Source organism: Hoyosella subflava DQS3-9A1 (assembly GCF_000214175.1).
Classification (GTDB): Bacteria; Actinomycetota; Actinomycetes; order Mycobacteriales; family Mycobacteriaceae; genus Hoyosella; species Hoyosella subflava.
This window is the reverse complement of sequence record NC_015564.1, coordinates 4,240,805-4,298,475: the sequence shown is the minus strand read 5'-3', so window position 1 is coordinate 4,298,475 and position 57,671 is coordinate 4,240,805. Positions and strand designations below refer to the sequence as shown.

The window sequence follows — 57,671 nt, the reverse complement described above, 5'->3', positions numbered from 1 at the left end:
GCACAACGTACTGCCAGCTGAGGTGCGTCACGGTGGTTATGCAACGTTCTCGAGCGTCATCAACGGCCTGTACCTGCCGAATAGCGCATTGTGGTTCATCTACGGGCTGGCTGTCTTCGCGGTCACCGCAAAGCTCATCCTTAAACTGCCTATCACAGTTCAACTGGGCATTGCGCTCGGGCTGAATGTGTACTCGCAGTACTTCCCAGTGGTCAGCTGGTCGTGGAACAACCTCGCCGAGTACTTTGTGTACTTCCTGCTTGGCCTGCACGCTCGCACCATCATCATCAAGATAAGTAACCGCAACACGGTGCTCTGGATCGCCGGTGCGGCCGCACTCTACGCTGGCGCTTACTACGTTCTGGGTGGGGCAACGCCGATCGATGTTCCTGGCCTGCAGGTCATGATCTCGACAGCGGGTCTGCTCGCAGGAGTTCTCGTCGCATCGAGGCTTGTCGGCACGTGGTTCGGCGGTGTCCTGAACACAATTGGCAGAAACACGCTGCCGGTCTACTTGATGCTCGACATCATGATCTCCATCCTGGTCTACGCGCTGGTCAAGATGACCGTCGTCTCGAGCCTCACGGCAGTCCAGGTCATTGCCCCGCTGCTCGTCGTGATCGGCACAGTGGTCCTCGCGTTGTACGTCCACAAGGCACTGATTGCAATGCGCCTCATCTGGCTCTTCGAATTGCCGGCCCGACTGCGGGGCACTGCGGTCAAAGCGCCTAGCTAAGCGTCCAGGCTGCCGTATTCGCCGGAATCACCGTGGGGTTAAATAGCCTCACGGTGTTTGTGGGAAAGGGGAGTCCGGTGAAACTGGTGCGCAGAATTGCGGCCCTTGGGCTGGGCGTGGCGTTAGCGGTCGGAATATCTGGGGGAACGGCCGGGGTTGCGCACGCGAACCCGGGCGGAAATGGGTTCGCCGACTGGTGGACCGAACTCGGACTCCCAGGACCTGCCCCAGATGTGGCGCTACCGCCAGGACTTCTGCCACCGCCTGCACCGCAGACTCCAGGCGCGCCGCCCGTTCCCGGACCGGTCGCTCCCGCGCCGTTCACATCGGCGGGGATCAATCCAGCCGCTGGCGAATTGGTGGGTGTTGCGCAGCCGGTCATCATCAACTTTCCTGCGCCGATCAGTGACCGGGCCGCAGCGGAGCGGGCGATCAGCGTGACGTCGGCCCCGCCCGTCAGCGGCCGTTTCATTTGGTTCTCCAACTCTCAAGTCAGGTGGCGTCCGCACGAATTCTGGCCGGCACACGCTCAGGTAACCGTGGTCGCGGGACCGTCGCGCTCGAATTTCAGAACAGGTGACGCCACGATCAGCGTTGCCGACGACGTCACGAAAACCATTACTGTTACGCGGAATGGTCAGATCGTCAGGACCATGCCGGTCTCCTTTGGGAAGGACCGTACCCCCACCCCGAATGGCACCTACATCATCGGTGAGCGGCATCGCCACATGGTGATGGACTCGTCCACGTACGGTGTGCCAGTTGATTCGCCGGACGGGTACCGCATCGATGTCGAGTACGCCACCCGAATGTCGAATAGCGGCATCTTCGTGCACGCCGCGCCGTGGTCACTACAGCACCAGGGGGTTCGCAACGTCAGCGCTGGCTGCCTGAATGTGTCGACAGATGATGCCCGCTGGTTCTACGAGAACACGCGTAAAGGTGACCCGGTGATTGTCCGCAACACCATCGGGGGACGACTGAACGGCTGGGACGGCCTCGGAGACTGGATGCTCTAGTCGGGCCAGTCACGCCTCTTCGGGGCCTGCTTCCGGGGAGGAAGCGGACCCTGAGGACTTGCGGCGGCGCAGCGGGAACCGCGCGACGAAATCACCGACAGCGCCGCCTGGACCGACAAGCTCCTGAAGCGTCGCGATCCGGGTGTTCAGCGCATCGAGTGCGGGGCCGATGCGGTCGAGGGCCGGACCTAGTCTGTCCAGGGTGTCTGTCAAGGCGATAAGGCGCTCAAGAGTGTCGCGCTCAGTCATCTTCGACAGCAGACCTTCCCGCTCAAGCAGACGGTCGAGCGGGCCGTCGTGCTCAATGATCCGCTCGAGCACACCTTCTTCATGCGCGAGTCGCTCAAGCAGGCCGCCGCGCTGCAGCATCCGGTCGAGTGGACCGTTAGGGTCGAGCATCCCGCTCTGGATGATGTGCTGCAGGACGGAAAGCTGTCCGCGAACGTCGACGGCACTGGCGGTTTCGGAAGCGCGATTCCCAAAATCCGACACCGCGCTGGACGCGGTTTCCCGGGCTGCACGTGTCACCGATTCAACCACGCGAATCGGCGCGGTGAGTAGTCCAAACATTGTCACTCCGGGTGCCGGTGTTATGGCCGCAGGCGGCCGGGGCCATGTACGCAGCAAGCGTAGTGCAAGGGGCCTACCAGATCTTTACCCTCTCGGATTCCTCCAGGAACAGCCCATCCGCTTCCGTGACGTCGAATGCGTCGTAAAAGTCGTCGATGTTTCGCAAGACGCCGTTGCACCGGAATTCCGGTGGCGAATGGGGGTCAGTTGCGAGTCGGCGCTCAGCTTCCTCGTTACGTACCTTTGCGCGCCAGACCTGCGCCCAGCCGAAGAACACGCGCTGCAGTCCGCTGAGACCATCCAGGGTCGGGGCATCGGACCCATTGGTTGCGATCTTGTACGCTCTGAGTGCGATTGCCAGCCCGCCGAGGTCACCGATGTTTTCGCCGATCGTGAAGTCGCCGTTGACCTTTTTGCCGGGCAGCGCCTTGGGTTCGAATTCGCTGTACTGCGCGATGAGCTTCGCGGTCCGCTTTCCAAATTCCTCGCGATCCTGGTCGGTCCACCAGTTGACCAAGTTGCCGTCACCGTCGTACTTCGAGCCCTGGTCGTCGAAGCCGTGCCCGATCTCGTGGCCGATCACCGCGCCGATTCCACCGTAATTCGCAGCGTCGTCAGCATCCGGGTCGAAGAAGGGCGGCTGAAGGATCGCTGCGGGAAAGACGATTTCGTTCATCCCAGGGTTGTAGTACGCGTTCACCGTCTGTGGCGTCATGAACCACTCACCACGATCAACGGGCCCGCCTAGCTTTGCGAATTCCCGGTCGTGCTCGGCGGCGCTGCCGCGACGCACGTTCCCATAAAGATCGGCACGCTCGATCACAATGCTGGAGTAGTCTTTCCACTCCTCTGGATAGCCGATCTTCGGAGTGAACTTCTCGAGCTTGCCCAACGCGGCTTTCCGGGTCTCGGGGCTCATCCATTCGAGAGTGGAAATGCTCTGCCGGTAGGCCTCGATGAGGTTGTCGACGAGCTGTTCCATCCGCGACTTCGCGGCCGGCGGGAAATGCCGGTCGACGTACAGCTTGCCCACTGCCTCGCCGAGCAGGTGCTCAACCAGGGAAACCCCGCGCTTCCATCGATCCCGGAGAACCTCCGCGCCGCTCAGCGTGCGCCCATGGAAGTCAAAGTTGGTTTCGACGATCTCGTCAGTCAGGTACGGGGCCCGAGTGTTGATGACCCGCCACATCATCCACGACTTCCAGGTCTCGAGTGGCACAGCAGGCCAGAGTTCCCCGAGAGTTCGAAGGAACTCTGGCTGCCGCACCACGACTTCGGCGAACTGCGTGTCGGTGGCATGCAGCCCGGCGATCCAGGCCTGCCAGGGAAACGAGGGCGCGAGTTCACGCAGCTCGTCCAGGGTGAGCAGGTTATAGCTCAGCTCAGCGTCGCGGCGTTTCACCACGTCCCAGTGACCACTGGCGAGCTGTCGCTCGAGTTCAAACACGTCGGCCGCGTTCCGGTCCGTGTCACACAGTGCGAACATGCGCTCGATATGCGCGACGTACTTGTCCCGCACATCGGCATGCCGCTCGTCCCGGTAATACGATTCGTCCGGCAAGCCAATGCCGGACTGCGACAGATGCACGAGGTAACGATCGCTTTTCTTCGCGTCGGTGTAGATGTAGTAGCTGATGGCCCCGCCGGTGCCTGCGCGCTGCAACTCTCCCATGAGCCGGCCGAGCTCATCGAGGTCAGCGGCTGCCGCGACAGCAGTGAGTTCGTCCTGCAATGGTGTGAGGCCGAGCGCGTTGACGCGGTCGGATTCCATGAAGCTGGCGTAAAGGTCGCCGATCAGCTGCGCATCTGAACCAGCATCGGCATGGGACGCCGCCGCTTCCTCGATGATGGTGCGTACGTTCTCTTCTGCTTCGTCGAAGATCTTGCGGAAGGCGCCATCGAGCGCCCGGTCGGCCGGGATCTCGTGTTCTGCAAGCCATTTCCCGTTGACGTGCTCGAAGAGGTCATCTTGTGGCCGTGTTTCGACATCGCGGTGGGCCAGATCGATACCGGATTTAGCTGTGCTACTCACCCCCTCATCTATACCTGTTGCTGTGGCGAGCCGCACCGCACTATTGCTTTCTGTTCTAGTTGTGAGCCTTCAGCGAGTGTGGAACGATCCAAGCTCGGGGGAGAAGTTGAGCGTGCGCGCATGATGCTGGAGGGGACAAGACGACGGTGAGCAACCTTCTTGAAGCTGCGCTGAGTTTTCCTGCGGTGCTGTTTTCGTTCGCTTTCGTGGTCGTGATCGGTTACTGGCTTCTGGTCCTCGTCGGCGGTCTGGGCCTCGATATCTTTGAAGGGGACACGGAGGCAGCGGAAGCAGAGCCCTCGGGCTGGATGAAAGGGCTGGACCTCGGTGGAGTTCCTCTGACGGTCGCGCTCTCTCTGTTTGTCGCTTTCGCCTGGCTGGTCAGCATCATCGGTTCGGTAGTGCTGGGAGGTGTGAACCTGTCTGGCGCCGCTGCCGCCGCGGCGCTCATCGGTGTGCTTGTTGCGGCCGTGGTGATCGGTGTGATCACCACAAAGGTTTTCATTTCCCCGCTCAAGCGGGTCTTCCGGCACGTTCCGGCACAGTCCCGTTCCGATTTTGTAGGCAAGGTCTGCATCGTCCGGACCAGTTCGGTGGGGCCGGACTTCGGGCAGGCCGAAGTCACGTCGCCCGATGGTTCGTCCGCTCTCGTGCAGGTTCGGCAGACGGCTGAGCATGCTGCGGAAACGCCGCTCAAGGCGGGTACTTCTGCTTTGATTTACGACTACGACGCTGACGGCGAGTTCTTCTGGGTGGCGCCGGTGGATCCCGCTCTCGACAACTTCACACCTGGACAGGCTTGAGGAAGGGAACACCGTGGATACGATCGCCACCAGCTTTGGGATAGTCTTTGCCGCTATCCTGCTGACCGCTCTGGCGGTCCTGTTCATGGTTACGAGGCTGTACAAAAAGGTTCATCAGGGCAGCGCTCTGATCGTCTCGAAACTGAAGAAGGTGGACGTCACCTTCACCGGTACGGTTGTGCTGCCGATATTGCACAAAGCCGAGACGATGGACATCTCGGTGAAGACCATCGACATCGAACGAACCGGTCACGACGGATTGATTTGCCGCGACAACATCCGCGCAGACATCCGCATCACGTTCTTCGTGCGTGTCAACAAGACAGTTGAGGACGTCATCAAGGTCGCGCAAGCGATCGGCACTGAGCGGGCAAGCGATCAGACGACGCTGCAAGTGTTGTTCAACGCGAAATTTTCCGAGGCACTCAAGACTGTCGGTAAGCACCTCGATTTCGAGGACCTTTACACCAAGCGCGATGAATTCCGTGATCAGATCATCCGCGTCATCGGCACTGATCTCAACGGGTACAGCCTCGAGGACGCAGCGATCGACTACCTCGAGCAGACACCCATGTCACAGCTTGATGCGAAGAACATCCTCGACGCGCAGGGTATCCGCAAGATCACCGAGCTGACGGCAATAGAGAACGTCCGCACCAACGACTACCGGCGCAACGAAGAGAAGGAAATTACCCGGCAGAACGTCGAGGCGCGTGAGGCGATCCTCGAACTCGAGCGGCAACAGGCTGACGCGGAAGCCAAACAGCGCCGCGAGGTAGATACCGCACAGGCACGCGAGACCGCGGAAACACAGCGCGTGCAGGCTGAAGAGCGCCTTAAGTCGGAGAGTGCACGGTTGCGCACTGAAGAGCAGATTGGTGTGCAGGCCCAGAACCAGCAGCGCGAAATCGCCGTCGCAGAGAAGAACCGTGAACGCGTGATCGCGGTCGAAACGGAGCGGATCGAGAAGGATCGCCTGCTCGAGGTCATCAACCGCGAGCGTGAGACCGAACTGCAGCGGATCGCGAAGGATCGCGAAGTGGAGACCGAGCGCCGCTCGGTGTCGGAAGCAACCCGCGAGCGCATTGCGGTCGATAAGACCGTCGCTGAGCAGGAAGAGAGCATCAATCGCTTGCGCGCGGTCGAGGCCGCCGAGCGGGACCGCCAAGCTGTGGTGATTCGGGCCGAGGGTGAGGCACAGGAGAACCTCGTCAAAGACATCAAGGCCGCCGAGGCCGCTGAGACGGCAGCTAAGCACAAGGCCAAAGAACGGCTCACACTCGCCGAAGCGGCACAGCAGGCCGCGGAACTCGATGCGCGTGCGAAGATCCGGCTCGCGGAGGGGCAGCAGGCCGAGGTAGCCGCATCGGGGCTCGCTGACGTGCAGGTCCGGGAGCGTAACGCCGAAGCGATCGAAAAGGTTGGCCGCGCCGAGGCGCAGGTCGAGCGTGAGAAAGCGCTTGCCGGCGCGGACGCCATCCGAGAGAAGCTGAAAGCGGAGTCTGAGGGACTTACCGAGAAGGCCGACGCGATGGCGAAGCTCGACGACGCTACCCGGCATCACGAAGAGTACCGGCTGCGCCTCGAGATGGAGAAGGACATTCGCCTCGCGGGCATCGACGTTCACCGACAGGTCGCCGAGCATCAGGCAGCCGTTCTCTCTGCCGGGCTCAAGGAAGCGGACATCAATATCGTCGGTGGCGAAAGTGTGTTCTTCGACCGGCTCATCGGTTCGATCGCGCTCGGCAAGGGAGTTGACGGTTTCGTGAACAACTCCGAGGTTGCGCAAACACTCGGTCAGGGCTGGTTCGACGGCTCCCAGAGCTTCTCCGAAGACATTTCGCGTGCGCTGGCAGCCGCGGGCACGGAGGACGTCAAGAATCTCACCGTCTCGGCTCTGCTGCTGAAGTTGATCAACGAGGGCAGCCCGCAGTCTGACAAGCTGCGTCAACTGCTCGGCAATGCGCGCAAGCTCGGTCTTGCCGACACCCCGGTGACGCAAGTCAACCCATGACGGCCAGTGCATCGTCCACCGGCGAGGCGGACCTCGATGGCGGCACCTACGAAGTGCTCCGTAGCCGCCTCGCCCAGCATGCTGCAGAACTCGCGCGCCGAGCGGAATCTCTCAATGCGCACCGAGTCGAGGCGTTTGGCGGTTCCGAACTCCGGCTGATCGGGACGGAACGCATCCGAACGGAGCACAACTGCGTTCCGCGCGACATTGTCGCGCTACCGGCGGGGAGCGACGAGGGCGGGCTGATGCTCTTCGGCTACAACGTCTTCATCGGTCTGAAGCCAGAAACCACAGTGGATGACGTGTTCTCGCTCCATCGGTTCGTCCGTGACGGCGACACGTTCCGTTTCGAGGACGCGTCAGGTGAGATGCCAGGCCTGCTAAGTGACAGCACTTTTCAGCGTCACTTCTCCGAACTGTACCGCTACTACCGAGAGACACGCCTGCTGCAACTACGCAGGGTCGAAGGCAAGTTGCTCGCTGTTTTTCAGACTGGGGTGCGGACTGAAGACGTCAAGGTGCTGCGGTGGCGCATCAGCACCGATGGGTCGGTCACCTACATCGATAACCGTGGTGAGCGTGACCACGTTTTTCCAGCCCAGCATGATTTCGAGTGGGTCGAGACAACCCGGGACGATCATGTGCTCGGCCGCCACCCACACATTTCCATTCTCGGTGAGGTCTTCGTCGAGACCGTGCGCGGCAACCTCACTATCAAGGTCGAAGACAACACGGCAACGGGCGAAGGAATTTACGAGGAGCCGGTTGACGAGCCGCTGCAGAGCCTTGCCGACGCGGACGTGCATTTCGCGAAAGTCGGGCCACTCATCATCTTGAAGATCCGGCCATACAACGAAAAAGACTGGCGCTATCTGGTTTTCAACACACGGACGCACGATATCGCCAGGCTTGACGGCATTGGGCAGTCTTGCAGACGGCTCCCGGAGGACCAGGGCCTGATCTTTCCGGGCGGTTATTATCTCGAGACCGGCCTTGCGCGAACGTTCGATACTGACACCGCTGACCTCGAGTTTGAGCGCGTCGTTCGCTCGAGTAACGGTGAGGACGTCTTGTACGCTTTCCACGCTCGGCGCGAGGGACGGACCCTCCTGCTGCCTTACAACGTGATCCGCAAGGAAGTCGCGAATCCGGTCCCGTGCCACGGCTATTCGTTGTTCGACGACGGTACAGCCGTCGTGTTCCGTGCCGACTCAGACGAGCCAACCCGTGTGCATCCCATGCAGGTCTGGCAGACGCCGTATGAATCCGATGTGTACGCGGCGGCGCAGCCCGCGGGCTCCGGACCGCTTGAACGCATCGGCAATGCGGACCTTGTGCGCGGTATTTCGGATTGCTTGTCCGTCGCGCGCATGGTGGACGAGATGGCCCCGGCGACTGCTGTTTTCGAAGCGATGATTGCCGCATGCAGGCGTACTGCAGATAGCTACCACTGGCTGGGTGATGAGAGCGCCGGGGATCTGCTTGAGCCGCTGTCGGATCTCCAGTCCACTGCTGAACGGGTGATAGACGAATTCGAGAAGGTCTCCGCGCTGACAGTGCAGGCATCGAAGGCTGTCGGCGAATCGGAAGCCGAAATCGGATCACTGATCCGGATGAGCAGGGGCAGTGCACCGCGCTCGGCAGATGGCTGGGTATCGCTCCTCGCGGATTTGCGGAAACAACAGGGCCACATCGTCACATTGCGGGACCTGCGATACGTCGATGAGCAGCGGCTGGACTCACTTGATGAGCAGCTCTCTGAAGCTCTCGACGACTCTGGCCGACGGGCTGTGGAGTTCCTGAGCGGCGAGGACGCGTTTGAGAGTTTCCACCGGGACATTGAGCAGCTGATCGATGATGCGGACCGCATCGAAACTGTCGCGGAAGCCAAGCCTGTGACGGAGCGGCTCTCTGAGCAAGCCGATGGATTGCAGGTAGTTACCCAGATTGTTTCCTCCCTGGATATCGGGGACGCAGTGGTTCGCACCCACATTCTGGAGCGCATCGGTGAAGTACTCGGGGGAGTGAATCGGGCGCGTGCGACCGTTGAATCGCGACGCAAGGATCTGCTGACGCGCGAAGGCCGTGCGGAATTCGCTGCCGAGTTTGGACTGCTCGGGCAAGCAATCACCGGGGCGCTCGCAGTCGCTGAAACACCCGACGCGTGTGATGAACAGCTTGGCCGCCTCCTGTTGCAGCTCGAAAATCTCGAGTCGCGTTTCAGCGAGTTCGACGACTTCCTCGACGAGCTCAGCAGTAAACGCGAGGACGTTTATGAGGCTTTCTCCTCGCGGAAACAGGCGCTTCTGGACGAGCGCTCACGCCGCGCGGACCGGCTGGTGGACTCGGCGCAGCGCATCCTCGCGTCGGTCAGTCGCCGCGTCGCTGGTATGGACACTGTCGACGAGGTCAACACGTATTTTGCGTCTGACCCGATGGTGGCGAAGCTGCGCAGCCTCGCCGGCGAGTTACGCGGTATCGGCGATTCGGTCCGCGCTGAGGAGATTGATGGCCGAATCAAAGCAGCGCGCCAGGAAGCTGGCCGTGCCCTGCGTGACCGGCAGGATCTGTATGGCGACGGTGGCGAAACCATCAGGCTCGGGAAGCACCGGTTCGCGGTCAACACGCAGGCAATCGACCTGACCCTCGTTCCCCACTCCGTGGACGGCGAGACTCGGATGTCCTTCGCCATAACGGGCACGGACTACCGGTCTCTTGTGGCTGACCCCGAGTTCGCCGCCACTGCTCCCTACTGGAATCAGCTGCTCGTCTCGGAAACCAGCGACGTCTACCGCGCGGAGTTTCTTGCGACCTCGTTGCTGGCTGACGCGGAGCGTGAGGGCAAACTCGACGAACTCCATGAAGCGCTCGTGGCGGAGGGTGAGCTCGCCGCCTACGTGCGCAGGGCAGCGGAATCTCGATACAACGAGGGCTACGAGCGTGGTGTGCACGACCACGACGCCACCGCAATTCTCAGCGAGTTGCTGCGTCTGCACGCCGGTGCCGGGCTCCTGCGGTTCCCTCCCGGAGCGAGATCAGCTGCACAGCTTTTCTGGGCGTTTGATGCACGCCCCGACCGCCGTGCCGCGTGGACTACCCGCGCGGCGTCCCTGGCGCGAGCTCGCTCATCGTTCCGTCGCCCGGACGCGGTCGACGCGCTGGCGAGGGAACTGAACGGCGCGGTGGCTGCGTTCGTCGAGGAGTACCGGATCCCCGTGGCTGATGCAGATCTCGAACTTGTTGGTGAATATCTGTTCGAAGAGCTCGCATCGGGTGCGCCACGCTTCGTGACGAGTTCTGGTGCGCGCACCCTGGTTGACCGGTTCCATCGGGCTCTCGGTGGTTCGGTCGCCAAGTCTCGCCTGGACTTCGATGAGGATCTGCGTTCGCTTGCCGATGACGTGACTGCCCGCTATCAGCTTGTGCGCGCGTGGCTGTCGGCGTATCTGGCGACTGACGACGTTGGCGACATGGTTGCTGATCTCGCTGAGGCTATCGCGATCGAAGTGTGTGGTAGCGCTGTCGACCGGTATGAGTCCTCCGCCTCTCTCACCGGCGTAGCTGAGCCGATGCTCGGATCGCATCCACGCATTCAGGACCGTAGGTTCGCGTTCCGGCTCGATGATCTGCTGTCACACACGCGTCACTATCGTGCGGTGCGGGTACCGGGATTCCGTACCTTCCAGCAGCAACGGAACGCACTCGTCGCGACGGAACGGAAGAAGCTGCGCCTCGACGAGTACGCGCCTACGGTGATGAGCGGTTTTGTGCGCAACAGACTGCTCGACGACGCGTACTTACCGCTGATTGGTGACAATCTCGCAAAGCAGCTGGGAGCCACTGGCGACAGTCGCCGGACCGACCAGTCAGGGCTGCTTCTGCTGATCTCCCCTCCTGGCTACGGCAAGACGACCCTGATGGAGTACGTCGCGAATCGCCTCGGCGTTGTTTTCGTCAAGGTGAACGGTCCCGCGCTAGGGCACTACGTCACCTCCGTCGACCCGGCTGAAGCGCCCAACGCGACAGCACGTCAGGAAGTTGAGAAAATCAACTTTGCTTTGGAAATGGGCAACAACGTCCTGCTCTATCTCGACGACATCCAGCACACGTCACCGGAACTGCTCCAGAAGTTCATCTCGCTCTGTGACGCGCAACGGCGAATGGAAGGCGTCTGGAACGGGCGGACGCGCACGTACGACATGCGCGGGAAACGGTTCGCGGTGTGCATGGCTGGTAACCCGTACACCGAGCAGGGCAAGCGCTTCCGTGTCCCCGACATGCTGGCAAACCGCGCGGACGTCTGGAACCTGGGTGACGTGCTCTCCGGACGAGAGCATCTTTTCGCTCTCAGCTACATCGAGAACGCGCTGACCTCGAACTCCGTGCTCGCTCCGCTGGCCGCCCGGGACCGATCGGACATCGATCTCCTCGTACGGCTGGCAGGTGGGGATAGCACAGTCCGCCCCGATCAGTTGTCGCACCCGTATTCAGCCGCAGAACTCGATGAGGTACTCGCGGTGATGAGCAAGATGCTCCGGGTCCAAGAGATTGTGCTTGCGGTAAACCAGGCCTACATCGCGTCCGCGGCGACAGCCGACGCGAACAGGACCGAGCCGCCATTCCAGCTGCAGGGGTCGTACCGGAACATGGGCCGCCTCGCGGAACGAATCGCGCCGGTGATGAATAACGAGGAGCTTGAAGCAGTCATCGACGACCATTACCTCGGCGAGGCGCAGACTCTCACCTCCGGTGCGGAATCGAATCTGCTGAAGCTGGCAGAACTTCGCGGCCGACTGACCCTTGAGCAGCAACAACGCTGGGAGGAAGTGAAGGTCGGTTTCCGGCGAGCCCAAGCGCTGGGCGGTGCGGAGGACGATCCCATGACCCGTGCTGTCGGCGCGGTCGGACTCCTCGCAGATCGCGTTGGGGGAATTGAATCCGCCCTGCGGGAACGCTGACTGGGCACTGTGACACGATTGCCGGGTGGAAGTTCACATCGTTGAGCTGTTTCACGGGCTAGCGGCGCAGCACCCGGGCCTTGTAGCGGTGATATTCGCTGCCTTAATGATGGTGCACACTACCGCCTTCGTGGGCCCGTTCGTTCCTGGTGACATCACGGTTCTCATCGCGGGTGTCAGTATCGACCACCCAGCGCAGCTGATTTCCGTGATCCTCGCGGGCATCGCAGGATGTGTGCTGGGCGCGACAGCCGGGTTCTTTCTCGGTGCTGTTTTTGGCAGCCGGATCAAGGAGTGGGCAGCTAGGCACCCACGCTGGCATCGAGCGTGGGAACGCACGGAAAAGTACCTTCATGGCGGTGGCGGCGGCCCGCTCATCGCGCTGGCGATCGTGCTTCCTCTGATGCACTGTTTCGCGCCCTTCATTGCCGCTGCGCACGGAATTTCGTATCGGCGTGTCATCGCGTGGTGGGCTATCGGTGCAGCAGTGTGGATCGGGATCTTCGCATCCTTCGGTGCGATCGCGGGTGGTTTGGTGCGCAGCGATCCCGGAGCAGCAGCCGCGGTGGCGGGCATTGTCGCGGTGGTAGTGGTTGGCGTAGTGCTCGGAATTCACAGGTTGATGCAGCGCAAGCTGGCCGACTAGCTGCCGTTACGGATTTGTCCGTAATTCCCAGGTGAAGGAGAGTGCGTCTTGTGCTAATCCCTGTGAGATGCGCGATAATTGTGCGCTCTCACAGCCCACTATCAGTGTCCCCAGTCATACTTGGCAGGAAAGTGTGCTGAGCAGTCAACACCTATCCTGGCACGTTTGTAGAATAGCTGCGCATCCGACTTGTCGTGAATGCCGGTCCGGGAAGGGACTCTCTCATGGCTAATCCGACATTGGCAGTAGCCTCGAATATCTCCGAGCTTGTGGGGCGAACACCCCTGGTAAATCTTGCGCGGCTTTTTCCCGAAGCATCCCAGACCGTTTTGATGAAACTCGAGATGTTTAATCCGGGTTTCAGTGCGAAGGACCGCACTGCGGCGTCCCTGGTCGAGAGCGCCTTTGGGACCGGCCAACTCCAGCGTGGCGGCACGGTGGTCGAGTCGAGCTCGGGGAATCTTGGCCTCGCGCTCGCGCGATCTTGCCTGCAGCGGGAAGTCCGGTTTATTTGCGTCGCCGATTCGCGGACGAATAAGGCCACGATCGCGATGATGCGAGCGCTGGGGGCCGATGTCAGAATTGTGGAGATTGACCAAGCGGGTGGATCGGACTTGCTTGCTGCTCGCCTGAAGGAGGTCAGGCGGATAGTCGGCTCAATTCCCGGCGCGGTGAATCTTAATCAGTATGAAAATCCAGCGAACCCGCAGGCTCACGAGTTCGGCACCATGGCGGAGATAGCGGAACAAGCAAATGGCAGGATTGATCAGCTTTTCGTCGCGACAAGCACGACCGGTACGTTGACCGGATGCCGCAACTATATAGACAAAAGAGGCCTGAAAACGCGGGTTACGGCGGTCGATTCGGAAGGAAGTGCGCTTTTCGGCGGGAGCCCGCACACGCGGTATCTCCCGGGTTTAGGTGCGGGACTGGAAACTCACCTTTCCACTCGTGCACGCCCGGACGACGTGGTGAGGGTTTCCGAAGCTGACTGTGTACGCGGCTGCAGGTTACTGGCGCGGCGAGAAGCGATCATCGCGGGCGCGTCAACGGGAGGAGTAGTTGCTGCCGTGCGTAGCCGACTGCCGGGACTCGATCCGTCCGATACGGTCGTGCTGATCGCTCATGACGGCGGCATGCCGTACGCCGGAACCGTGTACGACGATGCGTGGGTCCATGAGGTGCTCGGGCTCACGAGGGAGCAGGCCGAAGGATGGCTGTAAGCACTCCCGGGGCGGCGTTCTCCGTTGCCATCGTTGGTGCCGGCCCGAAGGGCCTGTTCGCGCTCGAGTCCATCCTGGCGCATTCGCGCGACACCCAGAAGAAGCTGCGCGTCGACCTTTTTGATCCGCAGCCACCAGGTCACGGCGCTGCGTACCAGCCTGCGCTGCCGGAGTATTTGCGCCTTAACGTCGATGCGGACATTGTTTCCGCCTGGCCGCAGCACCGGACGAATATGAGTCGGCCGACATGGCGAGTGTGGGCCCGGGAAGCTGAACCGCTGATCGCTTCCGAGCGTTTCCCGCCTCGTGCCGCTGTCGGCACGTATCTCGAATGGTCGTTCCACCACATGGTTTCGGCTGCGCCGGGGGTCAAGGTCCGTCACGTAACATCAGCTGTCACCGGCTTGAGACGAGACCAGGGCGGAAAATGGCACGTGGTGTCCGGTAGCGAACTCGGGCCGTACGACGAGGTGCTGCTGACTGTGGGCCACGGGTCATCATGGAACGGAGCGCTCGCCAGGGGTACGGGTCGGACAATCAGCTCCGTATACCCGATCCAGAACCTCGATGTGATCCCACCGCACTCACGCGTTCGGTTCCGCGGCGCGGCACTGACTTTCATCGATGGGGCCCTGGTTCTGACCGAGGGCCGTGGTGGCCGTTTCGAGGGGCAGGGTGCGAATTGCCGTTATGTTCCCAGTGGGAGCGAACCGCGTGCTCTCTTCCCGAGTTCACGTTCAGGCGCTTTTCTGCACGCTAAACCACAGATTGCGCTGCCTCGGGACGCGGCTGAGGCGGCAACCAAGGAGTGGGCGGCTGTTGGAGTTGGTGACGTGGAGTCACTGGAGGAAGCGATCGTCGGCGCGTCTCACGCGATTCTCTGGGAATTGGGTGCGCCTGTCGACCGAGGACGGATTTCGGAAACGTTGCGGACCGGCCGGGACCCTGCGCAAACACCCCGAGCGACGGATTCAGGTGCTCGAGCCGTCGCCGAATTCCGTAACTCAGTGGAGGTCAGCCGTGGCGAGAAATTACCTGGACCCGCGTATGCGCTGGGACGCGCGTGGGCGATTGGGTACCGCACGGTAGTCGACCGGTACCCGGGGCCCGACATGCAGGCTCGGGACTGGGCGATGTTCATGTCGCTCGCCGCCACGCTAGAGCGTTTCGCATTCGGGCCCCCGCTGGTGAACGCCGAGAAACTACTGGCGCTGATTGACTCGGGCCTCGTTGTACCGGACTTCATCACAGCGGAACTGGATGAGGGTGGACCGTACGAGCACCTTGTCGACGCGGTCCTGCCCCCGCCTGGCTGGCGCCAGATTATCGACCCATTGTCTGACTCCTTGCGCGCTTCCGGTGACGTGTGGATTCCAGACGGGCGCCGGGGCGTCATGATCACGGATGACGCGCAAGCGCTGGGGCTGCGGGGCGCTACGTTCGGGCTGTCCGTGCTGGGCCGCCCTACTGAAGACACGGTGATCGGCAATGACACGCTGAATCGCGGGCTGCATGATCATCCTGAACGATGGGCAGCCCGAGTGATGGGGCGAATCGAGGGGACCGCATGAACAGCGATATTCGGAAGATGTGCGCCGGGCTCCCACCGCTCACTGCGCGGCTGGAAAACTGGATGAGCGAACTGCTTTCAGATCCCGCAGCGACCGAGCGGGTAGTGAATGAATACGGCTCACCGGTCAATGTGATCCACACCGGGGCTCTCCGGCGAAACGCTGCTGAGCTTACTGATGCAGCCGCATTCCACGGAGTCGATATGCGGGTGTTTTTCGCGCGGAAAGCCAACAAAGCACTGAGCTTTGTCGATGCGGCCAACCAGGCGGGCCTTGGCGTCGACGTCGCCTCTGAGCGTGAATTACGTCAGGTTCTCGAACGGGGAGTGCCGCCACGGAGCGTCATCGTCACGGCCGCCGTGAAACCACCGCGACTGCTCGAGCTGAGCCTGTCGACGGGCGTAACGGTAGCCCTCGACAACCATGACGAAGCGGACGCGTATCTCGCCCTCACAGCTGCGCTGCGCGCCGACGGAGAACCTGCCCCGGTGGCCCTGCGTATCGCGTCTCAAAATGGAGATATCGCTCCGACCCGCTTTGGTCTCACGGTGCCGGACTGGCTTGAGTGGCTGGATGCGCGCGATACTGCCGGGTTCCGCATCGACGGCATTCACTTTCACCTCCACGGATACTCCGCACGTGATCGTGCGCTGGTTCTCAGCGAGGCCGTCGCGGCCGTAGATGAGCTTCGGCCGCGCGGACACAACCCCACGTTCATCGACATGGGCGGTGGCATCCCAATGAGCTACCTCAATGACGAAGCCCAATGGGACGCTTTCGACAGTGCACACACGGCCGCTGTTCTCGGTGAGGGCCCTCCATTGACGTGGCGGAACGATGGATTTGGGCGACGTGCGGAGGCGGGCGCTCTGGTGGGTACCCGAAATACATACCCGTACTATCAGGCGCCCGTCAGAGGAGATTGGTTCAGCGCACTAGTCGACGCGTATTCGAACTCGAGTGATAGGGCCCGCACGCTTGCATCCGATTTGCGGGAACGCGGTGTGCATCTGCGGTGCGAACCTGGCCGTTCACTGCTCGACGGGTGTGGTGTGACGTTCGCGCGGGTGCTGTTCCGCAAGAGGAGCAGCGATGGCATTCCGCTGGTCGGCTTGGAGATGAACCGCACGCAATGCCGATCGACGTCAGCGGATTTTCTGTTAGATCCTGTTCTCGTGCGCGGCCCAGGATCGGGCCAGCCGAATCAACCGTTCTCCGGGTACTTGGTCGGTGCGTACTGTGTCGAGGATGAGCTGATACTGCGTCGGGAACTGAACTTTCCCCATGGAGTCGCCGTGGGAGACATTGTGGCACTGCCCAACACAGCCGGATACTTGATGCACATTCTCGAAAGTGAATCCCATCAGCTTCCGTTGGCACGCAACGTGGTCGCCCACGACGGGGGTTTCGTCGAGGATGATCTCGGGGGCGCGGCTACGCGGGAACCGCGGCTTTAGCGTTCGATGACCGCCAGTCCGTGCGGATCTGCTGCCGACACTCCGCTGCCATCGATGTCGACCGTATTCGGATTGTCTTCCATGACGAGCAAATCGTCTTCGGTCCACGTGAAGGCACGGCAATCGTCGCTAACGGTGAGGATCGCGACACCCGGCGTCCGGTCACCGTCGACCAGGCTTGTGATGGCTGTCAGCGGCTCCGCGCCGCGCAGGCTGACGAATACCTTTCCGTCCCTGAGATAAGCAAGGTCTGGTGCAGGATTTGGGCTGAATTCAGTGGCCATCGATTCGGTAGCGACAACGTCGCGTGCCTCGATGTCAATGACATTGATGTCGTTGCTTACTCGCATGAATGTGAGCGCGTACTCCCGTTCATCCTCGTCGGTGCAGAAGGCTGTGCCGTGCGTATCCTCTCCGGGCAACTCGAGAGTGAAAGGTTCCGGGAACGCACCGTCGTTGACTCCGCTGGTGTCGTGGAAAAACAGGAAATCGTCGCCTCCAGACGCGCCACTCTCACCGTTGGTGAGCATCAAGTCATCAGAGACGGGGAACGCGCCGCAGCCGGAGCCGGGCATAGTGTCCGCCGGATGTACTTGCACGACCTCCATGGGCGTGCTTCCGTCAGCAGTCCCGGTATCCACAATCACGAGGCCACCCTGTGCCAGGGTGACATAGGCGAAACGCCCGTCGGAAGTGAACTCGTGGCAGATCGGACGAACAAAGTCACTTTCGAGTTCAGCCGCGTAATCCTCCAGCGCGAGTGTTTCGGTGAGTTCGTAGGCGTCCGAACTGAAGTCCGTCTGAATTTTGTGCAGGTAGCCGGAGTCGTCACCGTGATTCATGTCCGCAACGATGACGAAGCTGTCGTCAGGACTCGCCACGCTCGCATGCGCCGCGTGGGAGCCGCCCGCACCCTCAAACCCTTCCGCCGTGTTGACACAGCCGGTGATTTCGCGGGTCTCGATGTCCATGAAGTGAGTATCACCGGACGCCACATTGGAGATGATCATGTGCGTCGGCGGCGTTGAGTTGTTTGGCAGAACCATGTGCGGCCGCTGTGCGAGTTCGCACCCTGCGGCCTCCGCGGCGGCCCCGAGATCGATGAGTTCAGCGGTTGCATCTGGGGGCGCACCGCTGCCCAGTTCGTCTCCGTTCCAGATGTACAGCAGGCCGCCACCGTCGTCGACGGTGTCAGCCTGGTCGAGTGCCCACACTTCGAAGCTTGCGGCGGTTACCTCGTCATCAGGCCCAGTCGCAGGCAGGGGAGCGGTCTCATCATTCACGGGGGTTGACTGGCAGGCGGCGAGAAAGAAAGCTGCGGCGACGGCGGTGGTGATAGCGGCGCCTGACTTACGGGTGTAAGCGAACACGATGGAAGCCCTTCGCACGAAAGTCGCGATTAGTGACCGCATGAGCGGCGCCTACGAGCCTAAGCGCGAAATCGCCCAAAATGCGGCTTTTGGGCTAGCCCTTTTTCAGGATTCTCGACACCATTGCCGGGGCTTTGTCTGGAATCACGTGTCGTGCCGCCTGCGGGATGTGAAGGGAAACGCGTGAGCCTGGTGGCAGATGCAGCGTTGGAGGTGCTTCCGCGCAGACAGTCACGTTCCCGCCGTTTATGTTGATGTGGAGGCGCTGCCGTGCGCCGATGACTTCCATCCCGGCGACGACCCCGGCGAGGTCCCCAGGCTCTGACGCGCCGCTCACGCCCACAGCTTCATGGCGGAACACGAGTGTGCCGGCTCCCGAGCTGTTGCTGACGGTCAAGACACCGGCCGTCGAGTGGTGCTTACCGTCCCGGACGTCACCGAAGATCTCGTTGATACCGCCCATCATCCGGTGCACGGCGAGAGACCGGGGACGGGTGTAAATGTGGTGCGGGGTATCGATCTGCGCGATGGTGCCGTCGAGCAGAATCGCCATCCGGTCGGCGAGAACTGCGGCTTCATGCTGATCGTGGGTGACGAGGAGAATGGTCGGCGAAAGCTCGCGGCGAATCTGGCGCAAGAGGCTGTGCATTTCGCCTCGCAACTGTGGGTCCAGTGCACTGAACGGCTCGTCCAGCAGAAGAACGCGAGGTTCGGCGGCGAGTGCACGCGCGAGCGCTACCCGCTGGGCCTGACCACCGGAGAGTTCCGTGGCGCGACGGTACGCGTAATCGCCAAGCTGTACTAGTTCAAGGTAGGACTGCGCATGCAGTCGGGAGGAACGTTTCGACTTTCCGGACGAGCGGGCCGAAAACGCGACATTGTCCAGAGCGTTGAGGTGAGGAAAGAGCAACGGCCGCTGGAACATCAGGGCGACACCGCGTCGTTCTGCGGGAACTCCATCGATATTGCGGTCACCGAGTGCAACCGTGCCTGAAGACGCTGGCTCCAGTCCCGCGATGAGGCGTAGGATCGTGCTCTTACCAGCACCGGAAGGTCCGAGGACGGCGACACAGTCACCGGCGGCGACGTCGAGGTCGATGTCCCGGATCACGGCACCTTCATTGAATGCTTTCGTGAGTGAGCGAAGCGAGAGCGCACTCATGGGGCTCTCCTTCCTCGCAGGCGCCATAACAGCAGCAACAATACGAGTGGCGGTGCGATAGCAGCGACAGAGAGCGCCGCTACCACCGGCTGATTGCCTGAGCCAGATGCGAACGCACCTACAAGAACGGGAACGGAAACCAGTCGGCCTCCCCCGACAAGGAGCGTCACGATGTAGTCAGTCCATCCGACGAGAAATGCCAGGAAGCCAGCGGTGGCGATAGCAGGCGCAAGAAGGGGTATCTGAACCTGCCAGAACACCACCCAGTGCGACGCGCCCAATGTGCGGGCCTCCTCCTCATACCGGATGTCGTAAGCACCGAACCCCACGCGCATGATGTAGGTCGTATAGGGGATGGCCACCACCGTCAGAATCAGCACTGCCCCGATCAGATTGGGGATACCCGCGCGCAGGATCAGAACGTCCAGCCCCATCGCGACGGCGAATGGCGGGAACGCCAGGGGGGCGAGCAGCAGCGCAGCGGCAGGACCGCGAAAATGAACCCTGTGCAGAACGAGCCCCCTGGCCGCCAGCGCACCCGCCGGGGTTGCCAGTCCGGCAACGCTCACGCCAAGTATCGCCGAGGTCGCGAAGGCGTCGACGGCACCTGCTGACAGGGCGCTCCGGAGTCCCGTGAGTCCCCATTCCGAAGGAGACAGCGCGGGAAATCGCCACTGGTTCGCCACTGACCACAGAAGAATCGGGACGAGCGGCAGCAAGAACCACACCACGAGCAGCACTCGTCCGGCCCTTGCCACGGTGCCTACCGCCACAGCGACGACCTCCTGAGGACGAACAGCGCGGCGGCGAGCGTCACCAGACAGAGTGCGACTGAAACGCTGGCGGCCGCAGCAGCATTGGGTCGCGCGGCCAGATCGATAGCGGAGAAGAGCCGCACCGCCATCACCGGCAGCGGTTCAGGGTGCGGACGGCCGAGCAGACGTGCTACCTCGAATGAGCCGAACGAGTAGACAAAAGTGATCATGGCTGCGGCGGCAAGCGCGGGTGTCGCGAGGGGCAATGTGACTAGCCGGAATCGTTGCCATCGACCAGCGCCGAGCACCGCGGCTGCCTCCGAATAGCCAGTCACGCGCGTCGCGAGCGCTGCAGCAACAACGAGCGCAATGAACGCGGATTCCTTCCACGTGAACTCCGCGATCACAGCGATCCACCAGCGCCCGCCGACCAGCTGTGGCCACGTTGCAGAGTCCATCCTGAATACGCGGGCAAGGAGTCCGGCGTCGGAAAGGAGCAGACCGATCGCGGCAGCGCCGATCAGGTGCGGTATGGGAATGGTCAACGTCGCGAGCGCCGCGACGACCCTGCCATTCGCGACGATCGCCAGGGCAGCGGCAAGCCCTATAAAGGCCGCCAGAATTGTCGACGACGCAGCGATCGCCAGTGACAGCAGAGTCGCCGTGATCAGGTCATCGCTCTGTGCCGTGAACGTCTCGGTACTGAACGCCGGTTCACCAACAAGAGGCATCAATCCGAATGCCTGGAGGGCAACGGTGCCAAGCCCCGCGACAAGCACGATTGCAGTTGGGACGAGTGCAGGGAGGAGCAGCGCTGTCGCTCGTAACCGTGCCGTCCGCCCTGACATCAGCGTCCCGCGAGGACTGTGCGCCGCCAGCCTTCGTCGAGTGCGGGCACCCAAGCAGTGGCGAGTTCCGGGCGAGCGTTACGAGAAAGCTCTTCGTAGGTGGGAACAACCGGTGACTCTGGCAGCGCATCGAAAGAGGCGCGGTCTTCGTCGTTCAACCGGTCTGAGTCGAGGACGGTGAACTGTCCCCACACATCCGGTTTCGCCTTCTCGAGTTGTTGCTGCGGCGACAAGGCGATGTTCGCGACGACACGGGCCCCGGCCGAGTTACCGGAGGTCGACGGCACGGCGAGGAAGCTGGCGTTGCCGACGGTACCTTCGTCGAGAAGCAGTACCCGCGTTGTGTCTGGGAATGTTCCGCGCCCCACTAGATCTGTGAGGGTCGCCGGACCATACGTCATCATCATGTCGACCTGGCCATCCGCAAAGAGCTGGTTCAGCTCCTCGACGGTCTGCGGGTAGGTCCGCCCGGCGCGCCACAGAGACGGCGCGAGGTCATTGAGTGTGTCAAACAAGGGCGCGCTGTGCTGCTCGTACGCCTCATCGCTGTACTCGAGCGGCACGTCGTCCGCGACACGGGTGAGGACTTCCCGGATGAAAACCGACCCCGTGAAGTCCGGCGGCGCCGGGTAGGTGAACCGGCCAGGGTTGTCCTTCGCCCATTGGAGGACGCCTTCCAATGTGGCGGGGGGTTCGGGGATCGAGGCTTCGTCGTAAACGAGCGTGAACTGAGCCTTGTGCCACGGCGCTTCACAACCATCCACTGGTGTACCGAAGTCGGACAGCAACAGCGGATCGTCCGGATCGGTGTACTGCATATTCGGCAGCTGATCAGTCCAATTGCATAACCACGCGCCAGCCTGTTTCCCGGTTGCGAAGTTATCGCCATTCACCCACACGAGGTCGACGTCGCCGTCGGTGATGCCTGCTTGACGTTCAGCGAGAATCCGGTTGACGGCCTCACCGGTGTCGGCGACTGGGACGCGCCGCAGAGTCACTCCCGCTTCTGCCGCTGCGGGGGCCAGAACAGAATCGACGTAGCGGTTACCTTGCTCGTCCCCGCCCCACATCCACAGTGAGACTGTCTGGCCGACTGCTGCTTCTTCGACCTCCGTCCAGGTTGTTTCAGCAGGTTCTGGGGCATCCGGGGAGGGTGCTGAACACCCTGCGAGAGTCATCACAGCGGCCACAGCCACGGTAGCCAGTGTGCGCCCGATTTGTTTCGCTGCCATCACATCTCCCTCGTCCAGCGTTCGAAGTTTCGCACAGTTTCTGGCCGGTTCGTGGCGGTACCAGACTGCAGCGGGAACACTGGTGGTGACTCAAAGCCTTCCTGACGTGACCGCTTTGTGACCCTAGGTTCTGATGGAGGCGCTGTGCACCAGGACGAGACCGGCCGGAGTTTCTTCACTCCCTTGCTGAAGCTCGCGGTACTTGCGTGCATCATCATCGCGGGAGCATTAGCCGCGATCATTATCGACGTCCCGACTGTCGCGGAAGTCCGTTCCCAGGTCGCCAGCGCAGGTCTGGTGGGTGCGCTGGTATTTGTCCTTGTTTACGCGGCGCTAAGTTCGATCCCGTCACCGGCGAGTGTCTTGAGCATCGCCAGCGGTGTGCTGTTCGGGTTCGCAGGGGGAGCCGCCGTCGTGTTGGTGGGCGCAATGATCGCCGCGACCGTTTCCTACCTGCTCGGCAAACATCTGGGTGCGGAAGCTGTAGTCCGTTACGGCGGTGCCAGAACCAGGCGTGTTGTCCATTTTTTGCGCAGACGCGGATTTGTGGCTGTCTTGCTCGTGCGTCTCGTTCCGCTGTTTCCGTTCTGGCTCGTCAACTATGCCGGCGGAATCAGCGGAATCAAGGCGCGCGACTATTTCCTGGGCACTGCGCTGGGCATTGTTCCGGGCGTGCTGAGCTACGTCGCTCTTGGCGCGTTCGGAACCCAGCCGCTCTCATGGCCGTTCGCGGCCGCTATCGCGGCGTTTGTCCTCTTAACCGCGGGGGGTGCCTATTACGCTCGACGCATGAAAAAAGCTGAGCCGGAGCTCGCTGATCGTGTTTGACGCGCCACTGCGCCGGGTTCTCGAAGCCCCACTCGCGCGCATTGCTGCGACGATCGACAAACGCTGGGTCACGCCGGATCGGCTGACGACATCCGGACTGGTCCTCGGGCTGGGCAGCGCGGTGACTGCCGGTCTGCAGTGGTGGTACATCGCATTGGTGCTGTGGCTACTGTCCAGGTGTGCCGATGGCCTGGATGGGCCCCTGGCGCGTCACCGCCAGACGCAGTCCGGTGCCGGTGGCTTCTACGACATCACTGCTGATTTCATCGTGTACGGAAGCACCGTCGTTGGCGTTGCCGTTGGCGTCTCCGCTGCGTTCGGCGCGCCTCAGTGGCCATTTCTGTTCGTCTTGCTCGCTTATTACATCAACGGGGCAGCGTTTCTCGCGTTCTCGTCGATCGCCGAGAAGACTGGCCGGACGCTTGATGATGGCAGGTCATTGTCCTTTCTGGGCGGGCTAGCAGAAGGTGCGGAAACCGTTCTTGTGCATAGTCTTTGGCTGCTGTTTCCGATGTTCGGATGGCAGATTGCGCTGGTGTGGTCGGTTGTTGTCGGGGTGAGTGCGGCGCAGAGGATCGTGGGGGGATATCGGGCGCTGAGCTAGCCTGAAGCGCGCCGCATCACGAGGGCGCGATGTCGTAGCGTCTGCAGGTCGCTACTCTGCTGAGATGCGCAGCTATCGCGAGTGTTCGATTGGGAACCGTTACATCCTGGTCCTCGACCATCGAACGCTCGAGGTCTTCGATAGACAGTCCGATCGGAGTTCTCCGCAGCGTTGGCACGTGAGTCACGTGGGAGTTGAGGCACAGCCTGAGGCGCAGGGACTGCTGGTTCGGATCGGATTGCGAACCGAGGGCGGGAAGATCAGCGGCACAGGTGGCTACGCTGAGATTCACGTCACGGCTGGTGAGAAGGCATCGGTTCACCACTTCTTTGACGCGGTGCGCGCGGCGCGGGACATATCCGCCGACTGACGGGGTGCAGCTGTCACCGGCCATCCCACAACGGGCCCAGTTCGAGGTTTGGACTGCGTGACCTGAAGCATTAGCTGCGCTCGCGCTGAGGGCTATCTCTCCCTAATGCCGGCGCGGCCGCAGGCGCAGCCACATACTTCTTGCGCGCGCGAGTCCCCGGATCACGCGCCGCGCTGACCGTGCATCGAGTTGATCGCGGGTATCCGCGATCGCCGCGTTCCATGCGCCGTCGGAGAACGTGGGGTAGGGATGGATCGTCCCGGCGAGGTCACGGCCACGCAGGCCAAGCCGGATCGCTAATGTCAGCTCTCCGATGGTCTCCCCGGCACGTGGGCTGACCACCGTGGCCCCGACTATGCGACCTTTTCGATCGAAATGAAGCCGCGAAAAGCCGCGGCGTTCGTCGTCGGTGACCGCGCGGTCAAGGTGATCATGTGTGATCGTCTGCTGCCGTGTTCCGTGAGCTGCTCTGGTATGGCCCACGGAGGCAACTTCGGGGGCAGTGAAGGTCACTCGCGGGATCGCCGAAGTCGTTGCTTTACGACGTAATCCGAGGATCGCATTGCTCGCGGCGATGCTCGCAAACGCCCCGGCGGTGTGCGTGAATTGCGGCAGCGGCGTGACATCACCGGCAGCCCAGATTCGCGGATTCGAGGTTCGCATCGAACGATCGACCACAATGCGCCCCTGCTCATCGGCAGCCACGCCGAGGTGCTCGAGGCCAAGCTTGGCTGTTCGGGCGCGGCGACCTACAGCGATAAGGAGCTGATCGAACTCGACGCGGGTGCGGTCGGCGAGGACGGCAGTGTGTTCAGTCACCTCTGTGAGCGCACGTCCAGTAAGTATGTTCACACCGTCTTGTCTCAGTGAATCAGCGATGATTGCCGCGGCATCAGGAGATTCCGCTGGGAGAATCTGGTCAGTGGCTTCGACCAGTGTCACCGAAGAACCCAGTCGGGCGAAAGCCTGGCTGAGCTCGCAGCCCACACTTCCGCCGCCGAGGACGAGGAGTCGGGGCGGGAGTTCGGTGAGTCCCCAGATCGTTTCACTGGTCAAGAAGTCACGCAGACCGGGAATGCGGGGCACGATGGGTGAGGCGCCTGTAGCGATGACCGCCTGGCGGTACGCTACACGGTCACCGCCTATCGCAGCTTTTCCGTCTCCGATGAACGTCACGGTGCCCTTCACAACGTGAATCCCTCCCGCCTGCAGCGTTTCTGGGGCATCGACTGGCTCGATAGTGCGGATTGCCGTGTTGACGTGTTGTCTAACCGCGGCGAAATCAACCGTCACGCCCTGGGCGTGCACGCCCAGCGCGGCCGATTTTCGGATACCAGCACGGTGATGAGCTGCGGCGAGCAGCGATTTTGAGGGGACACAACCGGTCCACAAGCAGTCGCCGCCGGGGCGCTGCTGTTCGGCTAGCAGCACGGATGCGCCAAGCTTGACGGCGGTCTTCGCTGCCACGATCCCTGCTGATCCGCCGCCGACAACGAGTAGGTCCCACACCTTGGTTTCCACGTTCTTCACTACCGAAGTCTCCTAGTGTCAAGCGGGTGAGCGGTTTGTGCATGCGCTATAAGGAATCTTCCGTTGCATGTGAGTGATCTTTAGTGATCACGCGTTATGCAGCCTCGCCTTGCGGTGAGGCGCTTCCATCACTGGATTCAGGTTTCACAGCCACCAGCGCCGCCGAAGCGGTCGTCTTACGGTCGGCTCCACCATTGTCGAAGCAGGCACTCTGCTCCGCTCGCGCCATGCGCGCGAGGTTGACCGCGGCGTTGAGATCGCGGTCGATCACCAACCCGCAGTTCTCGTGCTCGCAGACATAGAGGCGTACTGACAGGGGCAGCTTGGCTTTCACCGCACCGCAGCCAGAACACGTCTTTGAGCTGGGATACCACCTGTCGGCTTGCACGCGTTGCGAGCTGTACCAGGCGGTTTTGTAGTCGAGCTGGCGGGAGAACTCGCCCAAGCCGGCGTCAGCGATCGAACGGTTCAGCCCGCGTTTGCGGGAACCGCCCTTGGCCATCATGTTCTTCACTGCGAGGGTCTCGGTGCCGATCACCTCGAAGCTCTGCGTGAGCTGTGTGGTGAGTTTGTGGAGGCGGTCGCGGCGCAGGTTCGACACCCGCGTGTGCTGTGCGCTGATGGTCTGTTGGGTCCGCAGCCACGCGTTCGACGGTTCCCTCCTGGTCTCGACTACCGCGTCCCACGAACCGTGCTGGCGCGCGGCTTTGCGCTGCAACGCCCTCAGCTTCCGGGACGTGGACTTGAGTTCTTTAGGTGCGCGGACCCGCAGGATCTCCCGGCCGTCGGGTGTGGCTGCCACCAGCAGGTCTTTGGCGCCGAGATCAACACCGACTACGGAGGCGACGCGTTTGATGTGGGCGGGTCGCTTCGCTGCCCGCTCAACCACGCAGGTGAAACTCACCAGCCAGTGGCCTCGCTCGAACCGCACCGTTGCCTTCAACACCCGCGCAGAACCCGCTTCCAGGCGGCGGGCCAGTTTGCGAGTGGACTCATGCACCCGCAGAGTGCCGACCCTGGGCAGCGTTACGTGGTGTCGGTCCGATTCGATGCGGATCGCGCCTGTGGTGAACGCGAACGCCCTGGTCGATCGCTTGGACTTAAACGACGGGAAACCCATACGAGGGCCCTTACGCACGCCTTTGCGCGAGTCGGACCAGTTCTTCAACGCGAGTGAGAGGTTCTTGACGGCGTTGGCGTACGCCTCTTTCGAGTTCTCACCCCACCACGGTGTTCCGTCGTCCCGTACTGCAACCGTGTGCTTTCGCTTGTTGAAGTCGCTACGCAGCGCCTGGAACGACCAGGACAGTGTCGGGGTGAGATCAGCGTCGGCGATCCCGTACGAGCGTTCCGCGTCGCGCTGGGCGAGGTTGGCTTTCACCGCGCGCAGCATTGTGTTGTACGCGAACCTTGCGCCGCCCGCGTGCGACTCCAACACAGCCGTCTGCGCTTGGGTGGGGTCGAGCGCGTACTGGTACGCCTGCAACACCCAGCCGTCAGGAACGGTGAACTTTCCGGCCATCACGCCACCCGCCGATCCGGGCCGTCCGTGGTGGCGGTGATCGCGCGATTGGCCTTGTTCGCCGCGGCCCGTTTGCTGTACAACCGGGCGCACATGCTGGTGAGGATCTCGGTCATGTCCCGCACCAAATCGTCGTCAACCTCGGACGAATCGATCACCACAAGCTCGCGACCGTGAGCCGCGAGCGCGGCTTGGACGTACTCGGACCCGAATCGGCAGAACCGGTCCCGATGCTCAACAACGATCCGCGCGATCGACGGGTCCCGCAGCAGGGCGAGGAACTTGCGGCGGTGACCGTTCAACGCCGACCCGACCTCGGTCACGACCTTGTCGACCGGTATGCGCCGATCGGTCGCCCACGCGGTTACCCGCGCGACCTGGCGATGCAAATCGGCTTTCTGATCCGCTGACGACACCCGCGCATACACCGCCGTACAACCACTCGATTGCATCTCGGCGGCGGGATCATCGACCAGGATTAGCCGCCCAACCTTGCGTGCAGGGACCGGCAGCAGGCCGGAACGGAACCAGCGATACGCGGTCACACGCGCGACACCGTTGCGCTGTGCCCACGTCGCGAGGTTCATACCTTCGGTTCTACCGGACACCACTGACAAGTGTTTCGATAGCTCAAGCGCGATTGAGACCACTAACGACCACTCAACCCGCAACAGTTAGCAACCCCCGGGAGCGTGGACTCGGCTAACGTTCGGGCACAGACCGGAACCCGGTAGGTGCTGTGAGTGCTTCCCGACTCGAGGAGAACGATGGCGCCAGACAAATTCTTGGGCCAGACGAAATACACGATGTCGGCACGGGTCTACGACGCAATCTCGGCGGAGTGGCCAGTCTATCGGGCAGGCAGGATAGCTGCGGTCGAGATGCTTCGGCTCCAGCCAGGGATGAAGGTTCTTGATATCGGCTGCGGAACCGGACTGAATCTCCCCCTAGTCATCCGAAAGATTGGTCCACATGGCGTTTACGTCGGGCTCGACAGGAGCCCCGAGATGCTGGAAGAGGCGCAGCGCAAAGCCTCGCGGCAGGAGCTCCGCAATGTCTCGCTGCTGGAGGCTGATGCAACGGAAGTGAGGTCAGATGAGCTCACTCACGCTATCGATGGCACAGCCTTTGACGCCGTGATCGCCACCTACGCGCTGTCACTGATGCGCGAACCGCGTGCGGGATTCGAAGTCGCGGTAGCCGCATCACGGTCCGGTGCCCGGATCGCTGTTGCTGATATGCAGCTTCCCAATGGGCTCGCGAGGGTCTTTGCCCCGATCGCTCGCCTCGCGTGCTACCTCGGTGGCGCGGACATCACAGCGCGGCCTTGGACGCTCGTGGAGGAACGATGCGTTGATGTGGAAGCGGCAAGTTTCCGGGGCGGGCACATTCAAGTCCGCGCGGGCACAGTCGATTAGGCTGGTTAGCGGCCGGTGAGGCTGGTGTGCATTTCCCAAATCAACACTTCAGCGTCGCTGGTGGTGCTGATCCGATGACCTCCGGTGCCGGTCAGCCGCACTGAATCGCCGGGGCCCAGATCGCCGATACTTTCCATATTGGCGCTGCCCCTCGCGACGTGCACGTGGACGTACGGCGCGTCAGGCACAACGACCGGGTATCCCGGCTGCAGCCTGGAGATGTGTAGTGCGGCGTTTCGGTTGCGTATCCGCAGTGCGGAGCCGTGGCGATATTTTGGCATGCCGGACGCCACCGGGACCAGGCTCCCGCCTGCGAGGTCGGTGTCGATTTCGGTTTGGTCGTAATCGGGCGGATCGCCGGTCTCGTCAGGGAGGACCCACATCTGAATGAAGTGGACGGGGTTGTCGTGCCGGGGGCCGGCGAGACGCCACGAGTCGTTGCGTTCGGAGTGCGTGATTCCAGTGCCGCTGCTCATGCGCTGCGCGAGGCCGGGGTAGAGGACTCCGGCGTGGCCCATGGAGTCTTGGTGCAAGAGCGAGCCCTCGAGTACCCAGGTCAAGATTTCCATGTTCTGGTGCGGGTGGGTGTCGAAACCGGAACCGGCGGTCACGAGTTCTTCGTTGTTGACCAGCAGTACGCCGTGATGCGTGTTCTCGGGGTTGTAGTGCGGACCGAATGAGAAGGAGTGGCGGGATTCGAGCCATGAGACGTGCGTGCGGGGTCTGGCGCTCGACGGGACGACCTCCGCCCGTGGGGGATTCAAGATGTGCACGAACCGTCACCTCCTGCCCCTGCTGATACCGCCGGAGTCAAAGTTAACTGCATGTTACTGGCAATGTCCGGTTCACGCTCGCGAATAATCGTGTGCTGTGACGGGGGCAACGTGCGGAGTCGTCGTCGTGAGCGGTATATAGCGCGGGAGGGCTTAGAATCGGCGGCGTGGAGCACTCGGAATCGTTCTTTCGCGGCGTATACGGCACTCGGATTAACTACAGCGTGTGGAAGCCGGATCGGGAACCGGTCGGCATTGTTGTCATTTCGCACGGGCTCGGCGAGCACGCCGAGCGCTACGCGCATGTAGCTGAAGAGTTTAACCGACTCGGCCTGGTCGTGTATGCGCCTGATCACCGCGGGCATGGGCGCTCGGGTGGCCGCCGCCTGGGGCTGAGGACGTGGCGGGACTACACCGCCGACCTCCACACGATGTTCGCGATTGCTCGGCGGCACCACACCGGTGTGCCTGCAGTGCTACTGGGGCACAGCATGGGCGGCACCATCGCGCTGACTTATGCGCTGGACCATCCAGAGGGCCTTTCCGCCGTCATTCTGTCCGCACCGGCGATCCAGCTCGCGACCGGTACGCCAAAGCTCATCGTCACCCTCGGCAAGACTCTCGGACGCTACCTTCCGTTCGTGCCTGTCGAGAAGATCTCAGCGGACGATGTTTCCCGCGATCCCGTTGTCGTCGAGCAGTACAAGAACGATCCTCTTGTTCACCACAGCTTTGTGCCCGCGGGACTTGCTCGCCACCTCGTCCTCACGATGGAAGCACTGCCACTGCGCCTCAGTCGACTCCGCGTGCCGCTGCTGGTATTGCACGGCAGCGAGGACAAGCTGACGGCTGTGGCAGGCAGCCGATCGGTGCCGGACTTGATTTCGGAAACCGACTGCACCCTGCACGTGTACAGCGGCCTTTACCACGAATTGTTCAACGAGCCTGAAAAGAAGCAGGTGCTCGATGATGTCATCGAGTGGCTGGAACCGCGGCTTTCACGGGCGCAAACGCCGAGCTGAAAAACTACGTGAACAGTTCGCGCACCTCGTCGGAATTCACAAACGGTTCGAACTGACGCCGGACGAACCTCTCAAGCATGCCGTTTTCCGATATGAGGCTGATGATCGGGGGAGCGAACCGGAGCGCTTCCTCGATCATGTCCTGGCGGCTGACCCCGACTTCCTCGAGGATGTCCGCGAGAGTTTGGTCGGAGTACTTTTCGAAGAAGAATCCGATACCTTCGCTCACGATCGCTTTGAAGTAGGACGTCTTGCGGAAATCGCGCCAGAATTCGAACGCGAGAATTAGGAAGTCTTCGATATCTTCCGAGGTGATGGCAGAGCCCAGCGAACTCAGTGAACTGTGAGCGTGCTCGTCCCAGAGTTCCATCGCCGCCGCAACGATAGATTCAGGTGTCTCCTCATCGCTGAGGCTATGACTGTGCGCGACGAGGTAGTGAGTGATCCGCTCCGTCACTTCCCGAAAACGCACGTCGACGATGTGAGGCAGCGAAGGCGCGAGTCGGCTGCTGAGTGACCCGGTCAGACGAAGCAGCGTCCCGACGCCGGGGATAGTGTCCGCGAGAGCTCTGTTCCGGCGCAGCGAGTCGACAGCCACGTGGTAGACAAACCATGCTGCCAGCTGGGCGCTGACTGGGCTGTGATAAACCCGGTCGACCACGCGGTGGAAAGCAGGCATCGTGGCGATCTTCTCGGAGAGTTCCGCGACGCTGTCCTCTGGCACCACGTCACTGAGCTCCTCGCCCACTTGCCTGAGCGTCCGGATATGGACACGATGCGCGATTTCACCCGCGAGTTCGGGGATCGCCCCAGCGATGCGCCAGTCGCTCGCGTACTTTAACGCCACCGCCACGACCTGCTCCTGCGTGACGACATCACCGAGGGTGAGTCGCCGCGCCGACTCCAGTCCATAGTCAACCTCGCGCTCCACGAGAGCGACGAAACTGTCGTCTGATAGTTCAGTCATCACATATTTCGTGAGCGCGTCGAGGAGCTTAGCCTGTTCGCTGGATCCGGTTGGTCCTGATTCTGCGGGGTTCACGCTTGTCAGGATAGAAGCGTCACGGCCGTACGTCTTGCTGGGATTCCGCTGAGAATCAGGGCCCTCGCTGCGGAGGCTGCCAATCTGCGGGCACAATCGGGGCTGTGTGCCCTCCGTCAGCCCGTCCGCCGCGCCGCGTCTCAGTCGCGCGTAACCGCTCGTCGGCGGTCGCGTTGCTGCTTGCCGCCGTGCTCGGCGCGACGGCGCTGATCGGGTGTGAGGCGCCCCCGGCGCGGCCAGATGCGCTGGATACGCTGCGGGCTTTCACCGATGCGCTTTCCGAGGGCGACGCCGCGCTCGCCGCGGGTTACACGGACAGTCCCGAGCGGGCGCGGGACGACATCGACCGGGTTTTCACCGCGCTTAACCGGGACGGGGCGGAGTTCGTGGTGCAGGCCCTCACCGTCGGAGGTTCGGCGGGGCGCAACGGCGCGGACTTCACCCTCGGAGCCGTCTGGAATCTCGGTGGGAGCGCGTACGGGCCCCGCGAATGGGTGTTCTCCACCAACGGCACCGCTGTGCGTGAGGGGCAGAACTGGCAAATAGCGTGGCGCCCGGACATTCTTGTGCCAGGGCTGCAGGAGGGCGAACAAGTTCGCTTCCGGCCGCAACCGCCCGACCCGCCCGAGATCCGTGACAGGGCTGGCCAGACAGTGATGGCACAGCAGACAGTGAAGATGATCACCGTGGACCCCGCGCACGTCACCAGCCCCGGCGCTGCGGCCGATGCGCTCGAGCCTTTGCTGCGGCCGTTCGATGCGAGACTCACCCGGGCGAAGATTCTCGACACGCTCTCGAGCGGGCGGGGCAATCCCGTCGCTGTTACCGCGTTGCGCGCTGACGACTATGCCGGTATTCAGGGTCAACTTGCCGCTATCCCCGGCGTGACAGTGTCGGATCAGGCTCGATTGCTGACTGCGACTCGCGCGCTTAGCTCTCCCGTTTTTGGTGTTCTTCGGGACTCGTGGGAGGAGCGACAGGAGGAGTCTGCAGGCTGGACTGTTGAACTGGTTGATGTCGGCGGATCCGCGACAGTCCTCGCGTCAGAACCGGGGATCCCACTGAGCGATGTCAAGACCGAACTCGACCTCGAAGTCCAGATGGCAGCGCAGGACGCAATCGTTGATGTGGCGGAACCGGCTGTCATCGTCGCGCTTAAACCGAGTTCGGGAGCGGTCCTCGCGGTGGCACAGAACGAGGCCGCGAACGAGTTCGGCCCGATTGCGCTCACCGGGTTGTTCCCTCCCGGCGCAGCCTTCACCGCCATCACCGCGCTGGCGGCGATGACCGAGGGGCTCATAATGCCCGACGAGACTGTCCTTTGCCCAGAGGAAGGAATCTACGAGGAACGTCGGGTCGCCAACCCTGGCGAAGAAACACCTGGTGAGGTGCCCTTCTCAAGCGCATTTGCACGGTCGTGCAATACAACGCTGGCGCAGATTGCGCTCGGATTATCCAACGAAGCGCTGCATGATATGGCGCTGCGTCTTGGAATCGGTCTCGACCTCGAAACGCCGGGTCTCACTACGCTCACGGGCAGCGTCCCATTCTCAGAATCGGGGACGGAACGCGTTGAAGCGTCGATCGGACAGGGCGATGTCCTGACGAGTCCATTCGGAATGGCGCTCGTCGCGGCCTCAATTGCTCGCGGCTCCGTCCCCGAACCAGTGCTTGTCGCGCCCACCAACGGAGCAGCACGCGATGTCTCAAGTCCGTCAGCGACGACTGAGGCCGCGGAGGGCGCGGAGGGCGTGGAAGAACTCCTGCCGCTTGATCTCGCGCTGACCAACGCGCTGAAACGCATGATGCGTGAGGTGGTCACCGAGGGGAGTGCGGCTGAATTGGGGGACTTGCCGGGGCTCATCGGCGCCGTGGGAACCGCCGAAGGCGACAAGAGCGACGAAATGCACGGCTGGTTTATTGGAATCGACGGTGACCTCGCTTTCGCGGTATTCGTCGGCGAGGCAGGAACCGCACACGCGGCTGTCGACTCAGCTGGCCGTTTTCTCAGACCGCTTCAGAACTAGCTGATGCGCTTGCTCTGCGCCGAAAGTAGAGCACCAGCTGCGCGATTCCGCGCCAGCCGATGAGCAATGCTCCCGTCACCAACGCGGCGGTGAGTACGAACGCGAGTGCGGCGCCCTCACCCGATAGCAGGCGAATGATGACCCCGCCGACCATCGTCCAAGCCCACAGAGCGATGCCCGTCGGGAAGACCGCGAGTGGGTGCGCATTTTCTAGCGCTTTCAGAACAGTGATCCAGCCAGCCGCAAGTCCCACGAGGAAAGGCAGCGAGGTACTCACGACGCCGGCCATGTTCGCTGCCTCTTCATGATGGAGACGTCCGGCGGTCGCAAACGCGACGACAGCGATGACATCAACGATGACGGCGAGGGTAACTACGCGGGCAGGGCTTTTGCTTTGCACGACCACAGCGTAATCCCAGCAGCTGCTGCTGCCCAGTCGAGCGAAACTACCGCGGTACGGCAAGCCTGGTCGGAGTGAGTCGGCCGCGCAGTGTGACCGACGTTGTGGGAAGCCAGCGCGATGATTCATACGCGTCGGCCTTCTGCAACACCTCGAATGACGCTAGAACCCGCCCAGGCCATGTCTTCGCCAGCTCTTTGAGGCGTGCGGCCTCGTTGACTGGATCTCCGATCACCGTGTATTCGAGTCGGTTACGCGCCCCCACGTTGCCGGCGACCACACGTCCAGCTGATACGCCTATTCCGAAGTTGAGCGTCGTGGTGGCGTGTATGCGGGGCCGCAGCTCTCGCGCGGTAGCCAGCGCGGCACTCGCAACGTTGGGGAGGGCGACGGGCGCACCAAAAACGGCGAGCGCGGCGTCGCCTGTGAACTTGTTCACCATTCCGCCGTGGGCATGCACGGTATCAACGATGACCTCAAAGAACTCATTCAGCATCGCGACCACTCGGTAGGGTGGCAGCGCGTCGATGCGTTTGCTCGAACCCACGAGGTCCACAAACATCACAGCCACCTCCCGCGACTCGCCGCCAAGCGACCCGCCGCGGTCCAGAACCTCCCGGACAACATCAGTACCGACACGACGCCCAAACATGTCCGATAGCTTCTCGCGTTCCGCGAGGCCATGAACCATCTGGTTGAATCCATACTGGAGGCGACCGATCTCCGACCCATCGTAGATTGGCACCGAGATGTCGTATCGGCCGCTTTTTACAGCCTCCATCGCCGCGCTGACCTGCTTAACCGGATCCGAGATCGACCGCGCCACCACCGCCATACCCAGGAACCCGACCACTATGGTGAGAATGCCGAGTATCGCGACCGCGGTCGCTGTCTGGTCGGTGTCAGGAAAGATCGACGACAAGAACCGGAAGCTCACGACCAGCACAATCCAGAAGAGTGGCAGTGCTGCCGTGACAATCCACATGGTCAGAAGTCGCATCGTGACCGAGGTAGCCGACCGGGCGTCGATGCTGACACCATGCATCGCATCCGAGATCAGTCGCCGCAGAATTCGTTCGGCGATGAAGTAGCTGATCGCGCAGCATGTGAGCCCCACCGACAGAAAAGTCAGGATCACCATCAGTGTCAGCTGGGGGCTGTTGATACGCGTGACGCTGATGGCAAACGCCACGGTGACGGCGATCCACAGTGAGGCGATCAGAGCTGTCTCACGCGCCGGAGCGCTCACGATGAGAGCGTGCTGACGCGGATTAGGCATTCCGCCCTGTTCCATCCACCGGAAGATTGGCCGTCCCGCCCAGGCAGACACCGCGACGCCGACTGCAAGGGCAAGTGGCAGTAGCGTGGAAATCAGCACAGTGTTCGAGCTGCGAATATCAGGAGTGATCACGGCATTCGCTGGATGCGGCAGAACGTAGCGGAGTAGAGCGAAACTCAGGAGAACCCCGAGGCCGTTCGTGAAAATCAGCGACGCGCAATAAGCCAGCGTGAACGGCTTGGTGAGCTGATTGAAAATCGGGACTACCGACTCGGGCAGTTCGGGCAGGCGAATCGGGCGCGTCATGACTGTTCACCTCCTGAAACCTGCCTCGAAAAGTTCAAGGGGGCGGAAAGCGCTGGTTCAGCCAGCCTTCGCTCACCGACCGAGACAATTTGCCAGTGCTGGGCTTCCTCAGGAAGCGCGGCGCTCACCGCTTCCGCAGTCGTGAGGACCCTGCTGGGGCGGGTCTTCGCGTAGTCGCTGAGTTCCGTCGCTTTAATGACCGGCGTTCCGAGCACGGTGTACTCGAAACGTTCGGCGGCGCCGATGTTTCCGGCGAGTGCGCTTCCGGAAGCGACGCCGATGCCAAAATCGAGCGCAATTCGTCCGCGGAGGGTCTCCCGCATGTGCCGCGCACAGCTCAGCGCGTGGCTGATCGCCTCGGGAACATCCAAAGGTGCCCCGAAGACGGCTATCGCGGCGTCGCCCTCGAATTTGCTGACGAACCCCTGGTGCGCGGACACTGCGTCAACCACGAGTTCGAAAAACTCGTTGAGAGCCGCAACAACGACCTCGGGTGGCTGTTCCGCCGCGAGGGTGGTCGAGCCGGTAAGGTCGATGAACAGGACCGACACCTTCCGCAATGCTCCGCCGCGGACGTTCCCCTGTTCAATGGCAGCGCGCGCTACCTCCTCCCCAACATGTTTGCTGAACAGGTCAGATAGGCGTTCCCGCTCGGCGAGCCCCTTCACCATGCTGTTGAAGCCTGCCTGTAGCTGGCCGATTTCGGAGCCATCGTAGACAGAGACACGCGCGCTAAGGTCGCCACCCTCGACTCCGCGCATGGCGTCGCTAACCTGCTGCAGCGGGTCTGAGATGGAACGAGCGACGATAACAATGCCGACGAACCCGATGAGCATGGCCAGAACGGAGAGGACGAGGACGGCGGTGTCCATTTCGGTCGCCGCAGGTCCTGCATGATCCGTGATCTGGGAGAGAGAGATGAGAACCACGCCCAAGGCCGGTACCGCGGTTGTCAGCCCCCAAATCAGCAGAACACGAATACCCACACCAGGTGCGATCTGCTGTGCGGGGAAGCGCACAGACATGGCCACGGCGGTGAGCGGCCGTAACATGCGCTCGCCGATGATGTAGCCGAGGGTGACAGATACCGCTCCCACCATCGCGGTGGTGATGACGATAAGTACCAGGAGTTCGGTTGACTGCGCGGCGAGGTTGACGATTACGAAACCGAAGGTCGCCACGATCCAGGCGCCCGCTTCGATGAGGACCTGCCGCTTCGTCTGTCCGAGCGCGACGTGTGCCTCGTACGAGCGGGGTGTGCCGCCGCGCGCTAGCCATTCGAGGTTCGGCCATGAATATCGCAAATGGAGGCCCGCGAAGCACGCGGCGGAAACCGGGACCGCGATCAGGAACCAGCCGACATTGCGTTCCCACACACCCTCGGGATCCTCGAGTACGGGTATGGGAATAACGGCACCGATGAGAATCAGGGCCGTCATCGCAGCGATCAGGTTGATCATCAGGATGCTGAGAATGTAGGTCAGCACGATAGGGTGCGCTAATTGCCGAAGCACATCCCATGGATTCATCGTGGCGTCGCTCTTCTGGATCTACTGACGGGCATCCGGGCCCGGTGGAGATTGCTGGTCGTCGCCTGGCGGTGGCTGATCGTGCTGCTCGCGATCATCCTGCGTGTCTTCTGCATGGAAAATGTCGCCCTCAGCGAATTCACGGTCGAGTTCAGCGTCATCCGCCTGTCTTGCGCGGAACAAGAAGAAGAATACGATCCAGCCTACGATATTAACCAGGACAAGGCTGACAAGTCGGTAAACGAATACCGTCGCAAGCGCTTGTGAAGCAGGCAGGCCCGCCGAGATGGTGAGAGTAAGCATCAGCGTCGCGTCGACGGTGCCCAAGCCGCCCGGCGCTAATGGGAACGACGCGACAGCTTTGCTCGCAGCGAAAGCGATTAGGATTCCCGAGATGCGCGGCTCCGCGCCGACCGCATAGGCAGCAAGACCGAGGCACGCCACATCCGAGCTCCGGTGCACGGCGGACCACCAGAAGGTCTTCAATGCATCCCAGCGATTCATCTGAACCGCTTCGATCTGCTGAAGGACGGTATCGACGCGATGGAGCCCCTCCTGCAGCGGGCGGCGCCGGATCCGGTTGACAAATCGAAGTACCCAGCGGCCGAACTTTTCCAGCGTTTCGGGGTTCTTTGACACATAGCGACCGGCGACAGCGAGCGCGATGAGCCCCGCGAAAGACCCGATGAGCATCACGGGGCTCACCGTCGTTCCGACGACGAGCGCGCCGATCGCTGCGACCACGGCGAGCGTCGTGGTGGCGGTAACCCCCGCCATGGCCAACTGCCATGAGGCGACTACGTGATTCGCACCCCAGCGCCTCGTTTGCCGATACGTGAACGCCGCCGAGAAAACCGGGCCAGCTGGCAGCGTCAGCGTCATTGAGGTCGCGGCGTAGACGACCGCAACAGATCTTCGCTGGGTAACCTCGACGCCGCCAGAGTGCAGCAGGGTTTTCTGGACCCAGCCGAAGCCTGTCATCGACAGCGCCATCGCCGAGAGCGAGGCGATGAACCACCCGATGTGGAGCTCACGGAGAGCGCGGAAGGAGTCAGCGAATGTGGGCCAGAGAATGACCCCCTGAAAGATCAACAGGCCAATGACGATAACCCCGCCGACGATCTTCAGCCAGCGCAGCCGCTTCTGCTTCTTCGTCCCTTTAGTCTCGCCCGAATCGCTCCGTTCTGCGCCGTTAGCAGCAGAATTTTGGTCACCAGGCATTGCCCGGGGCTGCTTCGGCGCGGACGGTGTCACGTCGCCAGAGTAACCATTGGGCCGATCTCGTGGTGCAGCGTAGGTCGTTTGTTATCGCATCTCCGCATCGATGCCGGATTCGTTCGACTCCTGATGCTCATCGTGGCCGGATGAATCCCCGTCGTGTTGCGGGTGCCGTGGCCATGCTAGTTGCGTCAGCTTGGTCCGGCCCCTCAGCGCCACCAGTTCTCCAAGCTCCCAGTGTTCCTGCTCTTCCTCTCCCGCGAAGTAGACCGTGTAACTCGACGCGAGGATACTGCCGGGCCGTGACTTCGCAAGCTCGGTAAGACGCGCTGCTTCATTGACTGGGTCGCCGATGACTGTGTATTCGAATCTCTCCTCGGATCCGATGTTGCCCGCGACAACTGTCCCGGATGAAACGCCGATACCCACGGAAATCTCTGGCATGGCTTCGAGTTCCGCGCGAAGTTCGCGGGCAGCCGAGAGCGCAGCGGTGGGGGCGTCGGCCCGGTACAGGGGAGCGCCGAAAATCGCGAGGGCCTCATCGCCGACGAACTTGTTGACGAAGCCGCCGTGACGTTTCACCACTCCGATAACAATATTGAAGAACTGATTCAACATTGCGACGACATCGGCGGGACGCTTTGTCGAAACGACCGCGGTGGACCCGACCATGTCGACGAACAGCACTGCCACAAAGCGTGTTTCACCACCGAGTTCGGTACCAAACTGTAATGCCTGCCGGGCGACGTCTTCACCAACGTGCTGACCGAATAGTTGCCGTAGCACGCGCCGTTCCGCAGAGTCAGCCATCATCTGGTTGAACCCGACCTGCAGAAGGCCGACCTCGCTGCCGTCATAGACCTCCACTTGCGCGTCGTCTCCGCGCTGAGCTTCCGTTACGGCGCGGGTCAACTGCCGCAGGGGTGTCGATACCTGGCCTGCAAGAAGAACAGTTGTCACGAGAGCAGCCAGGATCATCGCGATGGCGACAAGCAGGACCGACCATGCGAACGAACGGGGAGCGTAAGCGTGGGTCGACAGCTGTGTGAAGCTCAGAAGAGTGATGCCGATAGCCGGTACAAGCGTTCCCGAGACGAGACCGACCGCCATCCGGAGCCGCACACTGGGTGCGATACGTGGGTCGACGTTACCGTCAGACAGCGCGCGCGCAGCGACGGGCCGCATGATCCGCTCGCCGAGTAGATAAGTGAAACCGAAGGTAACGACCCCTGAGAGGGCTGCGGTCAACGCCGTGGTGGACATGAGTTCCGGCATCTCACGTCCGATGAGAATCACGAAGAGCGTGCCACCAATCAGCCACAAAGCGAGATACACGAATGACTGAATAAGCGGCCCGCGCACCGCCATTATCTGTTCTCGCCGTGTTGGTGGACCTCCGCGCACATACCAGCGGATAGCGAAGCGCAGCATCACGATTGCTGAACCGATTATCGCGACGCTGGCGAAACCGAGGTAAATCGCAAAGACCAATTCGCTGACCGGATCACGCACGATCAGCCCTGGCCCTGGCGACACCGGCAAGCCATACCGGATGAAGGTCAGGACGAACAGCGCGCCGACGCCGTTAGCGGCCAGCATTGAGACTACGTAGAACACCCACCGCGTGCTGAGTGTGCGCGAGAGCGAACCCGGAATGAGTCTCACCGCTAATACGGTACTGGCACGACGCTCGGGATTTCACACCTTGAACAATCCGCGGGACTCCAAAAGCGGATATTGACCGCGCTTCCTTGCTCGACCGGTGCCGAGCACCAAGCCGCAAGCGTGCTCATGCGCTGACCTGCCAGACCACTCCCGCTAGGGCAGCACCCCCAGCAAATGCGAGCAGGCCGACGACGATGGTGGCCACGACGTTCGCAATCGCCACTGCGGCAGCTCCATCTTCCGCGAGGCGAATCGTCTCGTACGAGAATGTTGAATAGGTGGTGAGAGCACCGCAGAAACCAGTGATTAAGAGAAGCTGTAGTTCATACGGCAGCAAGCCTGCGGTGATAGCGCCGACAAGGACGCCAAGAAGTGCGCTGCCAGCCACGTTGACGGCGAAGGTGCCCCACGGAAAGACCGAATCGTGACGTGTGGCAATCCAGCGATCAGTGAGATAGCGCAGGGGCGCTCCGACGGCAGCGCCCGCGGCTATGAGCAGCCACGTCACTGGTGAGGCTCCGTCTGGTACCGGATGAACTCAACGGGATCAACAAGGACGACGGCGTCGCTGAGAATCTCATCGAGCGCAGGAAGAAAGGCACGGACCTTGCTTTCGCTGTCGACGATCACAACGACGATCGGCAGATCTTCACTGAGCGAAAGTATCCGCGACGTATGAACGAGGGCCGACGCGCCGAACCCTTCAATCCCGCGGAAAACGCTCGCACCGGCAAGACCCGCAGCGCGAGCCCGGTGGACTACCTCGGAGTAGAGCGGCTTGTGATGCCAGGTGTCATCCTCCGCGAGGAGCACCATGACCCGAAGTGCGGAAGCGGGGTTACTTGTCATTTGCTATCCCCTCGGTCGTGAGCCTTATGACGCCAGTGCTCGCGTGATGCGCATGGCCGCCCACACTCCAGCCAGAGCTGCTACGAGTGTCAGTGATAAGTATCCCGCGGCGGCGATGCGGCGGCCGTGCTCCACGAGTTCCACTATCTCGGCGGTATAGATCGAAAACGTGGTGAAACCACCTAACACGCCGGTGCCCAGGAAAGGCCGCATCAGCCGGTGCGCTGTCCTCACTTCACTGACAAGCACAATGGTGACGCCGATCAATGCGGATCCTGTCGCATTCGCGATAAATGTGTGCCAGGGGATTGCGCCGGGCGCTGCGGGCCAGGCCAGCGTGAGCGCGTACCGCGCGAAAGCTCCGAGCGCACCGCCGAGTGCCACGATCCCGAGGACATCCCACTGCCCACGAAACATGGATGCACGACGGGGGTGTCGGGGCATGTTACGGCCGTTGCGCCAGCTCTTCGCGGGAACCACCGGCCGCCAAAGTTTCCGACGTCAAGCGTGGCGCGCCGGTGCTGCCCGGCCGCAGTTCGTCCTCGAGTTCGTGTTCTTGCAGGCCGATCTTGCGCTGTATCCGTTTCATCCATTCTGGCGCCCACCAGCAGTCCTCACCCAGCAGGCGCATGACGGACGGCACGAGAAGCATCCGGATGACCGTGGCGTCGATGATGAGCGCTGCGATCATGCCGAACGCGATGTACTTCATCATTGCGATCTCAGAAAAGCCGAACGCTCCAGTTACCACAATCAGGATGAGCGCTGCGGCAGTGATGATGTGACCTGTTTGCGCGGTGCCCATTCTGATGGCCTCGCTTGTGCTCGCACCCTTGGCGCGCGCCTCGACCATGCGTGAGACGAGGAAGATCTCGTAGTCAGTCGACAAGCCGTAGATGATCGCCACGATCAGGACGACTACTGCAGCCATGAGCGGTCCAGGTGTGAAGTTCAGCAGTGACGCTCCGTGGCCGTCGATAAAAATCCACGTCAGGATGCCGAGCGTGGAACCAAGGCTGAGAGCGGTCATGACGACGGCCTTGATGGGCAGTGTGAGCGAGCCGAAGGCAAGGAACATCAGCAGTGTCGTGATCAGGACAACCACGACAGCCATCAGCGGCATCATCGTGACCATCGCATCGATACTGTCACGCTCGATAGCGGGACCGCCGCCTACCAGCACCTCAGTACCGTCTGGCACGTCGATCGCTCTCAGACCGCCGATCGCGTCCCCCGCCGTCGCCTCGTCAACCAGGCCCGCGGAAAGCACGACGACATTCTGAGCCCGGCTCTCGAGCTCAAATGCTCCGGTGAAGCCAGGAACCTCATTCGCCTGGCGGAGTACGTCACCAGTTGCGGAGATGTCCCCGGTGATCACGACCTTGATTGGCTTCGTGCGGAACGTGGGAAACAGCTCATCGAATTGCTGCTGCGCGATGCGCGTCTCGTTATCCGGGGGCAGGTAGTTCTCGGACATGCCGCCGAACTGAATGTTGCCGAATGGGATCACCAGAAGCAGCAGACCGATGGTGACAGGGACGGCAACCCGGAGTGGCCGCTTGATCGACCAGCCCGCGATACGCCCCCAGAAGGTGTGCTGCATCTCGGCGGCGGGCTTGGTCGGCCGAAGTTTCGCGAAGCCCAGCGCGTCGACCTTGCGGCCAAGAATGCTCAGGAGTGCGGGGAGGACCGTCACCGCGAGAAGCGCCGCGATCGATACGGCGGCGATCGCGCCGTATGCCACCGACTTCAGGAAGCCTTGCGGGAACACCAGCAGACCACCAAGGCTGATCGCGATGATCGTTGCTGAGAATACAACGGTGCGTCCCGCGGTCGCGACAGTTCTTCGCACCGCGTCGGGCACATCGTAGCCCTCGGCGAGTTCCTCCCGGAATCTGCTGACGACGAAAAGGCCATAATCTATCGCCAGCCCGAGGCCGATGAGGGAGATCACCGACTGCGCGAATACGTTCACTTCGACGACGCCCGTGAGCAGCCGAGTGACCCCCCACGCGCCGCCTACCGTAAGAACGCCGATGATCACCGGGAGGGCGGCGGCCACGACACCGCGGAAAATGAAGAACAGAAGGACCGCCACCGCTGGAAGCGCGATCAGTTCCATTCGCTTGATGTCGTCTTCCATCCCCTGACTGAGCGCGTTCGCAACCGGCTGTAGCCCCGCGAGCTGCAAGCTACTGTCGTTCGCGTCGAACTGCGACTTGATGGTCTGGAAGTTGGCGAGCACCTCGGTATCGTTCTCGCCGAGCAGTCCTATGCTTGCGATCGCATGCTGGCGATCAGGCGTTGCCAGCATGTGCAGGGCATCTGAATCCCAGTAGCTGCGCACGAAGTCGACTTCGCTGGGGTTGTCGTCGCGGATCTGCGTGAGAAGCTGACGCGCTTCCGACGCGAATTCGGGGTCGTCGACCGTGAACCCGTCAGGCGCGGTAAAGAGTACGACGACGTCCCCGGCATTATCCCGTCCGAACGCATCTTTGACGATGCGTTCAGCGGCAACCGATTCGCTGCCCGGGTCGTCCCACCCGCTCTGGCTGAGACGGTCACCGAGTCCGAGACCGAAAGCACCCGCGGCGGCCAGGATAGCGACCAAGAGAGCAAGCACGGTGAAACGCGCTCGATAGACGAAGCGTCCCAACGTCGCGAACAATCTGTTCTCCTCACGTATCAGCGCACGACTAGACCGGCGGTGCGCGCACCGCAATCAACAGTGGCAGAAAGTTGGGACCGTGTCAGCGCAGGGTGAGCAACGCCGCAAGCGGACGGAACGGCTGCAGCCATGCGCCTTCCTCAGGCAGCGAGTCGAGGCTGACTCGCGGCAGTGGCTCCCGGAAGACGCCAGGGATCTCTTCAAGGTCGACGAAATCGAGGGTCGTTGACGAGACTGCCCAGCTGGCGTGCTCCCTGAACCCGATCACCTGGACCGGCACCTGGGCCGCCGCGAGTTCCTCGAGTGGTTCACGGAACGCCTGGCCATCCGCGGAGGCAACCATTACCCCAGCGAGGCCATCCCCGGTGTGACGGTGCTCGATGTGGCTGAGCATGTCGGAGTCGACATCACTGTCTTCGTCGATCTTGGGCTTGGCGAAAACAGCGAAACCGACGTTCCGCAGTGCCTCGACCCACGGGCGAACAACGTCGGCACTGCCGGGCGCGATGTTGGTGAAGACGGTGGCTTCAGGCTCGAGGCTGCCAGGCGCAAGTCCTCGCGTCTGCTCGATCTCCGCCGTGCGCTGTAACAACCACCGGCCCAGCGCATCGAAGCGGGGGCGGTAGGCAGCAGTTGGGCGGCCGCCAAGAATAGCGCCGAGACCCATATCGAGATTCGGGGCATCCCACACGAGGAGCACCCGCGACCGTCGGCCGCTGATGCTGGGGACATCGAATGCGTCCCGATCCGTTGTCTCAGGTATTTCCTGGCTGACGCTCATCCCGTGATTCTCCCCCATGCGAGGTCAGTAATCGCGCTACCGACGCGCGCGGCCCGGCCCTCAAACTTAGTTTCGGGACGATTGCGGCTGATGGGCCACGGCCACGTGACCGGGCCCAGCATCGGTTCCGAATTCCCGGATTCTTCGATGAACTCAGCGTACTCGGCATGATCGGTTGCAACATGCAGAATCCCCTGAGGTGCTAAACGTGTAGCGATGAGATGAAACATCTCAGGTTTGAGGAGACGCCGCTTATGGTGGCGTTTCTTGGGCCAGGGATCGGGAAAGTAGACACGCACACCCGTCAGTGAAGTGGGCGCGATCATCTTCTCAAAGATCTCCACCGCGTCACCCCGCACCACGCGAATGTTGGTGATCCCGTTCTCCTCGATTAACTGAAGCAGCTTCGCCAGCCCAGGTTTGTAAACGTCGATCGCGATGAGGTTGACGTCAGGTTCGGCCAGCGCCATCTCGGCTGTCGCGGTGCCCATCCCGCAACCGATCTCCACGACGGTGGGCGCCTCGCGGCCGAACCAGGCGTCGACATCGATCGGTTCGTCACCGGCATTCCGGCCGAATGTGTCCCACATACGGTCCCATGCGTCCTGGCGGGACGGCTTGAGCACACCCGTGCGAGTGCGGTAGCTCGTCACACGGGGAAACAGCCGGGAGGCCTCCCGTCCGCCGTTAACTTCGTCGGCATCGTCGGGTCCGGTGTCACGTTCAGGGTCGCTCAGCACCTGTCTATGGTCCACGATTCTTCCTCGTCGTCATAGTTGAGGTGGCCCGACGCCGCTCGCGATGTGCGCAGAACAGCGTTGAAGTGCGACAATTCCGGCGGGGCGAGGCGGGGAGGGGAGTTTCTCACGTGGGCGAAGACACGTATCGCGTGGTCATAGCGGGCTGCGCTGGATCTGGGGTCTCCACCCTGGCGAATTACCTCGGCGAGACGCTCACCGGGGTTGAGATCCGGGAAGTCACGATCGGCATTGGGACGCCCTGCGCGCCTGTGCAGGCGGATGCGATCGTCTACGTATCCACAGCGTATCCGCGCGAGGAAGACCGCCGCGCGGTTTCCGGTCTCCGCGAAGGAGGACGTGACGGCCGAGCAAAACCCAGGTTGCTGGGTGTGCTCGCTCGCGCGGACCTACTTGAGTGGACCCCAGGAAGTCCGCAGGCAGTTTCCGCTGCGGCGGCGCGTCCTCACGCCGATTTGGCCGGGCTTGCTCTCACAATAGGGGTGGTTCCCGTGAGTGCATTGCTAGCGCGGGCGTCGCGGTCGCTCACCATGTCCGACATGGAGTCGCTGCGCCGCATGGCTAGCTCGCGAGCTGATCAGGGCCGCGCGCGGCTGGGTGAGGTCTGGTGGTACTCCGCTGGACTTTTCACGGAGCGGGCGGTTTCGATCGAGCGCAGCCAGCGTGAACGGCTGCTAGGGCTGCTGGATCTGCCAGGAATCGGTCTGGCGGTGAGTGCACTGCGGGACAGCCCCGAGATGACGCTCGACGAGATGGGGGAGCTGATGCGCGAAACTAGCGGTATCGCCGTGATCGATACCTGGGTGCGCGATTCGCTTTGGGACGCGGCTGCCGCGCGAGCTGGTGGTGCCCGAATTTCGCTAGAACGACGCATCGTGCAGGAATTAGCAGCTGGACGCGGTCGGGCTGCCGCCGGAATCCGGATGTTGCGCCGTTCTGCACTGCTTGGCGTGCCCTGGGCCGCGGAACGAGTGGCCGCTGGTGCGATAACCCGTAGCAGCGTTCTCGAGTGGGCGGCTGTTGCGCGCCGGGAGGCGGCAAGCGCCCGGACATCACATCAGGCGCACGCGGCGCTGGCACGCTACCGGCATCTCTTGGCGGTAGCGGAGAACATCATGACCGATGGAGATGCAGCGTGAGCCCGCATGACACTGCGCGCGCGGTCCAGAGTCGGCATGCCGCACGGATCCTGTGTGATGACATGCTGCGCACCCTAGAGCGGCACGAGCCTGCGGCTGCGGCCCGCTTGTCGGGACGGAGTAAGGTCCGAACGCCCCGCGGCCAGGACGTGATAGACGTCGTTATCACCGGACGTGAGAATGCCGGAAAGAGTGCGCTCGTCGACGCGCTCAATGCGGTAGCCCCACGGGGGCCAATGTCCTTTCGTGAATGGACAGAAGAAGACGGCGATGGGGTTCAGCTCCCAGTCGTCGTCATGGTTTTTGATGCCGCTGGATCGATGGGCAGCACGGAGTTGGCTGAACTGCGCCGACTCAACGCGAACGTCGACAGAGTGGTTTTCGCGATCACGAAGACCGACATGCATCAGAACTGGCGGCAAGTGCGCGACCGCGACGCTCAGTTGCTGGCTATTCACACACCGCGCTTTACGGCGGTGGAGATCCACCCCATCGCGACCCCGCTCGTCCAGGCTTCCAACGATCGCCGCGACACGGACCCAGATGCAGCGCGTGCCCTGGCCGAGTCGGCGGGAATCGAAGCCTTGTACGAGGCGATCCGAGCGGAGCTCCCCGCCCCTGGCGCCGACTACGTCGCACGGAACCTGCTCTGGTCGGTGACGGGCGCCCTGCAGGAAGCTCGCGCGCACCGGCAGCGGCTCAGCCGTGAAGTGCAGAACAATCCTGAGATCAACCGCCTGCACCGGGTGCGCGCCGAACTACTCCGAAACCGGGGCGCTGGCCGGAGTGAGGAACTTGGGAGCCTCCGGTCGGATGTGCAACTCGCTCGCGTTGAACTCGGACACGATGTCGCCGAGTGGGCGCGCGCCACCTCGGCCGCGACGCGAGCGGAAATCGACGCGCTCGGAGGAAGCGCGATTGAGAGCTACCCTGCGCGTGTCCGTTCGCTGGTCAGGGCCGGTCTTTCCGAGAATGATCAGCGGGTCGGCGACCGTATCGATGCGCTCTGGTCGGCCCGGTCTATCTCGCAGCCCGCAGCGGAGCCCGCTGCGGAGGAGTCCGATACATCGGACGCCGCCAGTTCCAGGGTTGCCAGTTCCGGCGCTGCGCTGCCCGCAGCGCCGCGCAGAGGTGCGGAAGACTACGTCATGGTGCTGATCGGTGCCTCCGTCGGAGTGGGGCTCGGCAGGCTTGTGGTGTCGCCGCTGTCTCTCGTCCCTGTTCTCGAAATCTTGACGATCCCGCTGACTCTGCTACTTGGCGGTGCAGTCGCTGTGTGGATGATGCGGATAAGGAGGCAGATCGCAGCGCGAACGCGCCTCCGCGAATGGACTACCGAGCAGCTTCTCGACGCGCGAGGAAAGATGGAGCGCTCGGTAGGCACGCGCATCGTCAATGCGGAACAGCAGCTTGCCGCCGCGATTGGGGGGCGCTTCGATGAGAAAGTAGCGGCGACGGACAGCGACGTCCGTCAGATCGAAGTGGAGCTGCGGGAGCTCACGAATCACAGGGATCGTGAACTCGCCACACTCGCTACTGAGGCGAGTCATATTTCTGAGGCGATGGATCGTGGTTTGCGCTTTCTTGAAGACGCGCGCCCTGCGGCTGACTGATTCCGCCTGACTCCGGCTGATTCCGCCGCCACTGGAACCGGTGCGGCACGGAACGCGTCATACCTCGGTAGGTGTGCCGCGCAACAAGCGGTGATCAGGGCAGGAGTGTAGTGATGTGGACACCGGATGAACTGGGCGGCGCGGAGTGCCTGGGTGCGCTCGTAGACGGAACTTCCCTGGAGCTTTGCAGGTCGGAGCTGCTGAATCCCACGATCGACATGACCGGTGACGGCGTTTTCGATAGTGGCCGCATGGTGGAAAGCGATACTGTATTCCTCGCGACAGACCGCACCGGTGACGGGTTTGCAGACACAGTGACCCGAATCGGGCCAGATGGCACCTACGAAGTGTGGCAGGTATCAGAATCCGCAGCTAGCGGTAGTGCGCAGTGGCGGCTCGACGACGGCGGGCTGCTAGCCTAGGAGTGTGATACAGCGGTCCGCGTCGATCATCCGGACTCCGGGTGGGGCTGCGGTGCGCAGGTACCGTCGGGCGGCCCCTACCCGGGCACGTTCTGAATCGGTCCTGTGCGGTATCCAACAAGGCCGGCGCCGCATGACCCCACGCGTTAGCGCTAATCTCTTATTCAGGACACCTGGTGCTTGTGTTTTCGTTGCCCCGAATTCGGTTAGGGTTTGGGAACGAGCACAGCGTGAGCACCAATTGAGTGGATCCGGTCAGGTTCGCTTTCTGTTCGCCCGAGAAGGCGAGCACGCGGCCGGTTCCCATACCAGGAGAGGCTGATGACAGCAGCGACCATTCCAGGGCTGAACGGAACGGACGACACGGTCCCCACGAAGCATGCAGAACTTCTCGCTTGGGTGCAGGAAGTCGCTGAACTCACCCAGCCAGACCGTGTCGTGTTTGCCGACGGATCCGACGCTGAGTTCGAGCGCCTGTCGAACCAGCTTGTTGAGGCTGGCACGTTCATTCGCCTGAACGAGGAGAAGAAACCGCACTCGTTCCTTGCGCAGTCGGACCCCTCCGACGTTGCTCGTGTGGAGTCTCGGACGTTCATATGCAGTGAGCGTGAAGAAGACGCAGGCCCCACCAACAACTGGATGGCGCCTGACAAGATGCGCTCGCTCATGAACGAGCTCTATCGCGGCTGCATGCGTGGGCGCACCATGTATGTGGTGCCGTTCTGCATGGGTCCGCTTGGTGCTGAACAGCCAAAGCTTGGCGTCGAGATCACCGACTCGGAGTACGTTGTGGTGTCCATGCGCGTCATGACCCGCATGGGGCAGGCAGCCCTCGACAAGATGGGCACCGACATGCCCTTCGTCAAAGCCCTCCACTCGGTAGGTGCCCCGCTCGAGCCTGGTCAGAACGATGTGCCGTGGCCGTGCAACGACACGAAGTACATCACGCATTTCCCGGAGACCCGTGAGATCTGGAGCTTCGGCTCAGGTTATGGCGGCAATGCGCTCCTGGGTAAGAAGTGCTACTCGCTGCGTATCGCCTCGGCGATGGCCCACGACGAGGGCTGGCTGGCCGAGCACATGCTCATCCTGAAGCTGATCTCTCCGGAAGACAAGGTCTACTACATCGCGGCGGCATTCCCGAGCGCGTGCGGCAAGACAAACCTCGCGATGATCCATCCCACAGTTCCAGGCTGGCGCGCTGAGACTCTCGGTGATGACATCGCGTGGATGCGGTTCGGTGAGGATGGCCGCCTGTACGCCGTCAATCCTGAGTTCGGATTCTTCGGGGTAGCACCGGGCACGAACTGGAGCTCGAACCCTACCGCGATGAGGACCATCGAGGCAGGCAACACCGTCTTCACCAATGTCGCGCTGACTGACGACGGCGATGTGTGGTGGGAAGCCCTGGAAAACCAGCCCGATCACCTCACGGACTGGCTTGGCCAGCCATGGACACCGGATTCGGGCAGGAAAGCGGCACACCCGAACTCCCGGTATTGCACGCCGATGTCGCAGTGCCCGACTCTCGCGCCAGAGTGGGATGACCCACAGGGTGTTCCGATCTCTGCAATCCTCTTCGGTGGCCGCCGCAAGTCGACGGTGCCGCTGGTGAACCAGGCCTTCAATTGGCAGCATGGCACCTTCATGGGCGCCACGATGTCGAGCGAGCAGACCGCTGCGGCAGAAGGCAAGGTTGGTTCCGTTCGCCGCGACCCGATGGCGATGATTCCATTCCTCGGCTACAACGTGGGCGACTACCTGCAGCACTGGATCGACGTGGGAAAGAACGCCGACGAGGCGAAGCTGCCGAAGATCTTCTACGTGAACTGGTTCCGACGCGGTGACGACAAGCGGTTCTTGTGGCCAGGTTTCGGCGAGAACAGCCGGGTCCTGAAATGGATCGTCGAGCGGATTGAGGGGACGGCCGACGCGCAATCGACCCCGATTGGCTACGTCCCGTCAGCCAGTGATCTCGACCTCGACGGGCTCGATGTTGACCCCAATGACGTTGATGAAGCGCTCGCGGTCAACAGCAAGGACTGGCAGGCCGAGATTCCGCTGATCGAGGAGTGGCTGGAGTTCGTCGGCGACAAGTTGCCGAGCGGCATCCGCGACGAGTTCGAGGCGCTGAAGAACCGTCTAGACAGCTGAGCGCTCAGGGCACCTCGGCCGCCGAGCACAACCTCATAAGAAGCGGGACAGACTCCAGGCAAACAACCTGTGAGCCTGTCCCGTTTCCTGTGAATCTGGCATGCGTTCACGCCGGGATCCAGATGCCCGATGGGCGGCGGCTTGACCGGGCGCGCGACAGTGCCTCGAGTATTCTGCGCGCTAGGTGCGTCGGGCGGCTCAGGTCAGCCCACATCCACCGGATCACGAGCCAGCCGAGTTCGCGTAGCGCGTCCTCCCGTCGCTTCTCGCGCAAGACGGCGTCGGCGATCGTTTCGCCAGGCCGCAGATATCGCCCGTACTTGACTTGACCGTCGAACTCACCAATTAACCCCTCGTCGAACAGGAAGTCCGCCCGTCCGATCAGCGTGTGCTCCGCGTCGTAGACTTCGGCCTGCAACTGGGGGCTCGCTACGCCCTGTGCATGAAAGAGCACCCTGCTGCGTGACTCGCCGACGCTTTCACTGCGGCGGTCCATGAACGCGACTGCTCTGCGGGCTGCGGCTATGCCCTTCAAATTGCGTGCACGCTCTAGCGAAAGAGCAAGTTCATCCTTGGTGACGATTTCACGGTGCAGCGCTGCGTCGCCAATCACGACGGCCTGCTCGAAAGGCACGGTTCTGGCGACGTCCACGACAGTGCGTGCGGTACGCGTGACAGGTATGCCATCGACCACCTCGAAGTCCCCGGAATCGAGGGAAGCGGAATGCACCACCAGCCTGTTTTTCACTCCGCCACCGGTTCGGGACGCCCGTGTGAGGTGAATCTGCTTCAGCGGGACATTCCAGGCAGGGAGTCCGTGCAGCAGTGCGGCAGAAACATGGCTGAGGACACAATCGCTGCGCCGCTGATCTGCAGCAACCACGATCGCTCGCAGAAGGTGCTGCTCCTCATGGTTCAGCGTTTTCCACACATCGTTTGGTACATAGGTCCCGCGGCGCACGCGGAGAAGCTCTCCGGTCCGCGTGTTCTGACGCCTCTCATTGGCGGAGAGATCACGGACTAGCAGGTGTTTGTGGGCAGTGGTGAGCGAATGCATGCCGAGATTCTGCACGAGGTCGAGCGAGCACCGCTGAAGTTATCCACAGCTGTGGATAACCGCGATATACGCTGGTCGTAGGCTCATCAGAAAGAGGACAGGCGCACAAGTTATTTCCCTTGAGCCTGTCCCGTTTCCTGTGAATCTGCCCAGGTGCGCTGAAACCGGGACAGAAGTGTGCAGACAACGAAAGAATGGGACAGGCAATCGCCCGGCACGGAGGAGGATTCATGTCCGACCACACGTATCGCGTCACGGAGATCGTAGGTTCATCGCCCGATAGCATCGACGACGCGATCAAGGGGGCGATCAAACGGGCTTCGCGGACATTGCGGGGGCTGGACTGGTTCGAGGTGACTGAGATCCGAGGCCACATCTCCGACGGCCAAGTTGGCCATGTTCAGGTTGGCCTCAAAGTGGGTTTTCGGCTCGAGAATGAGAGCTAGCGTTTACGCAAAACCAGGACCAAGTTGCTGACGAGTAGCTCGCGCAGACCCGGAACCGAAGTCGTCCACCAACTCCACCGCGGATTGTAGCGGGGAAACGCGGCGAGAAGGTCGGCTTGTCCGTCAGCCGAGGACACTGACCGTGCCCACCGCAGACCTGCGGTGGCAGTGATCGGGAAAAGGGAGACCCCGAACCGGTTCTTCGGTTCCCTGCCGTGCTGGCGGCGGTACCGGCGTGCCGCGAATTCGCCGCCAAGATAGTGCCAGCGGCCTGTCTCGTGACCGCCGAACGGCCCCCACCACAGCGTGTACGACAGGACCATCAGCCCTCCGGGACGCGTGACCCGCAACATTTCGCTGGCCAGGTCCCAGGGCGTCGCCACATGCTCGGCGACGTTGGAAGAGAAACAGATGTCGATGCTCGATGTCCGGATGGGCAAGGCCATGCCCGAACCCCGGGCCGAACCTGAGAACTGAATTCCTGCGGCGTGCATTTCGCTCGGATCCGGTTCGACCGAGAGGTAATGGGCACCGCGCTCGGCGAAGACGTCGGCGAAGTATCCCGGGCCGCCGCCGACGTCGAGTACGACCGTTCCCGCGATTCCCTTGCGGCTGACCTGCTGATATAGGTCGCTCAGCATGTCCGCTGAGTCGCGGGCGATAGCCCCGTAGAAAATGTCGGGCCTGGTTTGCTCGTATTTGAAGTCGCTGAGCAATCCGACTGAGCGGCGCAAGGTAGCGCGGCGGGCGAACTGGCGGGCAGCGGGACTGGTAACGACTAGCTTGCGCACATCGATACAGCCTACGGACTGTTACGGATTGGGACACCCGGTCACAAGCCGTCGCGTGAGCGAGGTCTGCGGGTCTATTGTGTGGCAGAACCGCCCTGCACATTTCGCCGCGCCTGATGAGGCGCCGTGGTAAGGGAGCAGGCGGTCGTGATGTTGGGAGCGACGATTGCGGGAAGTACTGCTGTTGTGCTGGCGAGACACTCGCCACCCGCTGGGTGGGGGGAGCGAACGCTACCTCGAAGAAGTCGGCGCCGCTCTCGCCGCGCGAGGTGTCCGCGTGACGTTGCGCACGTCACGGTATCGAGGTTCCGCTCGTTCTGAGATCCGCGACGGCATGTTCATCAGCCGTGGCGGTGGCCGCCTGACTGTTTACCCGCGCGCGTTGCTCGCGATCCTTGCGGGACGCCTCGGCTTTGGACCACTCAAGACGGTCCGACCGGATGTTGTGATCGACACGCAGAACGGTGTCCCGTTCTTTGCGCGCCTCATCGCCGCAGTTCCGGTGATCCTGCTTGTGCACCACTGCCACCGCGAGCAATGGCCCGTGGCGGGCAAATTACTGGGCAAACTGGGGTGGTGGATTGAATCGTGGCTCTCGCCGCGAGTGCATCAGGCAAGCCAGTACCTTACTGTTTCGCTCCCCTCGGCAGAGGAACTCGGCGGCCTCGGGGTCAGTCCTGACCGGATCGCCGTCGTTCGCGCAGGTGCGGATGCGATTCCCCCCAGTGTCCAGATAGGTTCCGTGCGGACACGCTCAGCTGAACCGCGGCTGTGCGTCCTGTCCAGGCTGGTGCCGCACAAGCAGATCGAGGACGCGCTGCATGCGGTGGCCCGTTTGCGGACAACACATCCCGACGTTCAGCTCGATGTGATCGGGGACGGATGGTGGATGCAGCCGCTGCGCGATTCAGTGCGCGAACTCGGAATCGAATCGTCAGTTACCTTCCACGGGCACGTCAGCGAGGCACGTAAGCATGAGCTGCTGTCGCGGAGCTGGGTACACGTGATGCCATCCCGCAAGGAGGGCTGGGGGCTTGCTGTAATCGAAGCCGCACAGCACGGCGTGCCGACAGTGGGGTACGCGACGTCGAAAGGCCTCACAGACTCGGTGATCGACGGGGTGACTGGTCATCTAGTGGCGACACCGGCGGAGCTGACCGAGGCCATCGAAAGCCTGTTCGTCGACGCTCCGCGGCGCCTGTTCATGGGTGAAAAAGCGAGGATCCGGGCCTCGGAGTTCTCCTGGGATCTGTGCGCAGACGGCGTGCTGACAGTGCTTGAGTCGGCGGCTGCCGGCAAGCCTATCGCGGGCATTGTCAACACCGCTCCCTCAGAGCTGGCTGACGCTGCCCGCTCCGCGTGACTTTCGGCGCCGCTGCGCTAGCAGGATCAGGCCACTGAAGACTATGAGCCCCAGCCACGCGTAGTGCGCGGCGATCACGGTGTTCCGGTGGGCGGTGGGCGCCGAAAGGTCTGCCGGTTCACCAGGCACGCGGTACAGCGTCAAGTCATTGTCGGAGTACACGTGTTCGAGTTGCGCCAGCGTGTCGCTGGCATCGCCGTGCAGTCCGGGGGTGTTGTGCTCGACGAGCACCCACGCGGCGCCGAGACTGAGGAGCCTGCCTGGGCCCTCTCCTTCCAGGAGTGCGGTCTGCGCACGCTGGCCACGCTCACCTTCACCACGGACGATTTCGCCGCCGACGATGAGGTCGCCAGCGCTGAGAACGTCGCGCGGCAGCAGGCGTGGTGCGGGATCGAGCACCACCACGTCGCCAGAGAAGGGAAAGACGCGGAACATCCCGGCGGGCAGAACCGCGACTGCCCCGTGCGGCGGCCCAGTGCTGACGTGTTGTGCGACGGCTGCCCAGCCGGCCGGGTAGTGGACTGGGCGGAGGTGGCCGCCCGCTCCCCAGGCTAAGTCTGGCAGCACAGCAATGAGCATCCCGCTAACGAGGGCTGGAACAGCGACGGCAAGGCCGGTGCTCGCAGCGCGGGCCAGGAAGATGACGGTCGCCGCAACGCACAGCGCGTAGAACGGCATCGCAAGCGCGACGAACTTCTGTGTGTCACGCAGCAGGCCACCGCCAGGGAATCCAGCCGTCACTGCCGCGAGCGCGGAAATGCCCGCCGGAGTGGCCGCTAGCGCGGGCAGAACAACCGCGAGCCCGGCGACGATGCCCAAGGGTCGTGCCTCCGCCGCCCGGGCCTTCCACAGTTGCCAGGCGCCGAGGGCGACGAGTCCCAGTAACCACGCGGTTGCTAGCAGGGCGACTGGGGTGGTGCGGCTGAGCGGCACGGATTCCGCATTCCAGATACCTCCAAGCCCGGCAAGACTGCCGAGAGTGGCGAGACCCGGTTCCGCACGCGCAGCGAATGCTTCTGCCCCTGCTTGACCAGAAACACCGGGTGTCCCGCTAACGAGCGCGGCGGTGAGCCAGGGTGTCGCGGCGATAGCAGCCATCCCGAGCACGCCCACGACGCGCACTGGGTGGGTCCGAAGGCTGCCCACGGTGAGGCTCAAGGCGAGCACGAGCGCGAGGATTGCACCCGTCGGGGTCAGTGCCGCGCAACCGATGCTGAGAGCGAGCAGCAGCCACGCAGCGTTGTCGCCGCGCGAGATGCGGAGGGCTGCCACCGCAACCCACGGGAGGGCCGCGTAGCCCACCAGCAGACTCCAGTGTCCTTGAAGAAGCCGTTCAGCGACGTAGGGATTCCAGATGGCCACCGTGACCGCGGCGCATTCTGCGCCAGGCCCCGCCCCGAGCCCATAATCCGGACGAGTCAGCACCGCGCGAACCAGTGCGGCAGCGCCCCAGCCACCGAGCATGAGCGCGAGGAACAGTATCGCCACGACTATCAGGCCACCGTCGATGAACCGTGAAAGCGTACTCAGGAGCCAGTCTTGCGGGACTGCCCGCGGCGCGGCGTCGCCGAGACCGAGTGCAGAGTCGGTCAGATACGACCGTGGCGTGCTGACGGCGTCGCGAAACAGCAGGTAGCCGGGCTGTAGGAGCGGAGCGAGGATGAGAATAGAGAGGAACGCACTGTACACGGGTGCGATCAGTTGGTGACTCCTCGCTACCCGCATGGCGGCACCATAAACCGCAAATGTCGTAGTTCATTCGACAACACGCCATGATGGTGGGATGAATGTGGCCTCCCAGCGAAGTGCGGTAGTCGCTGGGGTGTCCGTTGTCGCGGCCGGCTCGATGACGGCGAATGCTGCCGCCTACCTACTGCATCTGCCTGCGAGCAGATGGCTCGGCCCGGCGGGATACAGCGAGTTCGCGAGCCTACTGGCGGCGCAGCTCATTATCGCCGTGCCGGCCCTGGCCCTTCAAATGGTCATCGCTCGTGAGGTCGTCACCTCGAGACTCGCTGGCCGGGACCGCACTCCTCAGCTGCGGCAGCTCGGATATGCGAATGCCGTACTTGTGGCGACAATCGCGGTTCTGCTGGTTCCAGTGACCGCCGCTGTGCTCAATACATCGCTTGTCGCCGCCGCTGCGGCTCTGCTTGCGGCACCGGTCCTGGTGCTGCTGGCAACCGAGCAGGGACTCCTGCAAGGCCAGCAGCGGTTCGGTGAACTCGCGGTGGTGCTGGCAGGCGCGGGTGTAGCTCGGGTTGCACCGGCTGTAGTGGCGCTCGCTCTAGGGGGCGGGCCAGCGGTCGCGCTTGCCGCTGCAGCGCTGGGGGCCGCCGTTGCGGCTGCATGCGCGAATATGCTGGTCCGGAGGGGGACCGCCGTCGAGGGGGACGGACTGGTTCGAGACAGCGACATGCGCCGCCTCAGCGTAATGACAGTGCTGCGCGCGTCGCACATCCAGCTGGCAATCGTCGTTTTCACTTCGCTGGACCTCGTGATCGCCAGAGTGGTTTTCGAAGACACCGTTGCGGGCCAGTACGCGCTGGGGGCGGTTGCAGCCAAAGTGGCCTTCTGGTTACCCCACGCGGTGGGCATAGTGATTTTCCCGCGGATGGCGAACCCTGCGCTCACCAAATCAGCTGTGCGCTTCATCGTCGTCGTCCTCGCGGGGCTCGGAGTTGCGATGGTTGCCGGGGCGGCACTGCTGGCTCCGATCGTCCCGTTCCTTGTGGGGGAGGACTATCGGCCGATAGTCGGTCTGCTGTGGCTGTTCGCGGCTCAGGGCGCGATCCTGGCGATCCTGCAGGGGATTCTCCTGTCGGCTATCGCCCGTGACCGCACAGCAGTGTCCTTCGTTGTGTGGGCCGGCCTTGGTGTCGAGGCGGTCCTGCTGCTGACACTGCCCCTCACGATCACCTCGTTCTTGATCGTCGCGATTTGCTGCGCTACGGGGACAACTGGCGTTGCGCTGGCGACGGTGATCGCCTCACTCCGGCGGTGACAGGGCATGCTGGAGCCATGACGGCATCACTCAGTGATCTTGCGCGCCAGTGGACGATTGCAGTCTCAGCGGTGGTCGCGGTAGCAGGTGCTGCCGTGGGTTCCGGGGGACTTGGCGGCACTCCGATCTCAGAAGCCGCCGAGGGCGCGCTAGCTGCCGACGCTACCTTCGTAGCTCCCGGAGGGCCAGCGTTCGCCATTTGGTCGGTGCTGTATGCGGGGTTCGCTGCACTGGCAGTTTGGCAACTTTTCCCAAACCAACGCGTAAACCCGAGGCTTCGGCAAACGGGCTGGCTCATCGCGTTGGCGTTGCTTCTGAACGGCTTTTGGCCTCTGTCGGTGCAGTTCGGCTGGCTCAACGCAAGCGTCGCTGTGATCCTCGGACTCCTCGCAACACTGGCCGTAGTTTTCGGTCGGTGCCTGCGCTCACGGCCGAACGGCTGGCTCGAAGCGGTCCTGCTGGATGGTGTGATGGGACTGTTTCTAGGGTGGGTTGTTGTCGCGACTATCGCCAACATCGCCGCCGCAGCGAAAGCGGGAGGCGTAGGGGACTTCGTGCTAGGCGGACAACCGTGGGCAGTCATCGTGCTGGTCGTTGCCGCTGGCGTTGGTGCAGCCCTGGCTCTGTTCAGTGGTGGGCGGATCGCGGTGGCCATCCCGATCGTCTGGGGGCTAGCTTGGATCGCCTTCGCGCGAAT

48 protein-coding genes and 1 pseudogene (2 of these 49 running past the window's edge) are annotated in these 57,671 nt (G+C 62.5%); 23 read left to right on the top strand and 26 right to left on the bottom strand.

Going from position 1 to position 57,671, the window contains the following annotated elements:
• Positions 1–736, top strand: the 3' portion of a protein-coding gene (locus AS9A_RS19960; protein WP_013808956.1) for an acyltransferase family protein. It extends 473 nt beyond the left edge of the window; only the last 736 of its 1,209 coding nucleotides appear in the window; its start codon lies off the left edge, out of view; it ends in the stop codon at positions 734–736.
• A 77-nt stretch (positions 737–813) separates the two neighbouring features.
• Entirely contained in the window at positions 814–1,755 is a 942-nt protein-coding gene (locus AS9A_RS19955; RefSeq protein WP_013808955.1) for a L,D-transpeptidase, read from the top strand.
• 9 nt (positions 1,756–1,764) lie between these two features.
• Here AS9A_RS19955 and AS9A_RS22915 read toward each other — a convergent pair whose 3' ends face one another.
• Together AS9A_RS22915 and AS9A_RS19945 are read right to left on the bottom strand one after the other, a co-directional pair.
• Positions 1,765–2,325: a hypothetical protein gene (locus AS9A_RS22915; RefSeq protein WP_013808954.1), complete on the bottom strand. Its 561-nt coding sequence runs from the start codon at positions 2,323–2,325 to the stop codon at positions 1,765–1,767.
• A gap of 73 nt (positions 2,326–2,398) precedes the next feature.
• Positions 2,399–4,357, bottom strand: a complete 1,959-nt coding sequence (locus AS9A_RS19945) for a M13 family metallopeptidase (RefSeq protein WP_013808953.1) — start codon at positions 4,355–4,357, stop codon at positions 2,399–2,401.
• Between the two features lie 146 nt (positions 4,358–4,503).
• Here AS9A_RS19945 and AS9A_RS19940 point away from each other — a divergent pair, with 146 nt between their 5' ends.
• The 7 genes from AS9A_RS19940 to AS9A_RS19910 all read left to right on the top strand — a co-directional run bounded on the left by AS9A_RS19940 (position 4,504) and on the right by AS9A_RS19910 (position 17,029).
• Positions 4,504–5,160, top strand: coding sequence for a hypothetical protein (locus AS9A_RS19940; protein WP_013808952.1), 657 nt, complete (start codon positions 4,504–4,506; stop codon positions 5,158–5,160).
• Between the two features lie 13 nt (positions 5,161–5,173).
• The gene (locus AS9A_RS19935) at positions 5,174–7,174 is read left to right on the top strand and encodes an SPFH domain-containing protein (RefSeq protein WP_013808951.1); all 2,001 of its coding nucleotides are present in this window, start codon (positions 5,174–5,176) and stop codon (positions 7,172–7,174) included.
• Positions 7,171–12,132, top strand: a complete 4,962-nt coding sequence (locus tag AS9A_RS19930; protein ID WP_013808950.1) for a DNA repair ATPase — start codon at positions 7,171–7,173, stop codon at positions 12,130–12,132. The genes AS9A_RS19935 and AS9A_RS19930 overlap by 4 nt, the downstream gene beginning before the upstream one ends.
• Positions 12,133–12,157: 25 nt before the next feature.
• Complete coding sequence (locus AS9A_RS19925) at positions 12,158–12,778, top strand: DedA family protein (RefSeq protein ID WP_013808949.1); 621 nt, start codon at positions 12,158–12,160, stop codon at positions 12,776–12,778.
• 224 nt (positions 12,779–13,002) lie between these two features.
• Positions 13,003–14,001, top strand: a complete 999-nt coding sequence (locus tag AS9A_RS19920) for a pyridoxal-phosphate dependent enzyme (protein ID WP_013808948.1) — start codon at positions 13,003–13,005, stop codon at positions 13,999–14,001.
• Positions 13,992–15,572: an FAD/NAD(P)-binding protein gene (locus AS9A_RS19915; RefSeq protein WP_013808947.1), complete on the top strand. Its 1,581-nt coding sequence runs from the start codon at positions 13,992–13,994 to the stop codon at positions 15,570–15,572. The genes AS9A_RS19920 and AS9A_RS19915 overlap by 10 nt, the downstream gene beginning before the upstream one ends.
• On the top strand, positions 15,569–17,029 hold the full coding sequence (locus tag AS9A_RS19910) for a Y4yA family PLP-dependent enzyme (protein WP_049793801.1): 1,461 nt from the start codon (positions 15,569–15,571) through the stop codon (positions 17,027–17,029). Before AS9A_RS19915 ends, AS9A_RS19910 begins: the two co-directional genes overlap by 4 nt.
• On the opposite strand, the gene AS9A_RS19905 is transcribed toward AS9A_RS19910, so the two are convergent.
• The 5 genes from AS9A_RS19905 to AS9A_RS19885 are packed head-to-tail and all read right to left on the bottom strand — an operon-like array spanning position 17,026 to position 22,396.
• Positions 17,026–18,441, bottom strand: a complete 1,416-nt coding sequence (locus AS9A_RS19905) for a hypothetical protein (RefSeq protein ID WP_013808945.1) — start codon at positions 18,439–18,441, stop codon at positions 17,026–17,028. The genes AS9A_RS19910 and AS9A_RS19905 overlap by 4 nt on opposite strands.
• 52 nt (positions 18,442–18,493) lie before the next feature.
• Entirely contained in the window at positions 18,494–19,561 is a 1,068-nt protein-coding gene (locus AS9A_RS19900) for an ABC transporter ATP-binding protein (protein WP_013808944.1), read from the bottom strand.
• Positions 19,558–20,334, bottom strand: coding sequence for an ABC transporter permease (locus tag AS9A_RS19895; protein WP_013808943.1), 777 nt, complete (start codon positions 20,332–20,334; stop codon positions 19,558–19,560). Before AS9A_RS19895 ends, AS9A_RS19900 begins: the two co-directional genes overlap by 4 nt.
• Positions 20,325–21,164, bottom strand: a complete 840-nt coding sequence (locus AS9A_RS19890) for an ABC transporter permease (RefSeq protein WP_013808942.1) — start codon at positions 21,162–21,164, stop codon at positions 20,325–20,327. The genes AS9A_RS19895 and AS9A_RS19890 overlap by 10 nt, the downstream gene beginning before the upstream one ends.
• Positions 21,164–22,396 carry an ABC transporter substrate-binding protein gene (locus AS9A_RS19885; RefSeq protein ID WP_013808941.1) on the bottom strand — a complete coding sequence of 411 codons (1,233 nt, stop codon included), beginning with the start codon at positions 22,394–22,396 and terminating at the stop codon, positions 21,164–21,166. The genes AS9A_RS19890 and AS9A_RS19885 overlap by 1 nt, the downstream gene beginning before the upstream one ends.
• A 144-nt stretch (positions 22,397–22,540) precedes the next feature.
• Between AS9A_RS19885 and AS9A_RS19880 the strand changes: the two genes are divergently transcribed.
• The 3 genes from AS9A_RS19880 (at position 22,541) to AS9A_RS19870 (ending at position 24,198) form a co-directional block, all read left to right on the top strand.
• Positions 22,541–23,224, top strand: a complete 684-nt coding sequence (locus AS9A_RS19880) for a TVP38/TMEM64 family protein (RefSeq protein ID WP_013808940.1) — start codon at positions 22,541–22,543, stop codon at positions 23,222–23,224.
• Positions 23,217–23,828 carry a CDP-alcohol phosphatidyltransferase family protein gene (locus tag AS9A_RS19875; protein WP_013808939.1) on the top strand — a complete coding sequence of 204 codons (612 nt, stop codon included), beginning with the start codon at positions 23,217–23,219 and terminating at the stop codon, positions 23,826–23,828. The genes AS9A_RS19880 and AS9A_RS19875 overlap by 8 nt, the downstream gene beginning before the upstream one ends.
• Before the next feature lie 64 nt (positions 23,829–23,892).
• On the top strand, positions 23,893–24,198 hold the full coding sequence (locus AS9A_RS19870; protein ID WP_041451244.1) for a hypothetical protein: 306 nt from the start codon (positions 23,893–23,895) through the stop codon (positions 24,196–24,198).
• A gap of 102 nt (positions 24,199–24,300) precedes the next feature.
• On the opposite strand, the gene AS9A_RS19865 is transcribed toward AS9A_RS19870, so the two are convergent.
• The 3 genes from AS9A_RS19865 to AS9A_RS19855 form a co-directional block, all read right to left on the bottom strand.
• The gene (locus tag AS9A_RS19865; protein ID WP_013808936.1) at positions 24,301–25,728 is read right to left on the bottom strand and encodes a dihydrolipoyl dehydrogenase family protein; all 1,428 of its coding nucleotides are present in this window, start codon (positions 25,726–25,728) and stop codon (positions 24,301–24,303) included.
• A 94-nt stretch (positions 25,729–25,822) separates the two neighbouring features.
• Positions 25,823–27,250, bottom strand: coding sequence for an IS607 family element RNA-guided endonuclease TnpB (gene tnpB / locus AS9A_RS19860; protein WP_013808935.1), 1,428 nt, complete (start codon positions 27,248–27,250; stop codon positions 25,823–25,825).
• Positions 27,250–27,837 (bottom strand): IS607 family transposase, encoded by a 588-nt coding sequence (locus AS9A_RS19855; RefSeq protein ID WP_013808934.1) that lies wholly within the window; start codon positions 27,835–27,837, stop codon positions 27,250–27,252. Before AS9A_RS19855 ends, tnpB begins: the two co-directional genes overlap by 1 nt.
• A 180-nt stretch (positions 27,838–28,017) precedes the next feature.
• Between AS9A_RS19855 and AS9A_RS19850 the strand changes: the two genes are divergently transcribed.
• Positions 28,018–28,668: a class I SAM-dependent methyltransferase gene (locus AS9A_RS19850; RefSeq protein ID WP_013808933.1), complete on the top strand. Its 651-nt coding sequence runs from the start codon at positions 28,018–28,020 to the stop codon at positions 28,666–28,668.
• A 5-nt stretch (positions 28,669–28,673) separates the two neighbouring features.
• Here AS9A_RS19850 and AS9A_RS19845 read toward each other — a convergent pair whose 3' ends face one another.
• Positions 28,674–29,441, bottom strand: a complete 768-nt coding sequence (locus AS9A_RS19845; RefSeq protein WP_013808932.1) for a pirin family protein — start codon at positions 29,439–29,441, stop codon at positions 28,674–28,676.
• A 167-nt stretch (positions 29,442–29,608) separates the two neighbouring features.
• Between AS9A_RS19845 and AS9A_RS19840 the strand changes: the two genes are divergently transcribed.
• A complete protein-coding gene (locus AS9A_RS19840; RefSeq protein WP_041451243.1) occupies positions 29,609–30,463 on the top strand; it encodes an alpha/beta hydrolase in 855 nt (284 codons plus the stop codon).
• A 4-nt stretch (positions 30,464–30,467) separates the two neighbouring features.
• Here the strand turns inward: AS9A_RS19840 and AS9A_RS19835 are convergent, their stop codons facing one another.
• Positions 30,468–31,505 carry a hypothetical protein gene (locus tag AS9A_RS19835; protein WP_013808930.1) on the bottom strand — a complete coding sequence of 346 codons (1,038 nt, stop codon included), beginning with the start codon at positions 31,503–31,505 and terminating at the stop codon, positions 30,468–30,470.
• 104 nt (positions 31,506–31,609) lie between these two features.
• On the opposite strand from AS9A_RS19835, the gene AS9A_RS19830 reads away from it, so the two are divergent.
• Positions 31,610–33,532, top strand: a complete 1,923-nt coding sequence (locus AS9A_RS19830) for a penicillin-binding transpeptidase domain-containing protein (protein WP_049793800.1) — start codon at positions 31,610–31,612, stop codon at positions 33,530–33,532.
• On the opposite strand, the gene AS9A_RS19825 is transcribed toward AS9A_RS19830, so the two are convergent.
• The 11 genes and pseudogenes from AS9A_RS19825 to trmB all read right to left on the bottom strand — a co-directional run bounded on the left by AS9A_RS19825 (position 33,513) and on the right by trmB (position 44,982).
• Entirely contained in the window at positions 33,513–33,932 is a 420-nt protein-coding gene (locus AS9A_RS19825; protein WP_041452273.1) for a DUF3054 domain-containing protein, read from the bottom strand. The two genes, AS9A_RS19830 and AS9A_RS19825, sit on opposite strands and share 20 nt — an antisense overlap.
• A 46-nt stretch (positions 33,933–33,978) precedes the next feature.
• Positions 33,979–35,517, bottom strand: a complete 1,539-nt coding sequence (locus tag AS9A_RS19820) for an adenylate/guanylate cyclase domain-containing protein (protein WP_013808927.1) — start codon at positions 35,515–35,517, stop codon at positions 33,979–33,981.
• Positions 35,514–37,046 (bottom strand): adenylate/guanylate cyclase domain-containing protein, encoded by a 1,533-nt coding sequence (locus AS9A_RS19815; protein WP_083826614.1) that lies wholly within the window; start codon positions 37,044–37,046, stop codon positions 35,514–35,516. Before AS9A_RS19815 ends, AS9A_RS19820 begins: the two co-directional genes overlap by 4 nt.
• Before the next feature lie 21 nt (positions 37,047–37,067).
• Positions 37,068–38,300 (bottom strand): lysylphosphatidylglycerol synthase transmembrane domain-containing protein, encoded by a 1,233-nt coding sequence (locus AS9A_RS19810; protein WP_013808925.1) that lies wholly within the window; start codon positions 38,298–38,300, stop codon positions 37,068–37,070.
• A gap of 51 nt (positions 38,301–38,351) precedes the next feature.
• Complete coding sequence (locus tag AS9A_RS19805; RefSeq protein ID WP_013808924.1) at positions 38,352–39,863, bottom strand: adenylate/guanylate cyclase domain-containing protein; 1,512 nt, start codon at positions 39,861–39,863, stop codon at positions 38,352–38,354.
• A 190-nt stretch (positions 39,864–40,053) separates the two neighbouring features.
• Positions 40,054–40,437: a fluoride efflux transporter CrcB gene (gene crcB, locus AS9A_RS19800; RefSeq protein ID WP_013808923.1), complete on the bottom strand. Its 384-nt coding sequence runs from the start codon at positions 40,435–40,437 to the stop codon at positions 40,054–40,056.
• Entirely contained in the window at positions 40,434–40,778 is a 345-nt protein-coding gene (locus tag AS9A_RS19795) for a DUF190 domain-containing protein (protein ID WP_013808922.1), read from the bottom strand. Before AS9A_RS19795 ends, crcB begins: the two co-directional genes overlap by 4 nt.
• Positions 40,779–40,802: 24 nt before the next feature.
• Positions 40,803–41,222 (bottom strand): fluoride efflux transporter FluC, encoded by a 420-nt coding sequence (locus tag AS9A_RS19790; RefSeq protein WP_041451240.1) that lies wholly within the window; start codon positions 41,220–41,222, stop codon positions 40,803–40,805.
• 78 nt (positions 41,223–41,300) lie between these two features.
• Positions 41,301–43,446 (bottom strand): annotated as a pseudogene (locus tag AS9A_RS19785) (MMPL family transporter); the annotation flags it as partial.
• 82 nt (positions 43,447–43,528) lie between these two features.
• A complete protein-coding gene (locus tag AS9A_RS19780; RefSeq protein WP_013808919.1) occupies positions 43,529–44,227 on the bottom strand; it encodes an NYN domain-containing protein in 699 nt (232 codons plus the stop codon).
• Positions 44,224–44,982, bottom strand: a complete 759-nt coding sequence (gene trmB / locus AS9A_RS19775) for a tRNA (guanosine(46)-N7)-methyltransferase TrmB (RefSeq protein WP_013808918.1) — start codon at positions 44,980–44,982, stop codon at positions 44,224–44,226. Before trmB ends, AS9A_RS19780 begins: the two co-directional genes overlap by 4 nt.
• A 113-nt stretch (positions 44,983–45,095) precedes the next feature.
• Here trmB and AS9A_RS19770 point away from each other — a divergent pair, with 113 nt between their 5' ends.
• From AS9A_RS19770 to AS9A_RS19755, 4 genes are all read left to right on the top strand, one after another.
• A complete protein-coding gene (locus AS9A_RS19770; protein ID WP_013808917.1) occupies positions 45,096–46,124 on the top strand; it encodes a hypothetical protein in 1,029 nt (342 codons plus the stop codon).
• Positions 46,121–47,737 (top strand): hypothetical protein, encoded by a 1,617-nt coding sequence (locus tag AS9A_RS19765; protein WP_041451239.1) that lies wholly within the window; start codon positions 46,121–46,123, stop codon positions 47,735–47,737. Before AS9A_RS19770 ends, AS9A_RS19765 begins: the two co-directional genes overlap by 4 nt.
• Positions 47,738–47,850: 113 nt before the next feature.
• Positions 47,851–48,159, top strand: coding sequence for a DUF6802 family protein (locus AS9A_RS19760; protein WP_013808915.1), 309 nt, complete (start codon positions 47,851–47,853; stop codon positions 48,157–48,159).
• Positions 48,160–48,480: 321 nt separating this feature from the next.
• Positions 48,481–50,313, top strand: coding sequence for a phosphoenolpyruvate carboxykinase (GTP) (locus tag AS9A_RS19755; RefSeq protein ID WP_013808913.1), 1,833 nt, complete (start codon positions 48,481–48,483; stop codon positions 50,311–50,313).
• Between the two features lie 106 nt (positions 50,314–50,419).
• Here the strand turns inward: AS9A_RS19755 and AS9A_RS19750 are convergent, their stop codons facing one another.
• Complete coding sequence (locus AS9A_RS19750) at positions 50,420–51,370, bottom strand: hypothetical protein (protein ID WP_041452269.1); 951 nt, start codon at positions 51,368–51,370, stop codon at positions 50,420–50,422.
• A 230-nt stretch (positions 51,371–51,600) separates the two neighbouring features.
• Between AS9A_RS19750 and AS9A_RS19745 the strand changes: the two genes are divergently transcribed.
• On the top strand, positions 51,601–51,816 hold the full coding sequence (locus tag AS9A_RS19745; RefSeq protein ID WP_013808911.1) for a dodecin: 216 nt from the start codon (positions 51,601–51,603) through the stop codon (positions 51,814–51,816).
• Here the strand turns inward: AS9A_RS19745 and AS9A_RS19740 are convergent.
• Positions 51,813–52,607: a class I SAM-dependent methyltransferase gene (locus AS9A_RS19740; RefSeq protein WP_013808910.1), complete on the bottom strand. Its 795-nt coding sequence runs from the start codon at positions 52,605–52,607 to the stop codon at positions 51,813–51,815. The two genes, AS9A_RS19745 and AS9A_RS19740, sit on opposite strands and share 4 nt — an antisense overlap.
• 166 nt (positions 52,608–52,773) lie before the next feature.
• Here AS9A_RS19740 and AS9A_RS19735 point away from each other — a divergent pair, with 166 nt between their 5' ends.
• Positions 52,774–53,970 (top strand): glycosyltransferase family 4 protein, encoded by a 1,197-nt coding sequence (locus tag AS9A_RS19735; RefSeq protein ID WP_013808909.1) that lies wholly within the window; start codon positions 52,774–52,776, stop codon positions 53,968–53,970.
• Here the strand turns inward: AS9A_RS19735 and AS9A_RS19730 are convergent.
• On the bottom strand, positions 53,938–55,695 hold the full coding sequence (locus AS9A_RS19730; RefSeq protein WP_013808908.1) for a hypothetical protein: 1,758 nt from the start codon (positions 55,693–55,695) through the stop codon (positions 53,938–53,940). The two genes, AS9A_RS19735 and AS9A_RS19730, sit on opposite strands and share 33 nt — an antisense overlap.
• Before the next feature lie 58 nt (positions 55,696–55,753).
• On the opposite strand from AS9A_RS19730, the gene AS9A_RS19725 reads away from it, so the two are divergent.
• Together AS9A_RS19725 and AS9A_RS19720 are read left to right on the top strand one after the other, a co-directional pair.
• On the top strand, positions 55,754–56,974 hold the full coding sequence (locus AS9A_RS19725; protein ID WP_041451238.1) for a polysaccharide biosynthesis protein: 1,221 nt from the start codon (positions 55,754–55,756) through the stop codon (positions 56,972–56,974).
• Between the two features lie 17 nt (positions 56,975–56,991).
• Positions 56,992–57,671, top strand: partial view of a hypothetical protein gene (locus AS9A_RS19720; protein WP_013808906.1) — the 5' portion only. Its footprint extends 118 nt past the window's final position; the window shows 680 of its 798 coding nt (coding positions 1–680); the start codon lies at positions 56,992–56,994; its stop codon lies beyond the right edge, outside the window.

Coding starts and splice junctions, on each gene's coding strand:
- AS9A_RS19930 (WP_013808950.1), top strand. CDS start 7,171: ATGACGGCCAGTGCATCGTCCACCGGCGAGGCGGACCTCGATGGCGGC.
- AS9A_RS19725 (WP_041451238.1), top strand. CDS start 55,754: ATGAATGTGGCCTCCCAGCGAAGTGCGGTAGTCGCTGGGGTGTCCGTT.
- AS9A_RS19795 (WP_013808922.1), bottom strand. CDS start 40,778: ATGACAAGTAACCCCGCTTCCGCACTTCGGGTCATGGTGCTCCTCGCG.
- AS9A_RS19790 (WP_041451240.1), bottom strand. CDS start 41,222: ATGCCCCGACACCCCCGTCGTGCATCCATGTTTCGTGGGCAGTGGGAT.
- AS9A_RS19820 (WP_013808927.1), bottom strand. CDS start 35,517: ATGACGCGCCCGATTCGCCTGCCCGAACTGCCCGAGTCGGTAGTCCCG.
- AS9A_RS19745 (WP_013808911.1), top strand. CDS start 51,601: ATGTCCGACCACACGTATCGCGTCACGGAGATCGTAGGTTCATCGCCC.
- AS9A_RS19780 (WP_013808919.1), bottom strand. CDS start 44,227: ATGAGCGTCAGCCAGGAAATACCTGAGACAACGGATCGGGACGCATTC.
- tnpB (WP_013808935.1), bottom strand. CDS start 27,250: ATGGCCGGAAAGTTCACCGTTCCTGACGGCTGGGTGTTGCAGGCGTAC.
- AS9A_RS19910 (WP_049793801.1), top strand. CDS start 15,569: ATGAACAGCGATATTCGGAAGATGTGCGCCGGGCTCCCACCGCTCACT.
- AS9A_RS19750 (WP_041452269.1), bottom strand. CDS start 51,370: ATGCATTCGCTCACCACTGCCCACAAACACCTGCTAGTCCGTGATCTC.
- AS9A_RS19885 (WP_013808941.1), bottom strand. CDS start 22,396: ATGGCAGCGAAACAAATCGGGCGCACACTGGCTACCGTGGCTGTGGCC.
- AS9A_RS22915 (WP_013808954.1), bottom strand. CDS start 2,325: ATGTTTGGACTACTCACCGCGCCGATTCGCGTGGTTGAATCGGTGACA.
- AS9A_RS19815 (WP_083826614.1), bottom strand. CDS start 37,046: ATGAATCCATGGGATGTGCTTCGGCAATTAGCGCACCCTATCGTGCTG.
- AS9A_RS19870 (WP_041451244.1), top strand. CDS start 23,893: ATGCGCAGCTATCGCGAGTGTTCGATTGGGAACCGTTACATCCTGGTC.
- AS9A_RS19805 (WP_013808924.1), bottom strand. CDS start 39,863: ATGCTGGCCGCTAACGGCGTCGGCGCGCTGTTCGTCCTGACCTTCATC.
- AS9A_RS19850 (WP_013808933.1), top strand. CDS start 28,018: ATGGCGCCAGACAAATTCTTGGGCCAGACGAAATACACGATGTCGGCA.
- AS9A_RS19900 (WP_013808944.1), bottom strand. CDS start 19,561: ATGAGTGCGCTCTCGCTTCGCTCACTCACGAAAGCATTCAATGAAGGT.
- AS9A_RS19855 (WP_013808934.1), bottom strand. CDS start 27,837: ATGAACCTCGCGACGTGGGCACAGCGCAACGGTGTCGCGCGTGTGACC.
- AS9A_RS19760 (WP_013808915.1), top strand. CDS start 47,851: ATGTGGACACCGGATGAACTGGGCGGCGCGGAGTGCCTGGGTGCGCTC.
- AS9A_RS19890 (WP_013808942.1), bottom strand. CDS start 21,164: ATGTCAGGGCGGACGGCACGGTTACGAGCGACAGCGCTGCTCCTCCCT.
- AS9A_RS19920 (WP_013808948.1), top strand. CDS start 13,003: ATGGCTAATCCGACATTGGCAGTAGCCTCGAATATCTCCGAGCTTGTG.
- AS9A_RS19905 (WP_013808945.1), bottom strand. CDS start 18,441: ATGCGGTCACTAATCGCGACTTTCGTGCGAAGGGCTTCCATCGTGTTC.
- AS9A_RS19730 (WP_013808908.1), bottom strand. CDS start 55,695: ATGCGGGTAGCGAGGAGTCACCAACTGATCGCACCCGTGTACAGTGCG.
- AS9A_RS19755 (WP_013808913.1), top strand. CDS start 48,481: ATGACAGCAGCGACCATTCCAGGGCTGAACGGAACGGACGACACGGTC.
- AS9A_RS19915 (WP_013808947.1), top strand. CDS start 13,992: ATGGCTGTAAGCACTCCCGGGGCGGCGTTCTCCGTTGCCATCGTTGGT.